Here is a 57,671-nt window from a genome sequence, read left to right on the forward strand (position 1 = left end):
TTTAATTTCCGCACATCCTTTCTCATTTCGCAAAGATTACTTTTGTAATCGGGTTAGTAGAACAATTTAAAACGGGATGTTGCTATGAACATGTTAAGAGTTCTTGGTTTAGCTTTTCTTCTTTGCGCAAATTCGTTCGCCGTCACGAGCCAGTTCCGTGGTGTGAACTGGGCGGACAAGCGTGACAACTTCGTCTCGGATGTGCTGGTGCTTTCGGGCATGAGCCTTTCGGACAATCACGAATCGGCTTATGCTATCGCAGACCGCATTGTCGGGCAGTTCCAGGAAGTGCTTGGCACAAACAGCGTGCGCATGCCGGTGAACGAACCGACAATCCTCAAAGCGTTCGATATGTATTCCGGTGCATTAGACGCCGCACTTGAACATGGGCGTGTCGCAATGGGCTATTGGGGCCCCGCTCAACCTGCAGGCCCGAAGAATATGGACGATTGGTGGAAAATGTGGGCGAAACTTGTCGAAAAGTACGGCGACCATCCGAATGCCTATTTTGAAATTTTCAACGAACCGCACATGTACAGCAAAGACGAACTCCGTAACCTGTACGCGAAATGGCTCGAAAAGTTCCCGAACGTTCCCCGTGACCACATCTTGCTCGATGGTTCCGGCCTCGCTTGGAATGTCCCGGACATTGCCGATGACCCCCGTTTCGAGGGCTGCCTTTTTGCCGTTCACGAATACACCTTCTGGAACATGAGCATTACCACCGAACAAGGCTGGAAAAACAGCTTTAAGGGCAAGGTGGGCAAGTACATTGATCGCACGGTTTGCACGGAATGGGGTGGCGCTATGGGTCCTGGCGAAAAGAACGGTGTCCATTACGATTACATGGATTATAATCAACCACCTAACAATTATTTTACGGCTTACATCCGTGGCATGTCCGATCAGCTCCGCGAATGGGAAATGGGGAGTTTCTATTGGCCGGGGCTTCGCGATGGGGACTGGTACAGCATGACCAAGCGTTCGGGAGAAGGTGCGAACATCAAGCTTGAAATTGTGAACCAGTCCGGTGTCGATCGCATGCAGATGGCTTGGGCCGATACTGTTGAAACGAATCCGCCTGTTCAGGAACCGTTTGGCGGTTTTGATGCGGACGGAAAAACGGTTGCAGGGAAGGCCGCTACAGTTCCTGGCAAAATTGAAGCAGAAAATTACGACCTCGGCGGTAGCCGCGTCTCGTTCTATGATAAGTCCTCCGACAACGAGGGCGGCTTCTACCGCAAAGATGCCGTGGATATCGTCGCTTTGGATTCTGCGGATCTTTCGAAAGGCTACGCTATCGGATTCACCAATGAAGGCGAATGGCTCGAATACACCGTCAATGTCGCAAAAACGGCGGCTTACTCCGTCGAGATCCAGATGGCAACCGCTTCCGAAAAGGCTGGAGTGCAGATTTTTATCGATAACAAGGCTGTTTCGGACACGATTTTTGCAACGCAGGGTGAAAATTGGTCGAATTATAGCGGCATTCAATCCAAATTAGGTGAAATTGCAGAGGGTGAACATGTTGTCAAAATGCAAATTGTTGGCAATTACGTCAATATCGACTGGCTCCGTTTCTGCGAAGGTGAAAAATGCGAAGAAACATCTAGCATTCGCTCTCTCATGCATTCGCATGCACTTGAAAAATCCACTTCTCCACGCCTCCGCGTCCAAAACAACAAACTCTTCATTGAAAAGAACGGCAAACGCTTTGATTTGACAGGCCACCGCATCAAATAAGTTTGGTTGTCATGCCGGACTCCGTTCCGGCATCAGTATTATAAGACGAAAGCCGACCCCGGAACAAGTCCGGGGTGACAGATTGGGCATCTCCATTTGCGAATATTCTTTCATGGACTTTTTATCAATGATAAGTATTTGCGTTATTGGAGCACTTTTCAAAAAAGAGGATATGTTTAGAATGGTTATGGGTATTAACCGTGTATGAGGATTAGGTATATGAGAAAACTTTCTCTCTCTTTGGCTGCAGTAGCCATCGCTAGTTTTGTTTCCGTAGCTAACGCCGCTCTCGCTGATGGTGGCGCCAAGTTCGTCGGTAACATCACCACGGGTGGCCAGATTCGCAGCGACTTTGCTCAATACTGGAACCAGATTACTCCCGAAAACGGCTGTAAGTGGGGCTCCATCCATTCCCTTTCTAACGGCAACAGCGGTACAAGCAAGTTCGCCTGGGACAACTTCGACAAGTGCGAAAGCGCCTACAAGTGGGCCAAGGAAAAACCGGGCGAACGCCACTTCAAGTTCCACGCTCTCGTTTGGGGCTCGCAGTACCCGAACTTCCTCTGCAAAAAGAAGAATCCGGGCATTACCGTAGAACTCACCAAGCAGTACATTACGGAATGGTTTGATGCCGTTGCGGCTAAGTTCCCGGACCTCGAATACATCGATGTGGTGAACGAGGCGATTTGGGCGGGTAACAACTACCACTCTGGTTACGGCAAGCCTGCTGCAGGTGCCGAAGGGCACAGCACCGACGATACCGAATGCGGCGGCTCCTACATTATCGAAGCCCTCGGCGGTGACCGTGTGGTGAATGGCAAGCACCAGTATGACTTTATCACGACTGCCTTCAAGATGGCCCGCGAACGCTGGCCGAAGGCCGTGCTTATCTATAACGACTACAATACGCTTTCCTGGCAGATCAACGAAGGTATTGAACTCATTCAAACGATTGTCAAGAATGGCGCTCCGGTCGATGCGTACGGCCAGCAGGCTCACGACTGCAAGGGCATGAGCAAGTCCGATTTCGAAAGCAAGATGACCCGCATCCATAACGAGACGGGCCTTCCGCTTCTCGTTTCGGAATACGATATCGGCGAAGCGGACGATACCAAACAGAAAAACGATTACGCAAACCAGATTCCGTTCATGTGGGAAACTCCCTGGGTCGCGGGTATCACCATCTGGGGCTATATCAACGGCTCTACTTGGGTCGCAAACACGGGCCTTATCGAAAAGGACGGCCGCAAGCGCGCTTCCATGAACTGGCTCGAAGAATATTTTGCGAACAACTTAAGCAAGGGTAAAAACGACGTGACCTTCACGCCCATCGAGCCCGAACCGCAAGTTCCGTTCAAGGGCAAGCCGCTCGACATTCCAGGCAAGATTGAAGTTGAAGATTTCGACGTTCCGGGCAAGGGTGTCAACGACGATGGCACGAGCAATGCGTCTTACGGCGATGATTCTGAAAACCATGGCGATTCCGACTACCGTAAGGATGACGCTCCGGCTGTGGACCTCTACAAGAAGGCTACTGGTGTCGTCTCTGGCTACAATGCCGAAGGTGACTGGCTTGAATGGACGGTGAACGTGAAGAAGGCTGGGGATTATACCGTGTTCGCTTCTGTCGCAACGGAAAATTCGACTTCTAGCTTCTCGCTTTCTGTTGACGGCAAGACTGTTGTAGAAAAGGTTGAACTTTCTGGAACAAGCTTTGACGATTTCACTAAGGTAAAAGCCAACGTGACGCTCCCGGAAGGCAAGCACATCCTCCGTATGGACGTGACGGGCGCCTGGTTCGATATCGACTTCTTCAATTTTGCCGAAGGCAAGGACGCAAAAGATCCTGATGATATCGACAAGCCGGGTCCGAACGATGCCATCCACTCGAACGTTCGCATGGCGACTCCTGAACTTGCCGATTACGATGTCTTTGACATGAACGGTGTCCGCCTCGGTCGCATGAGTGCTTATTCCATGAGCGAAGCCGTTTCGATGCTCAAGAGCACGAAGGCCATCAAGATTCAGGGCATTTACATGCTCCGCGGTGTCAAGAACGGTGCCGTCAAGACGGTTCGCGTTACGCGCTAAAAAGTTCCTAATCCATAGCTCCCCCCAAGGGAGCCTTAAATACCCAAGGGCCTTCGAGGTAACACTCGGAGGTCTTTTTTGTTAGGTAGTAGGTTGTAGGGATTAGGTATTAGGTGATAAATCGCGGCTTCGCCGCCGAAACTGTCATCCTGGAGCCAAAGGCGATAGGATCCATACAGCTCTAATCACTTACACGGTACTTTTCGCATTGTCATCCCGGCCTCAGTGCCGGGATCTCCTTACACAGTTCTCATCACAGATACGGAACTTATTGCAATCGCCCATACCCCAAAGCCCACGGTAGTGGGCGACCCCATACCTCATTCCCCCTTGCATATCCCTAATCACTAACCACTAACCACTAACCACTAATCACTTCCTACCGCCTACTTCCAACTTCCTACTTCTCTTTTTCGTAAATATTCCGTTATGGACAATTTGTCAACGATAAATGTATGCGGTTTCTGTAAATTAGAAAAAACCAAGAATATGTTTATAGTGGTTGTATGGGTATTTTACTTATGAGGATGTGGAAATGAAATCAAAATTCTTAAAAGGATTATTGTCTGCAGCGCTTTTGGGTGGTGCAGTTAACGCTGTTGCTGGTCCCGGCTTGGCTGATGGTGCGGCTAAGTTTGTCGGTAACATTACGACTCGCGGTCAAGTCCGTAGTGACTTTACGGAACTGTGGAACCAGATCACTGCTGAAAACGAATGTAAGTGGGGTTCTATCAACACTGGCCGTGGTCAGTTCAACTGGAGCGGTTGCGATGCCGCTTATAACTGGGCAAAAAAAAACGGTGGCCACTTCAAGTTCCACGCTTTGGTGTGGGGTTCCCAGTATCCGAACTGGATCAAGGGCAAGAGTGCTTCCGAAACTAAGCAAATCATTGAAGAATGGTTTGACGCCGTTGCCAAGCATTACCCCGATCTTGAAATGATCGACGTGGTGAACGAAGCTATCCGCACGGGCAATAACAGCTACCATTCCGACTATCCGAGCACCAATATTATCGCGGCTCTCGGTGGCGATAACGGCAACTACGAATTCGTGGCAGAAGCCTTCAGAATGGCCCGTAAACGTTGGCCGAATGCAATCTTGATTTATAACGACTACAATACCGTCCAGTGGCAGAAAAACGAAGGTATTGACCTTATCCAGAAGCTGAAGAAAGCCGGTGCTCCGGTGGATGCCTACGGCTTGCAGGCTCACGACATGCAGGTTTCCGGTGGTCAGCAAGGTGGCCAGGGCGGTGGCGGTTCCTGCTTGAACATCAATACGCTCAAGAGCGCCATCGAAGAAATCTGGAACAAGACGCAGATTCCGCTGTTCATTTCTGAATACGATATCGCTTCGAATGACGACAATGACCAGAAGAATTGCTACTCGCAGCAGATTTCCTACTTCATGGAAAACGAGCACATTGCGGGTATCACCATTTGGGGTTATATCTACGGTGCAACTTGGACATCCGGCGGTAACTCCGGCATTATCAGGGATGGCAAGGACCGTCCGGCCATGACTTGGCTCAAGGAATACCTCTCCAAGAACAAGGGTGCCAATACCACAGGACTTGCTACGGGTGACGTAGCTCCGGTGGAGCCTGTTCCGCAGGAACCGTTCAAGGGTTCTCCGATTGCCATTCCGGGCAAGGTCGAAGTGGAAGACTTCGATAAGCCGGGCCAGGGCAAGAACGACGATGGTACAAGCAACGCTTCTTACAGCGACGACACTGAGAACCACGGCGACTCCGATTACCGCAAGGACACGGGTGCAGACTTGTACAAGAAGGCCTCTGGAGTTGTGCTCGGCTATAACCAAGAAGGTGATTGGTACGAATGGACCGTTGATGTGAAGAAAGCTGGTGACTATACCGTATTCGCTTCTGTCGCCACGGAAAATTCGACTTCTAGCTTCTCGCTTTCTGTCGATGGCAAGGTCGCTGTCGAAAAGGTCGCGCTTTCTGGTTCAAGCTTTGACGATTTCAGCAATGTCAAGGCGAACATCTCGCTCCCGGCTGGCAAGCATGTCCTCCGCATGGATGTGACCGGCTCCTGGTTCGATATTGACTACTTCAACTTTGTCGAAGGCAAGGATGCAAAGGATCCTGCTGAAGGTGGCAGCGAAGGCGGTAAAGAAGGTGGAAACGGTGGCGAAGGCGGTGACAAGCCGGGCGAAGCTATCCGTACGACCATCCACATGGAAACCCCGGTGCTCAGTGCCTATGATGTCTTTGACGTGAACGGTGTCCGTCTCGGTCGCATGAGAGCCTACTCCATGGGCGAAGCTGTGGAAATTCTTAAGAGCACAAGCGACATCAAGGTTCAGGGCATCTACTTGCTCCGCTCCGTGAAGAATGGTGCCGTGAAGTCCGTCCGCGTCGCTCGCTAAAAATTCCTAATCCATAACTCCCCCAAGGGAGCCTTAAATACCCAAAGGCCTTCGAGGTAACACTCGAAGGTTCTTTGTTTGTAATTAGGTTTTAGGTGATAGGTTGTAGGTGGTAGGAATGTCCTGAGTATATCGGGACTAATGATTCAGTGAAATCATGTAATGCGTGGACCCTATCGGTCATCCTACGGATTCCCTCCAGGGTGACAGGATGCGATAGAATTTATGCCGTTGCTGTCATCCTGGAGGCGTCAGCCGATAGGATCCAGTCAGCTCTAATCACTTACACGGTACTTTTCGCATTGTCATCCCGGTCACAGTGCCGGGATCTCCTTACACAGTTCTCATCACAGATACGGAACCCCTTGCGTTTCACTTCCTACCGCCTACTGTCTACTTCCTACTTTCATTGTAAATTTCTATTTATCGACAAATTGTCAATGATATTTATCTCTTTTTGAAGTTATTTGAAAAAAAAGAGAATAAATTCAAATTAGGTGTGTAGGTTCTAACCTATAGGGATGTGATTATGAAATCAAAATATTTGAAGGGCGTAGTGTCTGCTGCGCTTTTAAGTGGGGCCGTTTTTTCGTATGCAGGCCCCGGTATTGCCGACGGTGCTGCCAAGTTTATCGGCAACATCACACAGTCTGGCACTGCTCCTGGTCCTAATGACCAGTTTACCAAACTGTGGAACCAGGCGACAGCTGAAAACGGCTGTAAGTGGGGCTCCGTCGAGGGTACTCGTGGCCGTTACAATTGGGGCGCCTGCGATGCCGCCTATAACTGGGCAAAACAGAACGGTGGTCACTTCAAGTTCCACGCCTTGGTATGGGGTTCCCAGTATCCAGGCTGGCTCAATGGCCTTAGCACAGAAGAAACGAAGAAGGCGATTACAGCCTGGTTCGATGCTGTCAAGGAACATTACCCCGATCTCGAAATGATCGACGTGGTGAACGAAGCTATCCGTACGGGTAACAACAGCTATCATTCTCCTTACGGCAAAAACAACAACATCATTCCGGCACTCGGTGGCGATAACGGTGGCAATTACCAGTTCGTAACGACTGCCTTCAAGATGGCACGTGAACGTTGGCCGAAGGCAATCCTCATCTATAACGACTACAACACCGTCCAGTGGAATAAGGATCAGGGCATTCAGCTTATCCAGACCATCAAGAAAAACGGCGCTCCGGTTGACGCTTACGGCTTGCAGGCTCATGACATGATGAGTCAGGGCGGTGGCCAAGGCGGTACCGGTGGCGGCGGCGTCTGCTTGAACATCAATACGCTCAAGAGCATTACCAAGGAAATTTGGGACAAGACCCAGACTCCGATGTTCATTAGCGAATACGACATTGCAACGACCGATGACAATATCCAGAAACAGTGCTATCAGGAACAGATCACGCACTTCATGGAAAACGAGCACGTTGCAGGTATTACGTTGTGGGGCTATATCTATGGCCATACTTGGCTCGACTGTAACGGAAAAGCTCCCGGATGCTCCGGCATTATCAAGGATGGCAAGGATCGCGCCGCTATGGCGTGGCTCAGAGATTACCTCTCCAAGAACAAGGGCGTGAACACGACTGGTCTTGCAACAGGTGATGTGACTCCGGTGGAACCTGTTCCGCAGGAACCGTTCAAGGGTTCTCCGATTGCCATTCCGGGCAAGGTCGAAGTTGAAAACTTCGATAAACCGGGCCAGGGCAAAAACGAAGACGGCTCCAGCAATGCCTCGTACGGCGACGACAGCGAAAATCACGGTGACTCCGATTACCGCAAGGACACGGGCGCTGACCTTTACAAGAAAGCTACCGGTGTTGTACTCGGATATAACCAGGAAGGTGATTGGTATGAATGGACTGTAAACGTGGCAAAGGCTGGCGACTATACCGTATTTGCCTCTGTCGCGACAGAAAATTCGACTTCTAGCTTCTCGCTTTCTGTCGATGGCAAGGTTGCTGTTGAAAAGGTCGCCCTTTCCGGTTCAAGTTTCGACGATTTCAGCAATGTAAAGGCTAACATCAATCTCCCGGCAGGCAAGCATATCCTCCGCATGGATGTGACCAGTTCCTGGTTCGATATCGACTACTTCAACTTTGTCGAAGGCAAGGATGCTGCTGATCCGGAGAATAAGGGTAACGATAATCCCGGTCAAGGTGGTGACAATCCGGGCCAAGGTGGCGATAAACCGGGCCAAGCCATCCAGACGAAAATCCACATGGAAATTCCGGTGCTTGGCGCCTACGATGTCTTTGACGTGAACGGAGTTCGTCTCGGTCGCATGAGAGCTTATACCATGGATGATGCTGTGCAAATCCTCAAGACTACGAGCGAAATCAAGACTCAAGGCATTTACTTGCTCCGCTCCGTGAAAAATGGCGCAGTGAAGTCCGTCCGAATCGCTCGCTAAAAAGTTCCTAATCCACACTCCCCATATCCAAAAAGGGAGAATACCCAAAGGCCTTCGAGGTACCCCCTCGAAGGTTCTTTTGCAATTAGGGATTAGGTAGTAGGGGTTAGGTTTTAGGGGGGACGAGCGTCATCCTGACGACCGAAGGGAGGAAGGATCCAGTCACAGTTCTCATCACATTGTCATCCCGGCCTAAGGTCCCTGAGCTCGGTTGGTGAGCCTGCCGAACCATGCCGAAGGGCCGGGATCTCCTTACACAGTACTCATCACAGATACGGAACCCCTTACATTGGATTATCGCTTCGCTCTAATCCCAAATGCTAAGCTCGGTCATGAGTAAGCAAGCTTACTCGCGACGCTCGCTTTACGCATTTGTCCTCTTCCTACTTCCTACCGCCTACTTCCTACTAACCTCTCCCCCAAAAATTCAAAAATTTCCACCCTCAGCCTTATCAAATTGTTCAAAAATGATGTAATTTTATTTATGACTATCGAAGTGGAGCATAAATGAGTGATAGTAAGAGACAATCCGCATACGCAGACCTTTTTGCAGACGTATTTTACGAGCAGTTCATCTCGGCTTATTACCTAAATCTCGTTGACCATACGTATGCTGTTTATTATCGCGAAGACGATACCAAGAAAGAGTATAGGGAAGACGGCTGTAACGGTTTCGATGTCTTGAAAAAGTTTATTTCCGAAGATGTCCATGTCGATGACCGTGAACAGTTGAAGGGGCTTTTGTCGCCGGAATATATCCGCAACCGTCTGAAAAAAGAAAGCACCTTCTCCTATGTGATTCGAGGCCTTTCTACGGGTATGGAGCGCTATTGTAGGCTTCAGGTTTCTCGTGGTCGCGACGAGGACCATGCCGCGGTTTGTTTCTTGAATGTCGATGACGAAATGCGGAAACGCATGAAAATTGAAGAGGGCAACCGCGTCATCCGGGCTTTTGCAGCCGAATATGAATCGCTTTACAGTATAAATCTCGATACCGAAGAGATGATTCCCTATGTAAAGTCCAATATGGAAAACGTCTTTGAGGAAAGCGTTCGAGATAAGGAATCGTATTCCGAGGCACTTGAAAAATATGTAGAGAAATCAGTCATTGCCGAAGACCGTAAGCGGGTTCTGGATCTTGCTTCTATCCGGAACATTCGTGCAAGGCTTTTGAAACAAAGTAGTTTTGAAGTTGATTTTAAGAACGATAAGGACCGCTATTACGAAATGAAATTCGTTCGGTTGTCCGGCGATAATCTCTCCAGTATCGTCCTTGGCATTGCGGACCGCGATGAAATCACGCGCTCGAATTTGATGAACCGCGAATTTTCCGAAATCGCAAATGCTCTGAGCGTTGAATATGAAATCATCTATTACGTGAACTTGATAGATGAATCGTATGATGTATTCAACAAAGAAGACAGCTACATCAAGCTGAAATTGGTAATGTCGGGAAAGAATTTTTTTCACGAATGCCTCAGAGATATCAAAAAAATAATTTATCCACAGGATGTTGAAAAACTTGTCTCCGTTATGAACAAGAAATTTTTGCTCACGCAACTTGCGGGGGATAAGTCCTATTCTATAGAGTACAGGCTTGTTGTCGATGGGCAACCCCAGTATTACCGTCTCAAGGCTCTTTGGTCTAAATTAGCGGCTGACCACATTATTATCGCTGTCGCAAACGTCAACGATGAAGTTGTTGCGAGAGAAGAACATAAGCGCGATATGGAACGCAATTTCGATATCATTAACGTTCTTGCGACGGAATATTCGTCTGTTTATTACATCGATCTCGAAACGGATAGTCTCACGCCTTATACGATGAACGCTTATACGGAATCAAAGTTCGGAAAGATTTTTTCGAACGGAATCCACTATTCCGACGCTTTCAAGATGTATGTCGATAGTTTTGTCTATGAAGCGGACAAGGCGATGGTGCTCGATGCCGGTTCCATAAAAAATATCGAAGCCCAACTCAATGCGCAGAAGTCTTTTATTACGCAGTACCGGAGTTTTGATGGGGATGTTACCCGCTATTGCGAAATGAAGTTCGTAAAAGTTGGTTCCGAAGAAGATAAGCCGAAAGCCGTTGTGCTAGGTTTTGCCGACAAGGATATTGAAATCCTCAATCGTTATGTCGATAGCAAGATTTATGAAGATTACTTTGGCGTTTATTTTGTGAACCTCGAAGACAATACCATTCGTAGCGTCCGCGATTCTTCTGTCTATGCCAGGGGCCGTGATTACGGTGGAATTGCCCCTTATAGCGCTTCTGTTCTCGAATTCAGCAAGGCTGTTTTGCCCGATTTCCGCGGAATTTGGGAAAACTTTTCGAATGTCGATTTTATGCGTACGTACTTGGCGAACGATGATAAACGCGAATACAGCTACAGGGCGCTCAAAGGCGAATGGCGTCGTGTGGTGATGTATGTCATTGAACGCAAAAACGGAGTTCCTGTCAGTTTCATTCTTGCGTTCATGTTCATCGATAACGAGACTGCGCAAAAGATGGAACTGGATGCGAAAATTGCAGAGCAGAAAAAGGCACTTGAAGAGCAACAAGTCCTTTTGGAAAAAGCCCTCGTGCAGACAGAAGCCGCGAACAAGGCTAAGACGGTATTTCTCTCGAATATGTCGCACGATATTCGCACTCCGATGAACGCCATTATCGGTTTTACAAGGCTCGCTTTGTGCAATCTGGGGGATGCATCCATCGTCAAGAATTATCTTGAAAAGACGGTTGTCTCCAGTACGCATCTGCTTTCGCTTATAAACGATATCTTGGATATGAGCCGTATCGAATCTGGAAAAATCGTTCTCGAAGACGTGAATTGCAGCTTGTCCGAAATCATGCACGACTTGAATACGATTATTCTAGGGGAGGCTAACGTCAAACATCAAAAACTTTGCATGGACAGCTTTAATGTGGATAACGAAAATGTTGTCTGTGACAAACTGCGTTTGCATCAAGTGCTGATAAACTTGCTTTCCAATGCGGTCAAGTTTACGCCTGTGGGTGGCAATATCCATGTGCTAGTCCGCCAGACAGCGACTCACGACAATGTTGGCTCTTACGAGTTCCATGTGAAGGACGATGGCATCGGCATGAGTCCTGAATTCTTGAAAGTTCTGTACGAACCGTTTGAACGCGAACGAACCTCAACTTTATCCAAGACGCAGGGAACAGGGCTTGGAATGTCCATTACGAAGAAAATTGTCGATATGATGGGCGGTACGATAGATGTGGTCAGCGCTCCAGGAAAAGGAACGGAATTCATTGTCCATTTAGATTTGAAAATTCAAGAAACCTCAGTAGATTTGACAAACTTGCAAAAACTGAGGAATGCCCGTGCTCTTGTCGTCGAAAGCGATTATAACGCTTGTTCTAGCGCTACGCAGCTTTTGTGGCATCTTGGAATGCGTGCGGAATGGACGATGTATGGCAACGAGGCTGTTCTTTTGATGCACGAATCGGCCAAGCGCGGCGAGCCGTACGCAGTCATTATCGTCGATTGCGCCATGCTGGACATGGGCGCTATTGATGTAGTCCGCGAAATCAGACGGATTCCTGTAGATGAAAAGCCTGTTGTCATCATGACCTCTTACGACTGGTCGGAAATTGAAAAAGAGGCGCGGAAAGCCGGAGTGACAGACTTTATCAGCAAACCGCTTTTCCTTTCCGAAGTTCGCGATTCTTTGGCCCGTGCAATCGGAGCTTTGCAGGATGATGACAAAAAAGGGGCGGAAGAACCATTTGACTTTACGGGCAAGAAAGTTCTCCTCGTCGAAGATAACGAACTGAATCAAGAAATCGCACAAAGTCTTCTGAGCGATATGGGTTTAGTGGTTGATTGCCTTGATGATGGCTCTTTGGCCGTGGAAAAACTCAAGACAGCTCCGTCGAATGCTTATGACTTGATTCTCATGGATGTACAGATGCCTATCATGAGCGGTCTTGAAGCGTCCCGCTGCATAAGGGCGATGGATAGCGAGTATCTAAAAAATGTTCCGATTGTCGCCATGACCGCAAATGCGTTTGAAGAAGACCGCAAGGCCGCTATCGATGCCGGTATGAACGAACATATCGCCAAACCCATCGATGTGGTCAAGCTCAAAGAAGTACTAAAAAAGTTCTTAAAGTAGAAACGGCTCTGCCAGTGCTAGGATGCTGTGCCTAACCACTAACCACTAACCACTTTCTATTCTAAAACAAATCAATACATCCATAGACGGATATGAGTCGCGGATGCTCCGGATCGATTCTATTCCAAGCTTGTTGGACTTTGATAGAACAAGGTCTTTTACGGGCTTTTACCATGATATCGCACTTGAATTCAAATGAATCGCCGCTTTGTTGTGAATCGTAAAGCAACTTGGAGAAGTTGTTCCAATTATGGCGCCCGATAATATCCCAAAAAGCACTGCTCTTTTCCGGCTCGACCTTTGTCTGCGGGAATCCTAAAATTTCTGAACCTTTGGCCGAAATCTTTAGCACAGAAGGGTCGTAAGTATATTCAAAGACAATCCCTTTCTGGAAGGACTCGAAGAACAAGCTTTTTTTGTGTTCGTTTCGGTATTGCTGAAGAATCGTGTTGTCCGAAGAGTTGTCGTCATTTTCGAAAATGGACCTTGCAATTTTTGAAAATTTTTCTTGGCTTAACTGCTTTGAGTGGTTCTTGCTCATTTCTTCGGGCAGAGTGTCGGCGACATCGCCGAGGCATTCCAGAAGTAGCGGATTGAACACGCCACATTCATTGTTGCGGATCATCGCAAGTGCTTTTTCATGCGGAAAAGCTTTTTTGTAGCAGCGGTCGCTCGTCAATGCGTCATAGACATCTGCGATGGAAACCACTTGAGCCGATATGGGAATTTCGTTTTGCTTGAGTCCGTCGGGGTAGCCGCGTCCGTCCCAGCGTTCGTGGTGCCATCTGCATATTTCGTACGTGTATTTCATCAACGATTCGTTCTTGAAGAAATGCATGCCGTCGAGCATGTTGGCGCCGTTCATGGAATGCTGCTTCATGATTTCGAATTCTTCCGGGGTTAACCTTCCGGGCTTGTTCAAAATCTCGCTGGGAATCGTAATCTTTCCGATGTCGTGCATCGCCGAAGCAGTTGCAATGGAATTGATGTCGTCTTCAGTAATGTTGTATTCGCTAGAACGTTTAAGTAAAGCTCGCAACAGAATGTCGGTAAGCGTCTTGATGTGCAGAACGTGCTGGCCACTTTCGCCATTGCGGAATTCGACGATGTGGCTCAATATGGAAATCAGCATGTCGCTGTTGCGTGTTCTTTCGTAAATCTTGTTCGTGACAAGCTCGGACAGCTGCATCTGCTTCACGTAAAGCCGGATCGTATTGCGGACGCGGGTTTGCACGACCATCTGGTCGAACGGGCGGTAAATAAAGTCCGTGACTCCAAGTGCGAATGCCTTAGAAACCTGCGTGCTGGATGTTTCTGCCGAAATCATGACGACGGGGGTTCCCTTGATCCACCCTTTTTCGTTCATGACTTTGAGCACCTCTATTCCGTCGCGGCCGGGCATTACCATGTCGAGCAGTACAAGCGTAATTTCAGTAGCATCTTTTTCGAGAATTTGGAGGGCTTCATCGCCATCTTTTGCTTCGATAATATCATATTCGTCGCACAGCAGATCCGAAAGTACGGCTCTGTTCATGGCATCGTCATCGACGATTAAAATTTTAGCACGTTCGTTGTTCATTATCCGATAATTTTCTCGTTTCTTAACACCGTTATGGCGGTATAACCATAATTTAAGAAAAAAGCTACGAAAAAGGACGGTTAAGTTCTTGAAATATCAATTTTTTTTGCGGGTTGAGGGCTCGCCGCCCCCATTGCGTTCGTAACATAAACACTTGATACAATTATGTAATTTTGATTTCTTTAACCGCTAACCACGAACCTCTTAATTTTACTGGATCCTATCGGCTGACGCCTCCAGGATGACGGCATTGCAAACTTCTTACTTCCTACCGCCTACAGCTCACTAACCACTAATCACTAACCACTGCCTACTTCCTACCGCCTACTTCCTACCGCCTACTTCCTACTTCCTACTAACCACCCTTATATTGCCTTTTTTCAAGACTTTACGCCTTCTTTTAATCACGAACCACTTAAAATATGAGTATCTTATATTATGGGACGACGGCTTATCGTTGTTGAAGGGATTCTTGTAGGAGAAAGAGCTTATCATGGACAGTCTAGAAACACCAAACTTGACACATGCGATTCTATCGAGTGCCGGCATTGGCTTGTGGACTATCGAACTTGATAGCGGCAAATCTCCTAGAATGTATGCCGATAGTGCATTCCTCCAAATTCTTGGATTCCCCGAAGAAACGCTCCCCGAAGATCTCTACAACTTATGGTGTAACAACATTGACCTTTCGTATTACGAAGCTTTTGCCGAATCCATCGAACTGATGACGAATGGTGAAACGAGCGAACTGGAATACGCTTGGAACCACCAAACTCGCGGGATTATCTTTTTAAAAATTCACGGGGGTCGAAACAACGATTACAAGGCTGGAGTGCGCCTTGAAGGGTGCTGCCTTGATGTGACGGAGCAGCTCGAATTTAAAATGCACTTGCGCGAACTGGAACAGTATTCCAACATCGCGAATACGCTGGGCGACGGCTTCGATAATATTTACTACGTCAATACCGATGACAATTCCTTCGTGGAGTTCAACGCACAAGGCATCGTGAAAACGCTCGATATCAAAGCGGGCGGGGATTTTTTTGAAGGGTTGGAACAAGCTCTGGAAAAGGCCGTTTATCGTGACGACTGGAATGCCGTAAGCGATTTTGTCAGAAAAGAAAGTTTGTTGAGCGCTTTGGAAAAAGACCGTGCCATTTCGATGGCTTTCCGATTTCTAATTGATGGCCAGCCTGTCTTTTATCGTTTGAAAGCCGCGAGGACTCCCGATTCAGACAACCGTATCGTGGTCACGCTCGAAAACGTTGATGAAGAAGAATCGGCAAAGGCCGAACAGGCACGCGAGGAAAAGTTTAACGACAACATTATCAAGATTCTTTCGCGTAATTATTCTGGGTTGTATCTATTCAATACCAAAAGCAATACGGGTAACGCGGTTTCTTTTTACCAGCATGAACAGGGGCGTGAAAACGATGGCTCCACGGATATTGTAAACCGTCTATTGAGGTTCGTTCAAAAGCGAGTCCATCCGGACGACCGTCATGAACTGGAAGAATTGGCGAATCTTGAAACGATTCGCAAAAAACTTGCAACGGTCAAGAGTTATTCTGTCGTGTTCCGTTGCGATTATTACGGTGTCTATAAATACACGGAACTGACTTTGGCAAAAGCGGAAAACATTGACGAGGAACCGGTCAATATCGCTGTCGGTTATGCAGAAATTGACGCCCAGTACCGGGCCGAACTGGAACGGCAAGCGGTGGCAAACCGCGATATGGCAGTGATTTCAGGCTTGTCCGATGACTTCGGTTGTGTCGTCTATGTCGATTATGGAACGCTTGCCGAAGCGCATTACCGTTTTGATCCGTTATTCGAAAAGTACGTTCCGGGCTGGTCTAAAATCGACAATTTCGGAACGCGTCTCGATGTCCTTGTCAATACCATTGTGCATCCTGCGGATAGAGAGTCTTTCTGTGCGGCGACGGAACCTTCTAAAGTTCTCGAAATGGTCGAAAACGAGCACATGTATTTTGTGAACTTTAGATTGCAACTCGATGACGAAGATGTTTACTACCAAATTAAATTCGTGAAGGACGAAAATTTCAAGAATCATGTGATTGCCGGTTTCCATAGCGTCGATGCCGAAACGAAACGCGAAATGGCGAACCTTGAAAAAGCGGAGCTGGCGAACAAGGCGAAGAGTGCATTCCTCTTCAACATGTCGCATGATATCCGTACGCCGCTGAATGCGATGCTTGGCTTTACTGACATGGCCATCAAGAACATCGACGATAAGCCCAAGGCTTTAGATTGTCTGAAAAAATCCAAACTTTCAAGTGAACATCTTTTGTCGTTGGTCAACGATGTGTTGGACATGTCGCGTATTGAAAGCGGTAAGGTGGAGCTGGATTTGAATCCCGTCAATATTGACGAAAACGGCGACGACTATGTGCCGATGCTAAAGTCGCTTGCTGAAAAGAAAAACGTAGGATTTAAGTTTGTTCGTCATGATATCCAGAACCGTTACGTGTATGTCGATTTCTTGCGATTGAACCAAGTGCTTATTAACATTGTGTCGAACGCCGTGAAATACACACCTTCGGGTGGATTTGTGTCTGTGGATATTACGCAGATTCCGTCAGACCGTGAAGGTTACGGGTTGTATGAATTTGTCGTCAACGATACGGGTATTGGCATGAGCAAGGAATACCAGACGCATCTCTTTGACGAATTTTCACGCGAAAGAACATCGACGGTCAGTAAGCAACAGGGAACTGGTCTTGGACTTGCCATTTCTAAACGCATCATCGACATGATGGAAGGTTCTATCGAAGTTGAGAGCGAAGTGGGGAAGGGATCCAAGTTCACAATTCGTATTCCGATGCGGTTGCAAGAAAATCCGGAAGCCGTGGAACAAGTGCGTTTTGCTCATTCCGAAGAAGAAACGATTTCGTTTGAAGGTTTCAAGGTTCTCGTTGTCGAAGATAACGAATTGAATCTTGAAATCTCGCGTGATATTCTGGAAAGTGCTGGTATCGTTGTTGAATCCGCAGAAGACGGCTCTGTTGCCGTGAATCGCCTAAAAGAAAAAGGACCGGATTATTACGATTGCATTTTGATGGATATCCAGATGCCTGTGATGGACGGTTTCGAGGCGACTCGCAATATCCGCCAAATGTTCCCGGACAAAAGAATTCCGATTATCGCTTTGTCTGCAAATGCATTCGATGAAGACCGCAGCAAGTCTATCGAAGCCGGGATGGACGGCCACCTCGCGAAGCCCATTGTCATAGCCCAGCTCGAAGACGCGTTGAAGAAGTTTCTTAAACATTGAGAGCATCGGTTTAGTGGTTGGTGGTTAGTGGTTAGTGATTAGGATTTATAATCGCGGCGAAGCCGCCCTGTTTACTAACCACTGTCTACTGCCTACTATTCCAACTGTTTAACCAATTCTTCTATAACGATGTAGTTTGCTTCGACTTTTTCAAAAAGTGCTTGGGTATTTGGGGTCCATGCAATCGGTCCATACCCATCATTTTCCGCATTTTTTGTATGTCCAAGCGGTGCAAGGTCGTCCGCAAGTTCATCGAGTGAATTATCAAGTTTTTTAAGGCAGAGTCCGTAGGCGTAATTATCGAGCTCTTTTGCCGCAAAGAATGCAGCCTTTGCGTCTTTGCTTGCAATTGCATTCTTCAATTTTTCAAAGTATGAACCGCTAAAGTATGTTTTTAAATATTCAACAATACGATCTACAGAGCGGATGTTTTCGCAAGCTTGAGCATAATATCCGTCAATTGAAAAAATTTTAGTTAGCGTCCTGTCTTGCTTACACCATCTTTCATGTTTTTCTTGTTTCTTCCTTTCTTCATATTCTATTTCAGCTTCTAATTCAGTAAAGTTTGTCTTTGCTGTTTTCTTGTCTAATTGTTTAACCAATTCTTCTATAACGATGTAGTTTGCTTCGACTTTTTCAAAAAGTGCTTGAGTGTTTGATGTCCATGCAATCGGCCCATATCCATCATTTTCCGCACTAACATTATATTCAAGCGGCGCAAGGTCTTTTATAAGATTTTCGAGTGAACGTTCAAATGTAATAAGGCCTAGATACCGGGTGTAATTATCGAGCTCTTTTGCCGCAAAGAATGCAGCCTTTGCGTCTTTGCTTGCAATTGCTTTCTTCAATTTTTTTAAGTATGAACCGCTAAAGCATTTTTTTAAACATTCAACAACATTACTTATAGAAGAGCTGAAGTTATAGTAAGCTAGAGAAAGATATGCTTCACCAATATGATAAATTTTAGTTAGCGTCAATTCATCTGGAGTCATAAAGTTTGTTCTTGTTGTTGTAAAACATTCGGTGCGTCCATAGCCCAGCTTGAAGACGCGTTGAAGAAGTTTCTTAAGCGTTGAGAGGATCATTTTAGTGATTTGTGGTTGGTGGTTAGTGATTAGGATTTATAATCGCGGCGAAGCCGCCCTGTTTTACTAACTGCTGCATACTAACCACTAAATTCATTCCTGTTTACTAACCACTGCTTACTAACCACTAATCACTACTCCAGCTGCTTGATTCCTTCTACGGCAACGGTGTAGTCTGCTTCGACTTTTTCAAAAAGCGCTGGGGAATTTGCTGTAAACACAAGCGGCCTAAGGTCTTCGGTGAGTTCGCTGCTTGATGCGGAGAGCTTGTTCAAACCGAGGTTTGCTGCAACGCCCTTGAGCGTGTGTGCGGCACGGAATGCAGTCTTTGCATCCTGGCTTGCAAATGCGTTTTTCAGTTCTTCAAAACTTGGATCGCTGAGGAACAGCTTTAAATACTTTGCAATGCGGGATTCCATGCGGAGTCTTTCGAGAACTTCGTTAAGAGATTCGCCAAGGGAACTGTACAATTCAGAGAGTGTCATAAATTTATCCTTGCTAGTGTAAAACTTCGATGTGCCCATAAGCGGACGTGAGAACTGGAGGTTCGTTTTGTGTCTTGTTCCAGATTTGCAAAACTATTACTTTGCATGGAACCTTGTTACCGTCTATGGTCAAGTCCATGTTGACATGGATGGTTTCGTCCTTGGACGACGATTGCTTGTATAAAGCTTCTTTGATTTTTTGCCAGTTGTCGTTTTCGATATTTAGCGAGCCTTTTTTCTCGTCTTCGATAATGGTCTTCGGGAGATTGAGCTTTTTAGCCGCATTCGTAGAAAGCTTCATTATTGAAGGGGAGTAAGTGTATTCAAAGATGATGTCGTTCAGCATCGATTCAAAGAAATTGCTCTTTTTGCGCTCGTTGATAAACTGCCTGAAGGCCTGGTTATAGATAGGGTGCTTCTGGTCCTTTATCATGGTGTCCGCAATGTAGAAGAAATCCTTGTCCGCTTGCTTGTTCCAGTCGAACGTCTGCAATGATGTTACTAGTTTGTCTGCAATTGCATCAAGGCTATCCAGCAGTAGAGGATTGAACACGCCGCACTCGTTGTTGTGAATCATTTTGAGCGCCTGTTCATGGGTGAACGCCTTTTTGTAGCAGCGTTCGCTGGTGAGTGCGTCATAAACATCTGCAATGGAGACGATTTGTGCCGCTATTGGGATTTCGTCGCCCTTGAGTCCGTCCGGATAACCTCGACCGTCGTAGCGTTCGTGGTGCCAACGGCAAATTTCGTAGGCGTACTTCATCAGCGGTTCGTCCTTGCCGAACGGTACGGAATTGAGCATCACGGCTCCGTTGAGGGAGTGCCCCTTCATGATGTTGAATTCTTCGGGGGTGAGCTTGCCCGGCTTGTTCAAGATGGAATCGGGAATAGTGATTTTTCCGATGTCATGCATGGACGATGCTGTGCTGATGATGCCGATGTCGTCTTTATTAATCTTGTATTTTTTGCTCCGGTGCAGAATCTCGTGCAGGAGCATTTCGGTAATGGTATTGATGTGCAACACATGCATACCGCTTTCGCCGTTGCGGAACTCCACAATGTGGCTTAGCATCGTCACCATCATGCTGTTGTTGCGTGTCTTTTCGTAAATCTGGCTCAGGACCAAATCCGAAAGATGTTTTTGCTTTGCGTAAAGGCGGATGGTGTTGCTTACGCGGTTCAAGAGCACCATTTCGTCGAAGGGCCTTCCGATAAAGTCGGTCACACCAAGCGAATAGGCGCCTTCAATGAGCGAATGGGAATTTTCTACTGAAATCATGATGACCGGGATTTCGTTGATCCAGCCGTTCTTGTTCATGATTGAAAGAACTTCCATTCCGTCTTTCTTGGGCATGACCATGTCCAGAAGTACGAGAGAAATTTCGGAGGTCTTTTCTCTGAGCAGGAGAAGTGCTTCGTTGCCGTTTTTTGCTTCAATTATATCGTATTTGTCGCAGAGAACGTCGGACAACAGCGTTCTATTCAAGGCTACATCGTCAACAATCAGTATAAGAGGACGTTTTTCATCCATAACCAATTCCTTTATATCCCAATCCTTTCCCAAACGCAACATACCATTACTCAATATAATCTATATAATTTCACGGTTTATCGTAAGAAAAATGTAAATTCAATTTGATTTGATGCTTGCTATCACAACAAAAAAATAGGTGTTAAAATGGGGATAAACCAGTTTGGAGTATTCCAAGGTGTGATTTTACGCATTTTATAGAGACTTTTACAAAAGTGGCCTTGTTTTTTTACACCATTTCAAACTATCTTTTATTATGGATGGGTGAAATCTTTTTTTTAAAAGGAATTCATATGAAGAATATGGTTAAACTTATGTTTGGCCTTGCTGCCGCCGCGGCAGTAACGGCATCTGCAGGAAGCTTCCCGTTCCCGCAGAACATGAAGTATCCGCACGGCAATATCATCGAATATGCCAACACGGATGTGATTAAGCAACACTACCAGCAGTGGAAATCTGCTTGGTACGATGCTTCACAGGGCTGGGTTCTCGCTCCTGAAGGAACTTGCTCTACCGTTTCCGAAGCTATTGCTTACGGTATGTTGATTTCTGTCTATATGGACGACCAGACCGTGTTCAACAAGCTCTATGAAACCTGGAAGAAAAACGGCGGTAACGGCGCCGGTATGAACTGGCGTGTGGGTTGCAGCGGCGGTTCTGGTTCTGCATCTGACGCTGACTTCGATGCTGCTCTCGCTCTCGTGATGGCTTCTAAGCAGTGGGGTGGCTCCTACCTCAACGATGCCAAGACGCTCATCTCTTGGATTGCAACTAACGATATTAATGGCAACAAGATTAAGCCGGGTAACCAGTGGAACGACGCTTTCAACCCGAGCTATTCTACTACGGCAAACTTCCAGCTTTTCCAGGATGTTGCCGGCGGTTCTTGGTCTAGCGTGATTTCTCAGACCTATACCGAATTGAGCGCTTGCCAGGACGCTACGACCGGTCTTGTTCCGGACTGGTGTGACTGGAGCGGTCATAAGCCGACAAAGACCAGCGCAGCCGTTTCTAACGACATCGGTTTCTACGATGACGCTGCCCGTACTCCGTGGCGTATGGCTTGGGCTTATTACTGGTATGGCGATACGAAGGCTCAGGCATTCAATAAGAAGGTTGTCGATTGGCTTATTCCGACGACCCGTACCGCTAGTGGCGTGAACTCTGGTTATGCTTATACTGGTGGAAAGTACATCGCGGATGAAAGCGATATCCGCAACTTCGTTTCCTCTACGTTCTCCGGCGGTCTCGGCCTCGCTGTTTCTTCTTTCGATACTGAAGAAGCAAAGACCTATTTGACCACGGTCTATAAGGTCCTCACTGAACAAAAGAGCTGCAAGAAGCCTGATAAGTGTGGCGAAGGCGACAATCCGGGTGAAAAGTACTATCCGGCTACTTTGAACATGCTTTACCTCCTCCTCGTGACGGGTAACATGCCGAACCTTTACAACACAACTGGTTTTGAAAAGTTCACGCCGGATACGTCCAAGGCTCCGTCCATCAAGCTTGGTGATGGTGAACAGCAGGCATTCGGTGACACGACTGTTGCTATTTCTGGTCTCTGGAACTGGGGTGCATACCATGACAAGCTCGGCATTGGCACGAAGATGCTTCCGGATTCTGGTTCTTCTCCGATCTTCAAGATGGAAGATGGTTCTTACCTTGTCCATGCTTCTATGGAAATTGGTCCGGAACCGGAATGGACAGAAGAAAAGGCTAAGGCTGGTCTTCTCAAGTATCCGTCTGCCGGTATCGCTGTCACGTTCAAGAAGGACGAATGCAAGAAGGACAATAGCTGCGGCGTTGACTTCAAGACTCTCGGTGTCAAGTATATCCGCGTGACGGCCAAGACTTCTGGTCCGATCCGCATGGCTATCCTCAACACCATTACGGACGAAAACGAAAAGAATAAGGTCTCAAATGCCGGTGCTGGTTCTGAACCGGGCGTCTATGTTGACAACTCCTCTGATTTCAAGGAAGTTCTCTATGATATGACTCCGGATGGCTACGGCTTCAAGGGTACCGGTACTAAGGACGGTGCAATCGACATTCTCGATTGGGTTGACCGTAACAATGCTCCGGAAGGTTTCCAGATTCTCCAGAAGATCAAGGGTCTCAAGTGGGAAGTCAAGGATGTCAAGGGCGGTATCGGTGAACTCTCCATCAAGGCTGTTGAATTCCTCGATGAATCTAAGAAGGTGATTGACTACGAAAAGATCACTGGCATGAAGATTGTAGAAAAAGATCCGTTTGAATCTATCTACAAGGTTTCTATGATGCCGAGCTTCAGCGTCCGTGCAAACGGCATGCAGATCCAGATCAACGGCATTAAGGCCGGTAGCTCGTTCGGCGTTTACAATATGCTGGGCAAGGTTATTTCTTCTGGCATCGCTCTCAGCGATAACATGAACGTCAACGTTCCGACGACGGGTTCTTACATCGTTCGCGTCGGTTCTGAAATGAACCGCGTCAACGTGAAGTAATCGTTCGGTCAACGAAAACGAATTGCAAAAAAGCCGAGGCTTGAAGCCCCGGCTTTTTTTGTTTGTCAAATAGCGCTGGAGCGTTGGGCTATGAGGTTGCCTTGCTTTGATCTGTTCTAATTGCAATAACCCCATACCCCAAGGGCCGTAGGCTCGAGCCCATACCCAGCGTCACCTCCTACTGCCTACTAACCACTGTTTACTAACCATAACTCTCTCGTCTCTCGTCTGTTTTAGTAAATTATACACATGAAGTTGAATGCCAAGTTTTTCGCATTGTTTTTAAGCGTGTTCTCTTTAGCGTCTTTGGCGCACGCAGTGGATACGCTCGAAGTTTTTGTGCTGCGCGTGCAGTTCAAGGAAGAAACGCCGAACGATAATTCGCTTACGACGGGAACGGGAATTTTCGATTCCGATACGGCGACGTACAAACTGGACCCATCGGACAGTCGCGGGAGTAAGCATTATTGGAAAAAGCATCTGGATTTTGCGAATTCCTATTATCAGGCGGTGAGTGGCGGCGAACTTGTCGTCAAGTCGAGAGTGTTCCCAGAAAATGGGAAGGCCTATAATCTCGATAAGCCGATGATTGACTACAATCGTACCCAGAAGATGAAAGGCGAAAAGACGGCAGAGTATGATGAGGCTCGCAGTCGCGATTATTTGCAGTTTGTGTATGATGTCGTGATGGCGGTGCACAAGTCAGAAGATTCTCCGTTTAAAGTTCCGCTTCCCCAAAATTCTAATACCAAGCGCGCCTTTATGATTGCCCATGCTGGTGCAAGCCGTCTCCTCGACGGAGGGAGCATGGGACAAAAAGGTGCGAATACGCCTGGCGATTTCTTGGATATTTACATTTCGAGGGCCGATTGGATTTATTTACCCGATACGCTTTCGGGAGTCGTGATTGATAAAGTGGATTCTTTGAACAACGGCATTGTGTTGAAAGGTGCCGCAATCGATACGCTCAAGTCGATGATGGTGGTGAGCGAAACGGCTTCGCAGGACGGACTCAATTGGGGCATTAACGGCATTGTGGTGAACCAAATCGGGCGCGAACTGGGTATGCCCAATACCCATGACGCTGTAAAGGGTATTTCGCGTTTGGGGTATTTCGACATGATGGACTTTGCGGGCTACAATGCGGGCAACGGATTTTTCCCGGTGCTGCCTGCGGCGTGGGAACGCATTTACATGGGCTGGTCCAAGGTCAAGGAAGTGCGGCCTACGGCGGGCCATCCGGTGACGGTCGATATTGCTGCTGCGGGTAGCGGCCTTGGCACAGAAATTGTGAAAGTCGCTTTGAGCGCAAGCGAATACCTCTTGATTGAAAACCGCCAACGTTCTTGGAAAAAGGACGGCATGGTAGAAGTATATCTCGGCGAGGCCAAACCGAATAATGATACGACAATGAAGAGAAAAATTATTGTCGATAGTCTTTATACGATATTCGAGGATTCCATTTGCACCAAGGGCAAGTGCGAGCGCAATAAGAAAAAGGCGGAGGGACTTGTGCTTGGCGTAAACAGTTTCGATGCAGGCCTCCCGGCGAGCGGTATTGCCGTGTGGAAGGTGAACGATTGGTACTTGCGTGAATCTATGCAATACGGGGCTGCAAACCTTTGGGGCGGCGAACAGTATCGCGACCACCAGTTCGGGCTTTCGCTTGTGGAATCCGATGGTGTTCTGAGTATCGGCAAGACGTTCAAAAATGCGCTTGGCGAAGACTCCTATGATTACGGTAGCGGCGCGGACTTGTTGCCGAGTTTGCGTTTTGCCAAGGATAAAAAGTTTGATACGGTGAAGACGATTAAGCCGACGGGTTATGCGAATACGGCGACGACGCAGGGCGGCTATACGGGCATCAAGATAACGGTGGATGTCCCGAAAAACGCTCGCATCGAAAAAACGGCGAATGCGTTTATGGGCGATAGTGTCATGAACTTTGCAGCTCCTGTGATTAGCGTGACGATTAGCATTGATGACGGCAGCATCGAAAATTCGAAGTTCCCGAAAAATGTCGGGCTTGCAAATGCGGTACGCGGTGCGGTGTTCGTCAATTACGAAGACGACGAGACGGGCAAGGCGATTGTGTTTGCCGCAGAAGACGGAACACTCCAAGCGATGAACGCTCTTGGCGATACGTTGTTCATGGCCGATACGGTGGTGACGCAAAAGTCGCTTAACAGCAATGAAGCAAAACGCGAAATTCCGTTGTACCGCGTAGCTTCTGGAGATGGTCCGCTGGTTGGCATTGCAAGCGACGATAATTACGTGTATAGCTTGCATGAACACGCTTTGGTTCGCACGAAGTTCCTTACGGGAATGATCCCGCAGAGAGATGTGTTGAAGATTTCTGACAAGGCGATGGTGGGGCCGATTGTCTATAACGGCATCGTCTGGTTTGCGACGGATTCCAAGCTCGTGTATGCTCGCGAAAACAAGAATGGAAAATTTGAACGCGGTGGGAGCATTGGCTTCCGTAGATTCGTGCCGCAAGATATGGCCGTGTGCAAGCACAAGAACGAATCGGACGACCGCCTTGTGGTTGTTGGCGAAGATGGGCTTTGGTTCTGGGAAAATATTCGTCAACTGACCGTTGATTCGGCTGGGGATCTCGATGCTTCTGTAGATATTGTTCAATCACCGATGCGCGAAGGTGAAAGTTTCAAGGTCGCTTGCACGGACTTGGATAGGGACGGAAAAGTTGAACCGATTTTCGTCGGTAGCCGTGGGCGTGTCCGCGTGAATCATTTGGATGGAATGGCCGAACTTTGGTCCCGTTCATACAAGCGTGGAACCCATGGTACAAGCGGCCTCAAGGACGAAACATCTGGCTTTGCTCTTGGCGACATCAATGGCGACGGTTACCCGGAAATTGTATTCCTCGGTGATAACCTTGTTTATGCGCTTGACCGTTTTGGCGTGCCGATAGATGGGTTCCCGGTGACTATCAACCGCGGTGCGCCGATCGTCGGATTCCATAGCGATCCGCTTCTTGTCGATATCACGGGCGACAAAATTCCAGAAATTCTCGTGCCGTCCAATGATGGATTAGTTTATGCTTACACCGGCAAGGGCAAGCGCGTTTCGGACCGTTTCCCGATTGCGGCTGGCAGCTACGAATTGGTAGATTCTCTCGAACAAGTCGTTCCGATGAGCATTTACGTGACGGATGCGGTCAAGGGCTCCAAGGGGCCTGAACTTTACGCATTCCACAGAAATTCTGTGACGGCATTCCGCTTGGACAAGGCTGCGAACGGAGCCGAAAAAGCTGCCGCTGCATGGGCGCTCCCGGCAGGTGGCAACGAACGCACTGGGTTCTTCGATGCTTCCAAGCTCGGCGATGTCGAAGCTGTAAAAGCGAAAGACGAAATTTCGGAATTCTTCATTTACCCGAACCCGGTTCGCGGTGGCGAGGCGAAGGTCCGCATGGAACTTGGCGCAAAGCCGGAATCTATCAAGCTCGAACTTTATGACATTACGGGTTTGTGCGTGTTCAAAAAGAACATCCCGGATGGTGTTGCCGGCATGAATCAATCCGATCTTGACTTGCGTGATTTGGGCAGTGATGTTTATACGGCCCGCTTGAAAGTCAAGTTCGAAAGCGGCAAGACAAAACAGAAGCTTTACCGCGTGGGCGTAGTCCGTTAATCGTTCAACAAGGAGGCGAGTTATGCGTCAAAACAAAATAAAGTTCACTTATTTACCGTTGGCGTTTTTCTCGCTTTTATTTTCGCTTTGTGTGCTTGCTTCGCTTGTTGCATGTACGGCCAATGGCGAACCTGTTGAAGGCGAATATATATCCCCTATTGATGATGGCAAAACAAAGCCTGTGCCAAATTCTGATTCAAGTACGAAACCGAGTTCTAGTACAAATTCTGATGTCGATTCTTCATCGAGTACAGATTCTGTAATTGATTCTACGTTCTTTAGCATGTTTGAATGGGTGCGAGTTCCCAATGCCTCTATTCCGCGTGGAATAAACTATTTTAAAGTGAATTCATTCAAAATGACGACAACCGAGGTGACTCAAAAGATTTACAAGTTGATCATGAGAGATTTGCCGAAACAGTTTAAGGAAGGCGAAGACCGTGCGGTTTCTAATGTGAGCTGGTTTCAAGCGGCTCTCTTTTGCAATGCCATTTCGAGGTATTCCGGTCTTGATACCGCGTATGTTTATAAATCCATTTCAGGCGATTTTAATTTGGTCGATTTGACCATTGATTATTCTGCAAATGCGATTAGGCTTCCGACTGAAAATGAATGGGAAATTGCGGCTCGTGGCGGAACAAACACGACTTATTATTGGGATGCGGACATTGCTACGAAATATGCTTATTATGGACAAACTACAGGACCTGATACGGTGGCAAAAAGATTGCCCAATGATTTTGGGCTTTATGACATGGCCGGAAATGTTGCTGAGTGGGTAAATGACTGGTACGATGAATATCCCAAAACGGTAAGCGATAGTATTTACGTGGGGCCTGGAAAGGGAACGTACCGCGTTGTTCGCGGTGGCGGATGGTCGGATAAGGTAACCGTACTGGCTCCGAAGGAACGCGAAAAACTTGCTCCTGCCGACGCCAAGACGACTCTAGGCTTTAGACTGGTTTATTCTACCGGTTTTTAAGGTCCCCTCCCTTTTGCCTTGTTTGAAATTTTTTAGATTTTGCGCATGAAGTACGCCTGTGCGCTAGCCGCTTTGCTTTGCGGTCTTTTTTGGGGGTGTTCCGAAGAAAAATCGGAACGGCTTCCTGATTTGCCTCCCGTGGAAATTCCTGCGGATGTCTTTGGTTATTATTCGGGCCGTTTGCCGTGTGATGATTGCAAGTTGCGTGCAATCGACATGGATTTGCACAAGGATAGCAGTGCTTTGGTAGTTCAAAAGGTTTTGAAGGATTCCATGCATGTCGATACGCTTCGCGGATCGTTTGTGTATGCCGATAGTGTCGTAAAGATGCTTGTTTCGCAAGATTCTCTTGGTATGCTCTATTGGGTGTTCAAGCGTGATAAAGTTGGAAATTTGGTATTTATGAAATCGGGCGATGTCTATCGTGATGCAGACGGTATGAAGTACGTGATGGTCCGTTTTTATAAAAAATTAAAAAAGTGAGCGAGGATATATGTTTACAGCTTTGATTGCCGACGACGAACCTCTAGCACGTGTACGCATGCGTTCTCTGCTCGAAGCGTATTCTGGCGAAGTTGAAATTCTGGGCGAAGCGTCTTCCGGTGCGCAGATGATTGCTAAAATCCACGAGCTTGATCCGGATGTTGTTTTCCTTGACATCCAGATGCCCGACATGGATGCGTTCGAAGTTTTGAAGACACTGAACGAAGATGATATTCCGCTTATTGTTTTTACGACCGCTTACGATAACTTTGCACTCCGTGCCTACGAAGAGAATACGGTTGATTACCTCCTGAAGCCGATTGACCCGGAGCGCCTTGCTTCGACGATGGTGAAACTCCGCAAACGCATGCCGTACGAAAGTGGACAGGGGGTTCCGGCGGATTTTTCGTGGGACAAGTTTAGGGAATTGATGAGTTCAAGTTCGCTTTATATGCAGCGTTTACAAGTGAAATTGCCCGACCGCATTTTGCTTGTGAACATGGACGAAGTTATCCGTTTCCAGAGCGAAGAAAAATATACGACGGCTTACACGACTACAGCGCAGTACGTCATTGACCAGACGCTCGTAGAATTGGAAAAACGTTTGGATCCGCGTCAGTTTGTGCGCGTTCACCGTGCACATTTGGTAGCGATTGATTACATCGCTGAAATTAGAAAGACGGAAGCGGGTCGTTTGTGTGTCGTTCTTCGCGACAAGAACAGGACGCAGGTTACCGTGAGCCGTAATTTTGTAAAAACTGTGAAGAGTTTGTAATTTGGAGTTTTGATGGAACAGACACCTCAAAAGAAATCAGCAAAGACTTTTTTGAAATCGTTCACTCGTGAAGTTATTGTACCGGTTGTCCTTGCGCTTATTGTAATCCAGTACGTCATTCAGGCGTTCCAGATCCCGAGCGGTTCTATGGAAGATTCTCTCAAGACGGGAGACTTTTTGCTGGGCCTCAAGTTTACGTATGGTTCGCCGATACCTTTCTCGAACCAGAAGTTTCCGGGGTATGCAGAACCGAAGCATGGCGATGTGGTCATTTTCCGCTATCCGGGTGAGCCTGAATATCCCGATAACAATCCCAAGCGTTATACGCATTTGTTCAATGCGTTGATGCTTGGCAACTATTACTGGGATCATTCTCCCGAAAAAGGTCAGCCGCGTTTAGTGCATTACGCTGATGGCCCAAAGGATTACATCAAGCGTTGCGTTGCCGTGAGTGGCGATCCTGTTGCGGTGCATGGCGGCAAACTTTATTTGAACGGCAAGCGTCAGGATTCGCTCCCTGCGTTTGGAAAGTGGACGGCGAGCGTTCGCTCGCTCTCGCCGAGAGACGAGGTCGCAGAATTTGTTGTGCCTTCCGTGGGCGATACGCTGTACGTCGATTCTTTGCCGATGATAAAGCTTTGGTGGCTGCGTTCGTTGGTGGCACAGGAAAATCCGGATTCCTCCGTGAGCCTTGATCTTTCGCTATTGCGTGATGGTCGCGAAAACAACAATTATGTATTTAATGATTTCAGGTTCCCGGTTGAAAATGACCGTGGTATTGTGTTGAATGCGATGCTTTCCAGCAACCAGACTGTAGTTCAGAAACGCCTTACGCTTGGCGATACGTTGTCGGGGGCAATGCCGTTCAGCTATTTCAAAAATCTTGCAAAGGTTGGCTTTTTGCCGTTGATAGACCCGAAAGATGTGGATAATAACCGCGGCTTTTCTCGTCTTGTAAGTTACGTCTCTTTTGAAGGCTCGATTCTTCAGGATCTTGAAGGCAATGTGAATCGTTTGAATATGGTTTCGACTTCAGTTCCAGAATCTGGTGATTCGACGGTTTCGCCGGAGGCTGCTGCAAAGCCTCATTTCGAAATACAGAGAAACCTTTATCTGGGTTCCGAAAAAATCGACCGTTACGTTGTGAAGTATCCGCAATACTTTATGATGGGCGATAACCGTGACAATTCCGCCGATAGCCGTTATTGGGGTGTTGTCTCGCTTCGTAATATTCGTGCAAAGGCTTTTGTCATCTACTTCTCTTTTGATAATGATGACCAAAAATTTGCTTTCGGTAATCCGTTTACCTGGTGGAGAATTCCGTTCCGCATCCGTTACACCCGTATTGGCAAAATTATCGACTTGATTAAATAAATGAAGTTCTCGAAGGTCGCATACTTCTTGGTGTCATGCCTGATGATTGTCGCTTGCGCAACGCAAGTGGCTCCGACGGGCGGTCCCGAAGACAAACTGCCGCCGCGTGTGGCGGGAGTCTTGCCTGCACCAAATACTGCAAACCATCCGAATGAACTTTATGTGAAACTGGAATTTGACGAGTGGATTAACGCCTCGATTCCGCGTGGCGCGATTTCCATTTCGCCTCCGATTGAAAAAAAATTGAAGCACGAAGTTCACGGCAAAACGCTTGAAGTCTATTCGCGTGCGGAACTTGATACTGGGACGACTTACACGGTCACTTTTGCGGGTGGCATCAAGGACTTGCGCGGGAATGCGCTTGCAAAGCCGTTCCAAGTCGTATTCTCGACGGGTGCTATCATTGACTCGCTTACGCTTACTGGACGTGTGATGGTTCCTGATTCTCTTGTCCGCAAAAAGTCGTATCCGAGCGTGGGTCTTTATTTGATGGGGTCGGAACGCGAGTCGAAACGCTACTTGCAGAAGTACCGTGATACGGTAACGCAAGTGCTGGATTCACTCCCGATGCTCACGAAAGAAGAACCGCTTTACCTCACAGCCGCAGATAGCATTGGAAACTTTACGCTTACGGGGCTTAAAGCAGGGCGTTACCGCGTTATCGCTTTTGTCGATGGAAATGGCAACCACAAAATCGAGCCTTCCTCGGAACTTGCGGGTGTCTGGGTTTCGGATTTGCAACTCACGGAATCTACTCAGGATACTTTATGGATTGCCCTTGTCAATCAAGATACTTCGCTCTTGGAGATGGATAACGTAACGCAACCGTTTGCGAACGTACTCGAAGCGAACTTTACTCGCCGCGTATATTTTGATTCTGCTTTTGCGGATACTTCTAACTGTTATCTAGCATCGCGGGATGGCGATACGCTTTATCCCCGGTTTGCTTATCTCGGGACTTCAAATGTTCCTCGGTTTTATTTTGACCCGAAACCGAAAGATGAAATTCTTTACACGTTTGTTTGTAAAAATGCGAAGGATTCGCTTTCTCATGCTTTGGACACTGCAAGGAATTACGCTGAAATTGAATGGAAGGAAATGTCCGCTGATACGTTGGCTCCGTCTATCCAAATGGTGCAAGTGATGGGCAAATCAAAAAATGCCTTCCCGGACGATTCCTTGGTCGTGATTTATAATAAGCCTGTTTTGGATTCGCTGAAGGACATGTTCTTCTTAGTCGAAGGTAAGGATACTGTTCCTGTTTCTGTCAAAAAACTGGATCCGATCCGCTATGTGGTGTTGCGTGAAAAACCGTGGCCTACGGATACCAAGTTCAGTTTGTTACGTGGCTACCGCGATACGACGCTTGCCAAAGCAGATAGCAATGGAGTCCGCGATACTGTGATTCAGACGAAGTACGAACGCAAACTCCAGTTCGAAACGATTTCCAAGTTGAAACTAGCATCGCTTGTGGGTAAAATCCCCGGTGCAAAGGCGGATGCTCTTGTTCGTCTCAAATCTGTGGAGACTGGAAAGTTTGAATTTGCAAAATGTTCCGCTCATGGGGTGTTTTCTTTTAATGACCTTGTTGAGGGCGGGTACATTATTGACTATTATTATGCAGACAAGGGGTCGGATTTGCCTAATGGTGGATCTATATATCCCTTTAAATACGGTTCTGCATGGAGAGCTCCGCTTGACACGTTGAAACTGAAGAGTGGTGCGAACGATTTGGAACAACTGATGCCGAATTTGCCGGCATTGCCTTAAAGGATGGAAAAAGATGGAAAAGATTCCCGCATTTGTGGCGCTTGACTTGGAAACGACAGGTCTCGATTTTGAGAAGGATGAAATTATTGAGGTTGCACTTGTTCGCTTTGAAAATGGCGAACCGAAAGATAATCTCGATTTCTTAGTGAAGCCCTCCTCTGCGGAACTCCGCCCGTTCATTGAAACGCTCACGGGGATAAGCAAGACGGATTTGGATGCTGCTCCCGATTTTGCGACGGTTGCCGGTCAGATTTGCTCGTTTATCGGGGATCTCCCGGTGGTGGCGCACAACGCCCTCTTTGATTCCAAGTTCTTGAAGCAGACTTTCTCGAAAGTTGGGATTTCTTATGATTCCCATGTGTTTTGGGATTCCCTCACGCTCTCTCGCATTGCGTTCCAGAATGTCCCGAACCATCGTCTCGATACGTTGGTGCAGGAACTTGAAATTGAACGTAGCCGTGCCCACCGTGCATTGCCAGATGCCGATGCTTGTGGACGCTTGTTCGTAAAGGCTCTCGAAAAAATTTTTACGATGGATCCGTGGATTTACGATGCTCTTTCTAAAGTTGCCAAGGGTTCCGGTTACGAGACGCTTTTTACTTCGAACGTCGAGACGCTTGCTCCACCGAAGTACAAGTTGCCTACAGCTCCTGCTCTAGAAGCTTTGCCCAAGTCCAAGGCTCCGCGTGTGAGCGAATTCTTTAAAGAAGGCGGTTTTATTTCGTTCGTCTTGGATAATTACAAACCGCATCATAACCAGCAAGATTTTGCGTCTGTCATGGAACGCAACATGTACAAGGGTGGCCTTTGCGTGCTTGAAGCTCCGACCGGTTCAGGGAAGACTTTGGCTTACTTGATTACAGCCGCGAACAAGGCTATTACGGGCGAACGCGTGATTATCAGTACTGCGACACGTGCTTTGCAGGAACAACTTTGGACGGAATCCATTCCGCAGATCGCTAAGATTTACAATGGCGAACTTCGCCCGGCGATTTTGAAGGGCCGCGATAACTACCTTTGCCTCCGCAAGTTCGAAGAACTGCTGATGCATCCGCAAACGCTCCTCTCCACTGAAGAACGCGATTCCTTTATGGCGCTTATTCCGTGGGTTCTCACGACCGAAACGGGCGACATCAACGAATGCAATTCCTTTAGCCAGAGCCGTAATCGTGTGCTTTGGTCCAAGCTTTCGTGCAGTGCCTCTTGCTGCAATGGCGAAAATCATTCGCATCACGAAAACTGCCCGGCGCTCATTGCAAAGCGCAAGGCAATGAATGCGAACATGGTGCTTGTAAACCATTCGCTCTTCCTTTCGGACTTGCAGCTCGATTTTGCTTTGCTTCCATCTTACGAACATATCGTGTTTGACGAAGCGCATCGCCTGCCTGAAATCAGCAATCAAGTGTTTGGCCGCTCCATCTCGTTCTTCGGATTCAGGAATATTGCGAAGACGCTTGAACCCTCCAAGGCGGGTGGCGATGGCCTTATTGCAGAAATAGCAAGCCGTATCCCGGCAGAACAGCCGGAACTCCACGAACTTTGCGATAAACTCGTCGAGGCTTTGACCGAATCCGAAAAGGCTTTGCATCGCTTCTTCATGAAAATTGGCAAGAAACTTGCGAAGCAGAAAAATGGACGCAGTGGTTTCTCTTATACGAAAAGCATTCTTGCGGAATTCGAGGCGGATCCGGCTACATTCTTGGAACAGTATTCGAATGCTCGTGCTTTATCGGAAAAATTGGTTGCCGCTACTGCAAATAACGATTCTCTTAAGGGTGTCGTGAACGATCTCGAAGGCCGCATGACCGAAATAAATCATTTCATTTCGGACTTTGAATTTGTTGTAAAGGCCGGTCGTGCGGATTGGGTGTTCTACATGGAAGAACCTTTCAATCCGCATACAATCAAGCTGCATGCGCTCCCGCTCCATTCCGGTAGTATCTGGAAAGAAAAATTCTATCCGTGGATCAAGTCTGCAACGTTTACATCGGCGACGCTTTCTGTACAGTCCGATTTGACGTACTACTTGCAAAAAATGGGTATGGACGGACTCAGACCGATTAAGCAACCGTTCGTGCGCATTTATACGGAACCGTCTGATGTGAATGATCGCCGCTCTGTGATGATTGCAAAGTTCCTTCCGAAACCCTCGGCTTCGGAATTTGGCGACGCTTTGAATGATACGCTTTTGCAGGTACTCCCCGCTATCGAAGAAAATACGATGGTGCTCTTTACGAGTGTTGCGACAATGATGAAGGCTCAGGCCGCACTTGCTCCGGCATTTGCCGAACGCAACAAGCTTTTGCTTTGCCAGCATGTCGATGGTTCGCTTGACGGTCTCGTTGCGATGTTCCGCAAGGAACGCGGTGCTTGCTTGCTCGGTTGCCAGAGCCTCTGGGAAGGCGTTGATTTCCCAGGCGATGCGCTCAAGCTGCTCGTCATCACAAAACTCCCGTTCCCGAATCCGACGGATCCGCTTGTCGCTGGCATCACGAACGAAATGAAAAATACGAACAAGAATTTCTTCAAGGATTACTTTGTTCCTGAAGCTTATACGGAATTGCGTCAAGGCATGGGGCGTCTCCTCCGCTCTGATTCTGATTCCGGCAAGGTTCTCATTCTGGATAACCGCGTGATTCTTGAACGCTACGGCAAGACGTTCTCCCGTATTTGGAATTTCAAGCACCGCATTGCAGGCTCCGTGAACGATATCCTGAGATTCGTGAAATAAATCGGCTTTGGGAAACCGTCATCCTCGACCCTAGAGTGCGAAGCACAACAGGGGAGGAAATCCAGAGCATGTAATGCGGCTTCGGGGCTCGCTTCAAGTTCACTGAGCCCGCCGAAGTGAACAACGTGTCATCCTGAGCGAAGTCGATATATGAAACTTGGGGCTTTAGCCCCTTAGTTGAATTATACTCAAAGAGCATAACTCTACTAGGCCACTAAAGTGGCGAGTATCGTTTAGGTTCGTAGGAGCAGGATCCAGAGCATTGTCATGCCGGCCTTTGTGCCGGCATCTCCTTTTTATATCGGAACAAACGATTTTTTTGTATATTCTGTAATAGCGGTTTATAAAGTTCGAGAAGGTCCCCGTTGTCAAATCAAGAAGAAAAAAGCACTGAAGCAAAAGTGGATTCATTTGGATATTCGCTTGTGAAGGATATTACAAGAATTGGCGTAATTCTATTTGCGTTATTCCAATGCTTGGTTTTGGCAATGTGCTATTCACCTAGACGTTCAATAACGACATCTCGCTATCCTCTGGTATCCTTGAAGGATAAAGATGACTATCCGCCTTGCATTATTGAAGACAAGAAAATTTATCATTATGTACATGAAGAAGGTTTTGGAACTTTAGAATCTTATCATGATTTTAAGGAAATCAAGGACAAGGGTGTCTTTCTGTATGAAGACCTTAATTCGTCTGTTCAACTTCCTTTGATATCTTATTACAAACCCTATCCTGGTTGGATATATTGGAACGGTGACGGTTCTCTCTATTTTTTTATATACGAAAAGAAAAATGAATATGTTGTTTATTATTATGGTGCTACCCCTAATATTGTAGCCCAAGATTTTGTCGTAGAGAACAATCCTTTTTCTAAAAAACTCGTTGTTAAAGAATTAGATCATTCTCATATAAACGACTTGTATTTGAAAGATGCTCTTTGCAAAGGGTGGCATGATTAAGATGATTTCAAGAATATTGTCTTCCATCTGTATTTTGGCACTCTGTTTTGGTGTGTTCGTAAAATTTTATGGAATTATATGGGGAATATCCTTAGGGTATTTTAAAGCGGATTGGGTGATTCTATGTATTTCTGGACCGATACTCTTGTATGCCGCGATTGCTCTGTTTTTTGAATTGTTGAATTTTAAAAGTCGCTTTTTCCCTAAAGGCTTATGGATCGTTCTTATCTGGTTAGATGTTTTTATTTATTGTGCATTTTTTTGGTACAGTAATGTCTCTAGTTTTGGAAATGACAAAACCGCTACAGTTACAAGCGTAGAATCAAAAACGGAGTGCCATTGGGATGATAACATGGATGTGATTCTTGAAATTTACACATGCCAAATGGATCCGAACTGCAAGCATCTTTTTAAGGAATTGAAGAGTTTCTATGATGAGATAAGTCCAGAGAGCAAAAAATGCCTTCTGGATTCCTTGGCTAAAATGCCAACAGCTAACCACTAAAACTTCACTGGATCCCCTCCCTGACGGTCGAGGATGACGCTCTCCCCCTAACCACTGCTTAAATTTCTCTCGTCTTTGTACAAGTACCAAATGCTTGGCTCAGTTATAGGTCAGCGAGCTACCCTGCAACATTCGCCTTACGCATTTGTCGTCTGTAGCTGCGTAGCAGCGTTCTTTCGTCTATCTCACACCTGTTCACGTGTGTAGCCCCTTCACTAACAGCCCGTTTTTTATTATATTTGGCATCCTGTTTTAAGGTGCATAATGTTTGATTTAAACGTTTTTTTTGATGGTATGTCCAAGCCCTTGCTTCGCAACGCCCATGCTAATGCGTTCGGCAAAAAGGGACTTTTGAATAATGCTCTCATCCAGTCCGAAACGCTGTCGTTCTATTCTGACAAAAATCGCGTGGCGGGCTTGTTTGCCAAGATGGAATTGTGGCAGCGTCGCTGCTTGAACTTGATATACAACAGCGGATCCAGAGGGCTTGCCTTTAACGAACTTCGACTGTCGGTTCCTGTGAGCAAGAACCGCGAACTCCAGACGTTCCTACTTTCGATGTGCCGCGAATACGTCATTTACCGTTCCTTCGTGGGTGGAACTCCTATTTACATAGGGTTTAGCGATTTTATCGGGTGCTTTGAGGTCAAACCGGAAGGCGAAATTGATACATCGTCTCCGCTGGTATCGTACCAGAACCTCTTAGATTGGCATATCTGTGTTGTGCTTGCCAATGCTAAGAAAAAGCAACTTCGTGTCAATAGCAATGGAACGCTGCATCGTCGTGGCCGTCAAGTTTGTGCGGAATCATTTATTTCGGCTCGTCATGCGTCCGAAAAAGCGTGCGAACATGAAATCGCTCTTATCTTCAGTTTCCTCGTACAGAACGGCTGGCTTGAACGTGAAAATACGTTCTTGCTCCCCTCCGCATCGGCGATTGATTTTATTCATAAAAACGGTTTCCGCTTGCATCAGGACGTGATTTCATGGTGGATTAAGGAACGTTTCCATGGAGATCGCGATCTTTGTGCCCGCTTGTTGAACTATTTGGGTGATGGTCTTTCGGCTACCGATGCGGCCCTCCTCTTCTGGGTGATGGACCCGTCTTACCGCATTCAGGAAAAGTGCAAAATTTTGCCTTGGGAATTTTTGCCGCGTCCACTTTGCGAACTTTGGCTTTTGGGCCTTGTCGATTTCCGCATGGCTCAAGGGAAGGTTACTTCTGTGGTGCTGAGCCAGTCGGGCAAGGATTGGCTTGCGACTTCTATTGCTTCTATTCCTGATGCAAATCTCACTTCTCTTCCGAATTTTGACTTGGTTGTTTCGACAGGTATGGCACCGCGAGTGCTTTACTCTCTCGCATGCCTTGCGAAAGTCAAGAATGACGAAACATTTCTTTGCTTTACGCTAGACAAAGAGACGTATGTGGCTGGCCTCAAGTGTGGCTTCCCGGAATCCGAAGTCGAGAATCTCCGCAATTGGATTAAGCCTCCTGAGAACGTCTCTTCGACACTTGCCGAATGGAATGCGTCGTTCTATGGAGCTAAAGTTCGTACGGCCCGACTCCTGAAGGTCGAAAGTGTAGAAGTGCTGAGTGAACTTTCTCGCTTTCCGCAGTTCATGGAATGCACCGAGGAATACATTCCGGGGTACGGCTTTATCTTGAATCCAGAAAGGGAAGCTCGTGCGTTTGAAATTCTAGAAAATTACGGATTTTTCCCGTATGTGGGTGAATCGACGGAAAACCGTGCGCCGGCTTCTCTCGACGAATGGCGTGCCGAGTTCGCGATTGCATGGCCGGATGCCAAGAAAATCGATTATGATTTGAAGGATGATGCGGATGAAGCGTCGGCTCAGGCGACAATGGATTCTACCAAGTATGGAAGCGTTTATCAGAAATTGAGTACGTTTGACTTGGTGAAGGTACTCCGTTACGCAAAGACCGTCGGTACTCCGCTTGCTGCAAAAATCATGGACACTACCAAGCGAAACGCAAAGCTCGAAGAGAAAATGTTCTACGTCCATGCGCTCCACCTTGCGAAATCCCCCTCGATGGTCGAAATCCAGGAAAGCGGCAAGGAAGAACGTTTCTCGCTGGATTTGTCCTTTATTCGCGAAATCAAGGTCTTGGGTAAGAAAGCTGCCGCTCCACAAGCGTAAAAACTTGCAATGGACCTCTACAACGCCCTCGTCTCTGCGAGGGTGTTTTGTATTCTTGTGTTTGTATTGGATATAGGTGATGTCGGTACTCTACACTTGGTTGGCATGTGTATCTTTGGTACCCTAATTTACTATATTATGGACGAATTTTATTACAAGTACATACTCGGAGTTCTGAGTGAACAAGAAAAAAATTATTCTATTTCCGCTTTTGGCTTTTCTACTGTCGTCCTGCTTGTTTGACACGGATGATGATGGCTTGTCTAACTGGCTCTCTGATCAAGGCATGCCTAGCAATTACAAGGTTCAAACGGTGACGGTCAGTAACTTGAAACCGGTGTCTGCCGAAGTTTATAGTAATACCACTCCAACAACCGCTTATGCTACTGGCATTTTCGGTGCTCGGTCGGGTATGTCGCACGATTTGGTTTTTGACTTTGGTATAGACAGTGCTTTTTTGGCGCGGGCTAAATTAGCAGATTCGTCGAGATCTATTTTATTCCTTTACCTTGTGGATTCTTATTATAAATCTGAATATTTGCCGTCGAAGGTTTTGCCCATTGAAGAAGATGTGAAACTCCATGTGAGCTGGACTATCTCTGATAAGTTGAGTAATCGTGAACTTGATGATTTGGAGGATATCGAGGATTCTGTTTGGATCAATGAGTTTGACTCTTGGAAATCGAAAAAGTCTGCGGATACGACGCTCACTATTTCGGTTCACAAAAAAGATTCTCTCATGATGTTGGCTCTTGATTTGCCTAAGGCTCTTGGCGAAGATATTCGCAAGCGTTCTGGGAACCGCCGTTTGCAGTTGCGGTTGTCCGCCCCCGAAGCATCGAATGTTTTCCGCGTCTATGGATCTTGGCATACGACGAATTTCCCTCGTTTCCGTTTGGTGGCGATGAATAACGATACGACGTATCAGTATGCATCGTACATTCCGATTCATGCTGCTACGGTTAGCAAGAATCAAGAAAAATGCTCTGACTGCTTGATTTTGCACGGTGGCGGTTTTGATTCTCTTGAAGTTGAGTTTCCTTCCAAGCCTATTTTGAAAGCGTTGGCGGATTTTTATGGAGATGAATTCCCTTATACGAAGGGTGATAGTAACGATGTGCGTCAGGCGGTCGTGGTGGCTCAGATGTCGTTCTATAGGGACGATTCCAAGGGTGAAAGTGAGCTTGGTTTGCCGATCGTGGTTCGTGCCGGTTCTTTCTTGGATAGTGTGGGTAAGGCTATTTCTTTTTGGGAAAGCTACAAGTTGGACAAGCCGCGTATTCTTGAAAGCGGACACCCGAACATGGTGTTCTATGATGGCGATTCGCTTTTGTTGCAGGTGACTACCGGTATGCGTGATTTTATCAACAGAGCAAGTGATGGACGCCCGTTCAAGATGATGATGCGTCTTGAACGCTCGGTTCTTTTGGACAAGGATACTATTTTCGTTGACAATCCGTATAATGGGGACACTTCTTACGTGTTCTTCCCTTATAGTGATTTCTCCCGTTACGATTTCACTTCCATCAAGAATAAACCGGCAACACTTAAGCTGTGGCTTGCTACCAAGCGTGGCGAGAAAACGGATGAAAAGAAAACTGTGAAAATAGACACAGCCGTGTCTGTAAAGACGGATAAGAAGAAAGTCGCAACCTCTACTGCACGCGGGGGTAAATAATGAAAAAGTTTATTAGTGCTTTGCTTTGTGCTGTAGGATTTTCCTCTGCGTCGATGATTGCTCCTGATGCTATTGGCGAAGAACAGATTGCGGGGGGCTCAGCCGCTATGGCGGGGCGCGGTTTTGCCGGTAACGCAAAGACTGGCGATATCGAAGGTGTATCCGTGGTGAACCCGGCACGTCAGGCGTTCGATACAAAGGTTGTCTTGAATTTGAACTTTTTGTTGGGCATTTCGACCGTAAGTCGTTCGAATGTTGATTTTACCAAGACGAGTATTTCGATGCCTTCCATGAACCTTTCGTTCCCGATGGGCGATTTCGGTACGATTGGCGTTTCGTTGTGGCAACACTATGCCAGTTCGATTCGTGAAGATGTCGATAATGAAAAAGAAAATTGGTATGCTGAGATTGAATACCAGAGTAGTATTTATGAACTTGTTCCGACTTATGCAATCAGGCTCCCGTTCTTCCGTGCTGTATCTTTAGGTGCATCGGCGCATTTTGTGATGGGAAGCTTTAACCGCAATCTCATGCTTGGACCTGACAATAGCGGAATTGACAGTGTTGACGCTTGGGCGACAAACAACACTTACGTTTCAGATCACGTAAATGGGGACTGGGAAATCAAGAACCATTCGGCTTATTATACGTTTGCGGCTCAGTACCGCGGTCGCATGGCTTCTTATTTCTTCTCGTTCACGACGCCCTATACGTTGTCCAATACGTTGAATTACAATTTCAGATTCAGCGAGACGGATACGCTTGCCCCGACGCGCTATACGCGTGAAATCAAGGTGCCTGCGATGCTTGCGACTGGTGTCAATTACCGTTTGAACAAGCGTCATAACGTGATGGCGGATATCGCATGGCGTGCTTGGGACCGTGATATCGAGAATGTCGCCGGAAGCTGGAACATGGCCCAGGTGACAAAGACTCAGAGCGACTTTAATATTTCTATCGGCTACCAGCGAGACGGAAGTGATGTCTTCTATGAATCCTATTGGGATCGCATGGTTTATAGGGCTGGTCTCTGGTACAAGAACTGGTATGTCGAAGATGTTTCTGAAATTGGCGGATCCATTGGTGTCGGGTTCCCGTTGGGGCGTCGTGGCACGATGCTGGATTTGGCGATTCAGGGGGGTGTACGCTTGACGGATGATGACCGTAATTGGGATGAATCTTTTATTGGAATCCGTCTAGGCTTAGTTGGTGTAGGAAGTTGGGGTAAAACCCGTGGTCAGTAAGATTTAATCAGAAGGAGATCGAAAATGGCTACTAAGAAAAAAGTGGAAAACATAGAGACGCCGGTGGCTGAAAAGAAGCCTGTGGCGAAGAAGGTCGCAAAGAAGACCGCAGAGAAGGTGGTCTCCGAAGAAAAACCGGCTGCAAAGAAGGTCGTGGCGAAAGTGGCTAAGAAGCCGACCGCAACGGTGGAAAAGGTGGCGGCAAAGGCTGCTCCTGCAAAGAAAACTGTGAAGGCTAAGGCCGAGAAGGCTGAAGCTCCGGCCAAGGCAAAGGCTGCAAAGACGACTTCTAAAGTTTCTGAAAAGACTACAAAGTCTGTTGCTGCTGCAAAGAAAGTGGTCAAGGCTGCAACGAAGGCTAAAAAAGTCGATGTCGAAGTTGTAGAAACTCCGGCTGCAAAGAAGGCCACAAAATCAACTCCAGAAGCTTTGCCGCAGTCTTTCGATCCCGAATACCTTGTTCTCATGCAGAAGGATCCGAACTGGATGCAAGCGTTCTGGGAAGTTTCTGAAGAACGCGTCAAGGCTGCAAAGAAGGGCAAGGGCAAGCTCGTACTTCGCTTGTTCGATATCGCAAACGACTTGACGGTCAAGCGCAACAAGAAACTCAAGTTCCACGATATCGTGGTTCCTGAAGATGCCCGCAGCTGGTACGTTGAAAATAAGGTAACGCAGAACTGCGCTGCTGCACTTGGCGTTGTTTCAGGAAACAAGTTTGAAGCTCTCGTTGAAGCTGGCCCGATGCAGACGTTCACGCTCGAAGGTTCCGAAGTGAATCCGGAAAATGTATTCGTCCGTGCATCCCTTGGCGGTGCTACGCTCGGCGGCTTTGGCAGCTCGGGACTTTCTTCGATGTCTGCAAAGAACTGGCTCGAAAATGCTGTGAACGGACTTTCGAGCTCTTCGGGTTCCATGTTCTCGGGCGCACTTTCGAGTGCCGCTCTTAAGAGCAACAAGCTTGAACTCCCGAAGGATTCCGTGAACTACGGCAAGGACTTCTTCTTGTGGGTGAAGACCCGCTTGATCGTCTATGGCGGCACGCGTCCGGACGCTCATTTGCAGGTTCGCGGTGAACCGTTCCCGCTGAACCCGGATGGCACTTTCAGCTTTGAAGAAGACCTCCCGGATGTGACAAAGATTATCCCAGTCTTTGCTACTGACAAGGATGGCGACTTCCCGACAACAATCGTTCCGATCGTCGTAAAACGTACGGAATAATGGCGAAGCCCGGCAAAGTTCATCTTTTACTTCACGCACATTTGCCGTTTGTGCGTGAACCCTCATACGACCGGTTCTTGGAAGAGAACTGGTTTTTTGAGGCTATGGCAGAAACGTACTTGCCGATAATCCAGATGCTGAACCGTCTGGAAGAAAAGGGCGTGCCGGGCACGCTCAATTTTAGCGTTTCGTCGGCTCTCTTGGCGATGCTTACGGATAAGCTTTTGCTTGATCGTTTTACGAATCATTTGCATAAACAGTTGGAGCTGGTTGAACGCGAAAAAATCCGCCTTCAGAACAATTCCGAGTTCTTGGAGGTGGTGAACTTTTATTACCGCAGACAAATTGCGTTAATCAATACATGGGAACGCGATTGCGGTTGCGAAATTATCCCTGCGTTAAAGCGTCTGGAGCAGATTGGCAAAATCAACTTGCTCACTTGCGTCGGGACGCACCCGTTTTTGCCAGCGTACCAGAGCGATGTCGATGCGATTCGCTTGCAACTGAAAATTACAGTCCGTGCGTTCGAAGATGCTTTTGGCAAAAAACCGCAGGGCTTGTGGCTGCCGGAATGCGGCTATTTCGAAGGCTTGGATGCGATTCTTGCGGAATACGGATTCAAATACTTTTTCTTGGAAACGCATGGCGTGCTGCTTGCGAAACCGGCTCCGAAGTATGGCGTGTTTGCTCCGATTAAAACGCCTGCGGGGCTGTATTGCTTTGGTCGCGAACAGAGCAGTTCCATGGAAGTGTGGAGCCGCAAAACGGGCTATCCGGGTCATCCTGAATACCGCGAGTTTTTCAAGGATATTGCGCATGAACGCGAAAGCGAATATTTAGGCGATTATTTCCTTGCCGCAGGCGCGCATATCGAGACGGGCCTCAAGTATTACCGCATTACAGGGAGCGAAAACAAGAAAGTTTATCGTCCGTGGAATGCGCTCCGCTTAGTTGAAGACCATGCCCGTTTGTTTATTGCAAACCGCGAAGAGACGGTTTCGAATTTGCTTCCGAACATGGACGGCAACAAGGTTGCTATCCTTTGCCCGTACGATGCGGAACTTTTTGGCCATTGGTGGTTCGAAGGTCCGCTGTTCATCGAAAAGATGTTTGAACGAGCCGCAAGCTCGAATGTTGTTGAAATGGCTTCGCTCGAAGATTCTGTGCCGTCGTCGCAAAAGTTTGCTGGAAAAATCGCAGATGAAGATGTCCATGCCCCGATTTTCTCGTCGTGGGGCGAGGGCGGCTTTGGCGAAGTCTGGATGAATGACGCTGTTGCTTTCCAGTATCCGATGTTCTTCAAAATGCGTCGCATGATGGACGACTTGAAGTCGCGCATTTCTAAAGCTGTTGGGACTGCGCGCGGGACTGCGCGAGGTTTGAGTGGTGCAAAGTTTGCTGGAACAGCGGCGAATTTCAAAACTGCGACCGCAAAAAGGTTCCTCGCGCAGATGGCGCGCGAACTTGTGCTGTTCCAAGCTTCGGATTGGGCGTTCATGATTCATAACCATTCTGCGGAAGATTACGCTCGTGCCCGTTTGTGCGAACATTACGAAAACGTTTGCAAGCTTTATGCAGATGCGGTTAAGGCCAAATCGGATACGCGATTGCTCAAAATGCTAGAACAAAAGAATAATCTATTCCCGTGGATCGGGGAATGCCTTAAATAATGGATCCCCTCCCTGGCGGTCGAGGATGACTCCTTCCTACCGCCTACTTCCTACTGTCTACTAGTATATCACTATAAAGCTTGTTGTTTTGCCTTTATTGCCGACGCGGAAGTGATAAACTCCTGGAGCCATCATTGATTTGACTTTATCTTCTTGCAAGCAGAATGTTGTACCCTCGTATTTTTCTTGCGCGACTAAATCGCCACGTCTATTGCGAATTTCGATGAATTTTTTGTCGTGGGGGAGCGGGGCAAAACAGAGGGGGCCGTGTCTCCATGGAACAGGGTATGCGTGCGGTGCTGCGGTATTATTGACGATGGGGATGCTTTCTGATTGTCCGAGTCTGCTGAAAATCCATGTGGTGGAATCGCTGGAGGCCAAGACGACAGCGAGACTGTTTAGTGTCTTGTTGTTTTCAATTTTATGGATTGTCGCTTTGCCGTCTTGGTATGCAATGACGGTTGCTTTACCGATAAAGTCTGTTAAATCGGGCTCGGTGAATCCTTTGGGATTATGGTAAAAATCGAATGCAAGACTTTCGATATTGGGGGTGATGGTATTATCTGCTTTAAATTTTGCTGATGACCATTGCGATTGATCGTCATTAATCCATTCTTTTTTATGGAGTGCGGAACTGCGTTGTCCCGAAAACGAGAGTCGGACGGAGTAGTCGTGGAATACGCTGTCTGCATCTAGCTTGAGTGCTTTCAGTGCTGCTTCGATTTGGTATTCGAAATTTTTATTTGGATTCTTGGAATAGTTTTCCCAAATAGATTTATCTAGACCTTCTGAAATTTTATGGTATAGATAAAGGAATAAAGTCGATGCTCCGTAATTTTGGAAAGTATTAGAGAGCGGCTGTCCTGTTCTATCAAAAAAATTAGGTAAATAGCGGAAGTAATCGTCAATTTCTGGGTTTGTGATTTCTTCAAATCCGGCTGCAGAAGCTTCAAACCAGAATGATTCATTGACGACGTAGCTGATGTAGCTGAGTTGTATTGCGTGGTAGAATTCGTGGAAAATGGTTACGCGGAGACCTTTGTTCCATTCTTCGGAATATGAAAAATTGTGCGTTTTATTGCGTAACGGGTTTGTGGGTTTTGTGTATAAGCAAGTGTCTCCATGGACGAAAATCGTGTCTCGGTTGTTCTTGTTTGGACAAGTGCTGTAGAAGTCGTTCTCCATGAAAATATGTGAAGTCGTGTTGTCGTCGAATGGATATGTGATTCCAAAGTTTTCGGCACATCCATTTCCATTGATGAGGTTGTCTCTAATTTGGTTGATGTCAATAATTTCGACGGGATAGAGACCTTCTTTAATTTTTTGTTGGAAATGATGGCTTATGCGAGGCCCTTTAGGAGTTCGCATTTTTAGCTTGTTGATGTAGAAGTTCCAGGCTTCTTCAAAGATGGCTGCGGTACTGTCGGCGAATGCTTTTGTGGTTGCGTGCGGACCCGTCAAAACGTACATGACTTGAAAATGTGATGTTTCGATGGTATAGACGGAGTCGTAGTAGTCTTGGGCGGAACATTTCGTGTTATAATTGGCAATTTGGACTCTTGTGTAGCCTGGCTGTTTCCGCTCTTTGATGAGGTTTTCAAATAGCGTCATTGTTCCGCAGCTACCTTCGTAGGCGTGCACGAAACTTGTAATTGTAAATAAAGTCAAAAAGGCGAGGCCGTTCCAATGGATGTGCGAAAAAAAACGTGCGAAGAATAACATGTTACAGGACTCCTGCGTCTTGGAGAATTTGCCTTGCTTTTACCGTAATTTCTGTGGGAACGGTCAATTGCTTTTGATGGTGCGGCTTGATTCGTGCGTCGATGATAAGCGGTGCTTTGCATTTCCAGTGCTTGTCGCAAATGGATTCGTCAAGGCCGTAAATGTCTTGTGCGGGGTCGGAACGCGTGAACGTGAGCCACAAGAAATCGCTGAGAATGTTGTTTGTGGTGTTGCCTGCTGCGTTGTTGACGGCACCTTCGTCGATGATGGAAATCCACGGATAGTTTTCGCGGAATTCCCAGTGGGCGAAGGCTGCTTTGAGTTCGTGGAACGTTTCGCTATTCGCGGAGCTTGTTGTAAATGCCGGGCCTTCAATCATTAGCACGCCGGGCATTACGATGGCGGCAACTTTAAAACCCTGCGGTAGCGTGAGCGATTCTAAGTCGGCGGAATTGTTGCGGAGTTCGCGGATTTTCTTGCCGGCGGCGGCAATGACGACTTTCGAACCATGGTTGAGGCTTGTGCCGGTGTAGTCGAGCGTATCAATCGTTGTTGCAGTTTGGAAATGCAAATCGCGGTCGAAGTGGAGGCGTTCCAGAACGTGCGTAAAAAATGCAGGAACGTCATCGACTAGATTTTTTCTCGGCACTTCGGCAGGCTCAGTGACCTTGTGCTGAACATCTTCCTTTGCGGCGATCAGCAGATATTTGGTGAGGCTCGCTTGGTTGAATCCGAGCATTGCATTCGCCGTCTTTAAAAGTTCCATCGGTTCGCGTTCTTCAGCGGTGGCGTACGGGCGGAACGCTTCGGAGGCGAGCGCTAGGCAAAGCGGATGCACGCCTGCTTCATCGACGGCGTGAATTCCATAAACTCCCGGAAGCGAAGAGGGGACCATCGGCTGCGTGATTTCGTGGATGTACTTTCCGAATAACGTATCTTCTTGCGGTGGACGCCCGACGACTGTGAACGGAAAAATGGCGTTCTTTTTGCAGAGCACTTTATGCACTTTCATGCACGGGAAATCGTGCTTGCCGGAGTAGTATCCGATGTGGTCGCCAAACGGGCCTTCGGGCTTTAAGCCTTGTTCGAGTTCACCTAGAATGCAAAAGTCCGCATCGCTCGAAACGAGATAGCCATTATGTTCAAAGTAACGGAACCGGCGATTGCCGAGCATGCCTGCGAACAACAGTTCCGAAAGATTCTCGGGCATGGGCATTACAGCCGCGAACGTGTGCGACGGGGGACCGCCAATGAAAATGCTCACCTTGAGCGGCCTACCTTCTTCAATCGCCTTTTGATGGTGACGTGCGATGTCGCGTTTAATTTGGTAGTGCAGCCCGCATTCTTCGTTCGGCGCGTAATCGTTCCCGGAAATCTGGATGCGGTACATGCCCACGTTTGTCTGCATGACGCTTGCGTTTTCGCTTGGGCGTGTGGCGACTTGCGGAAGCGTGATGAAAGCTCCGCCGTCGAGCGGCCAAGAGACGAGTTGCGGCAAGTCTTGCAAACTGCATTCTTCAAAATCGTTGATGCTTCCCGATCGCATGGGGAGCGATGTCAACCCTGCGCGAGCGGCCTTGAAAAGCGTTTTCGGCGATTTTAGTGCGTTTTTTAAAAATTGAATCGGGTTGGATTTGAAAAGGACAGCCGCTCTTGTTTGCTCGAATCCGTCGCGGAACAAAAAATTGAACCGTTCGTCGTTTCCGAAAATGTTACATGTGGCACGGAACTTGCTCCCTTTGACATGTTCGAAAAGGAGTGCAGGGCCATTTTGTCTGAAATTCTCCCTCGCGATTTCGGCCATCTCCAAGTGCGGATTGACTTCGGCGTGAATACGTTTGAGCATTCCCGCTTTTTCCAAATCCAGCAGGGCCTGTTCGAGGGACTTGTACATGATGTTATCCGGCTGTTGCGGATTGGTCTAACGCTTCGAAAGCCTGCGTCTTTTTCTTTGCTTCAACAATTGCAATTTGTTCACGAGCCATTTCTCTTGCGGCAAATGCATAAACCATGCTAGCGCTTGCCATGACAATCGAGAACGTATCTTCTGCAAAATCCTTGCAGCCTTGGAAAGAGATGTCGTCAAAACAGGTCGTAATGCCTTTGACAGAATCGAACTTGTGCGTAGCGGTAAAACCACGGAACGGCCCTTCGCCTAAGCGAACGACAATTTCTATGACGTTATCTGTTTTACCCGGATTGACCGCTCCGATGATGCCGGTCCAACTTACTTTCCTAAAACCAGCTACGATTGTGTAGCGGATAAATTCGCCCGGTTCAATGCTCTTTGGCAACGTGTAGTAAATAACGGCATTCGTCCCCACGGACAAGGTCATAGGTGCATAGCGCAAGATGTCAAGCGTATCCGAAAGAGTACCGTATTGCCAAGAAGTTTGACTGAATTGAACCATGGCCTATAATGTAGTAAATTTTTTTCGATTTTTTACCATTTATCGCACATTTTTAATCTTTAATCCGAGAAAGATTATTTACTGGGTTGTCAAAGAATTTTTTTTGCTAAATTGGAAACCTGATTTTAAACGTTGTTAGTGCTATGGATTCTGTTCAGGCGGATAAAAATTATTTACAAAAGAGTACCTTATATACTCTTGTAGGGACAGCCCTCAAAGTTGTTGCTCCTGTCCTTACGATTGTGCTTGCCCGTGTTTTTGGCAAGGAAATTTTTGGTATATACGTATCGACGCAACTTTTGGTGATGACGCTTGCACGCGTCTCGATTATTGGACTTGACAAGGGACTGCTCCGCCATTTGCCGCAAAACAAGGTGTGTGGCCGCTCGCCCCACGAAGGCGTTATCGAGTCGCTTAGGCTTGCAACTCTCATTTCTTTCTTGATTTCTTGCATTATCTGGGTGGGGGCGTATTTTGGCTTGCAGAGCGTTTCTACCGGGCTTGCGATGCTTTCGTCGGTCGAAATTTCGCTGTACGCGCTGTCGATTGTGCCATACACGATTCTGCTCTTGTTTGCAGGGGCTTCTGACGGAAATCGCCATCCGCAGTACAAGATTTTTATCAATGAATTCGTGGTGATGACGCTTGCTCCGATCATTGCACTTTGTCTTCATTTCTTGGGATTTGTGGATCAGTACGCTTTGCCGGTCGGGTTCTTTGCTTCGAACATGCTGGGTGTCTTTGTCTATATATTCCTAATCAACAAGCAGTTCCCGGAGATAAAGTGGTTTACGAAAAACAAGTTGCCTTCGGAACTCTTGAATTTCTCGATTCCGATTGGTTTTTCGGAGATTGTGGCATCGTTCTTGTTGCGTATTGATATGTGGATGGTGCTTGCGATTCTCGGGCCCGAAGCGGTTGGCATTTACGCGGTGATGGTGACGGTTTCCAATGGACTCAAGACGATTCGGAATAGCTACGATCCGATTCTGCAGCCTGTTGTGGCCGGAATGACGTTGGACCGTTTAAAGACGGATTTGAAACCGGTGTTCTCTTATTGCGTTTCGATGGTGACGATTATCCAGCTTGCGATAGGTTTCTTTATTGTGCTGTTCCCGGAACAGACGATGATGATTGCCGGAAAGTCGTTTATTACAAAGGAAAATCCGGTGGCCGTGTTCGGAATTTTGATTATCGGCAATTTGATTAATGGATTCTTGGGCATGTCCGCATCGGTCGTGATGGGGCTTGGTAAGAGCAAGTTCATGCTGATGATGAACGTGGTTTCGCTTGTGTTTGCCGTGACGATGAACAGCATTTGCATTCCGCTTTTCGGAATCGCAGGGGCTGCACTTTCTTGCATGTCTTACCAGATTTTGCAATGCACTTGGATGAATCTTTATCTGCGCAAGATGGGCTTTTGGCCGTATAAAATGAGCCTTTTGGTGCAAGTCGCTTGGATTGTGGCGATTATTGTTATTTACATTGCATTGAATACGGTCGTTTCGCCCACGCTTTTTGAGAAGGGTGTCGCCTACGGAATTGTGATTTTGTTGCTTCTTTTGACATTCTGGAAACAGGGACTTGCCAAAAAGAATTTTTGATGGAAAAATTTTTTTGCTAGATTGGTGATATGATTCCTAAAAAATTGCATTATATATGGCTTTCGAATGACCCTCTGCCGCAACTGCCGCAGTTGTGCATTGATAGCTGGAAACGTCATTGCCCCGATTACGAAATTATCCATTGGGATATGGCCAAATGCCAGAAAATCATCGACTCGGTCCCGTTTGTACGCGAGGCCGTGAGCATGTCGAAGTGGGCGTTCGCGAGCGATTACATTCGCCTTTATGCCGTGTATAGCGAGGGCGGAATTTATCTGGACAGCGATGTGTATATGTACCAGAGCTTTGATCCGTTCCTTGACAATCGCTATTTTACGAATATCGAATTTACATCGCACTTCAAGAAAAATAAGTCTTGGCAGTTCTTGAACGAAGACGGCACCAAGAAAGACCCGAACCAGATTGCTCTCCCAGGGCTTGCGTTGCAGGCGGCAATCTTTGGCGGCGAGGCCGGGCACCCGTTCCTTAAAAAGTGCATGGAATATTACGAAAATCAAAAATTCATTTTGCCGAATGGCGAACTGAACATCCAGAATATTTCGCCGTTTGTCTATGCGCATACGGCACAGCAATTTGGATTTGTCTATAAAAATGAATTGCAGAAAATCTCCGAAGGGATGACGATTTACGCTGGCGACGTGTTCTTGCCGAGCTTGAACGAATCTAAGACAAAACCGTTTGCGATTCACGTGACGAACGGCAGCTGGCGCCCCTTCTGGCAACGCGTGAAGAATTTTTTGAGGAATGCTCCGCGAGGAACAATGGAAAGCAGACTCGCTGCATACGAAAAGAAGGAACCGATAAGGATTTAAGATGTTACCCTCAGTCAAATATCTTTTTGTTTTGACCAGTTCTCCGAAGGATTTCTTTTGCGAACAAACGCTTGTCGCAATAGCTTCTCTGCGTGTCCACAATCCGAACGCTTTCGTGACGCTTTTGACCGATGACAAAACGGCGGAAACGTTGACGGGGCCGCGAGCTGCTTTGAAAGACGCTGTCGATGAACTCAAGGTTTTGACGCTTGACGAAAAGTTCACGCCGATGCTGCGTTCGCGCTACCTCAAGACGGTGATGCGTAACGAGATTGACGGCGACTTTTTGTACATGGATTCCGACATCGCGATTGTCGATGACCTCTCGATTCCTGACGAATGGCGCGGTGGCATTTACGCGGTGCTCGATTTCCATACGAATCTTTCGAAGGCGATTAACCGCAAGAAGGTTTTGAACAACGCGAAGATGATGGGCTTTTCGCCGATTCTGAACGACGAGATTTTTAACGGGGGCGTGATGTTTGCCGCCGATACGCTGGAAGCCCGCGAGTTCTTCAAAACTTGGCACGAACTGTGGCTTTACTGCGTTTCGAAGAATTTCCCGTACGATATGGCGAGCCTTGCCGAGACGAACTACAAGTTCGGCTACGTGACGAAAAAGATGGATGGCGGTTGGAACTGCCAACTGGCTTACGGCAACCGCTTTTTGCCGACGGCGAAGGTGCTGCATTTCTTCGGTTCGCGCATTATCGACACGCGTGGCCGCAAGGTGCCGGAATCGATGAACATCTTTTTGCCGAAGATTTTACGCAAGGACTTTTATACGAACTTGAAGAGCCTCCCCGTGACGGTGAACGCGGATAAGTCCATTCACATCAACGAGTATTACGATGACGTGATTGCCCATGCGAAAGATGCGTTCATGTACCAGACGAACAAGGTCGGGGCTGCTGGAGCTTACATTATCCGCAGTTATGCGTTTGCGAAGTCGCTCGCTTGGCTGTACAAAAATGTGCCTGTTCTCGTGAAACCTTTGGAAATCTTGGGCAAGCTTTTCTAGGGGGCGTTTATGAATTTGCTTTTTAATCTCGTGGCTGTGCAGCCGATTCACAGTGCAAAGTTTCACGGTGGCGGTTCTTATGGCGAAGTGATTTTTTGGGCGCTTGTGAAACGCGGTTCAAAGTTCAGTTGTGTTTATGATAGCCGTAAATATTTGTCGCCGGATATTCTTGCGGCTTGCGAAAAGGGCAATATTCCGCTTTTTGACATTGCCGAAAAAACGCCGCAGCAGATTATCGACGAAAATGCGATTGACGCGTTTTACACGCCGCTTTATTCGCTCGAAGGCAAATGGCAAATTCAGGTGAAGCGTTTTGTGTTCACGTGGCATGGCGTGCGCGCACTCGAAATGCAGTACAGCTGGCAAGGCGTTGGCTTTGCGAAAAAGTTTGCACAAAAGCTCGAAGCGCTGGTGCGTTATCGCGACAGTTGGAAAAAACTTTATTATGCGCCGAAGTACCGTGATTTGGCGGCTCGCATTGCCGATGGGCGTGCCGAATGTATTACCGTGAGCGAACATAGCCGAGCTTCTATCAAATCGTTTTTCCCGGAACTTCTGGACAAGGAAATCCCGGTTTTCTATAGCCCGATGCTGGATTACGAACCCGAAGGATTCTTGCCGCCGGGCGTGAAATCAAAGAAGTACTTTTTGCTCACGAGCGGTGCCCGCTGGGAAAAGAACAATTTGCGTGCGGTCAAGGCGTTCGATGAACTCGTGACGATGATGCATTCGACGAATCATGAGTTCGACATGAAGCTCGTGATTACGGGAGCGACAAACGTCAAGGCTTACCGCAAGCATATCCGCAACAAGGATGCATTTGTGTTCCTCGGCTACGTGGAATCGAAAGAACTTGAATTCTTGCACAAGAACGCGTATGCATTTATTTTCCCGAGCTTGAACGAAGGCTTTGGCTATCCGCCGGTGCAGTCGATGCGTTATGGCGTGCCTGTGGCCGCGAGCGGCACGACGTCTGTGCCCGAAGTTTGCGAAAATGCGGTGCTTTACTTTGATCCGTATTCCGTGAGCGAAATCAAGAACCGCATGATTCAATTGCTGGATTCGAACATTTATGCGATGTACGCATCCCGCGGCCTTGCCCGATACGGTGAAGTGCATAAACGCCAAGAAGAAGACCTCGAAAAAGCCGTCGCGTTTGTCCTCGGCGAATGATTATTAGGAGTGATAGCTCCGATTCTGTCATGCCCGCCTTGAGCGGGCATCTCCATATACATTTTGTACATGCTCTTGCATGAGCATTTTTTTTATAATTTGTAATTATGATAAAGAGAATTTGTTTCTTGGTTGTTGTGTTTGCATGTGCAGCTTGTGCATTTTTTTACGGTGTTCCTAAGCGGGCCTATCTTGAAGGCGGAACGGACCATTTTTATTTCAATGGCGAACAATGCCGCATTTTGACATATCCGCTTAACGAATATATTGCCAAACATTATTCGCAGTGGCCTTTTAGACCGTGGGTTCGGGAATGGTATTACTCACCGATGTATATGTATTATGGTCCTGAAAAAGGTGGGGGTTATACAGCTTTTTGGAGTATTCATGATTCTTCGCTTTATTTGGATAGTGTACTTGTAAAATCGTATTCGCGTTCGATTCAAGCTCCTGAGGGGTTTCCTGAAAAATCAGAGGAAGATCCTAGAATTGTTTCGGTAAGCATCCCTCCGCAAGAAATTATTTTGAATACATCTGCTGAAAAACGGACATTCAAACAGAAGAGTGAACCATTATTTGCGGATTTTTTCAGTGACACAATAGGCTTTACATGTGGAAAGGAAAATTATGAATTCATTGTCAAAAATGGCCGTACTCTATCATTACCTAAACACAATTTGTCTAATATAGACCGTTATCCTCGGAATAATTTGCATTATGGATTTTACGATCCTCGATGGTATAAAGAAGAAGAATATGAAAAAAATCTTGAGATGTTCCGAGAGACTGCTTCTCCGTTCAGCGCTTATTATAAAGTTTTAGATAGCCTTCGTCAAGAACTTGATGATGTGGGTAATGAGCCGATTCTTGAAATGTTCCGTAAAGACTCAAAATTCAAACGTTTTGAGGATTTCTTTAATATAAAAGCTATAGTCGGTCGCTCTCAATCGGAATATAATTTTGAATATTTTGCTTATGTGTCGCTGAAAGGGGATACGCCTTTTGATGAACTTGTTTTGCGACTCCTCGAGTATGAAAATTTTTTGGAGGATCCGATTGAATCGGTCAAACTTTTCTTAAAGACTTTGATTGCAGTTCGTAAAAATCCGACTTTTGAAAAATGGTTGCGATATAAAAAATCTTTGATGAATTACACAGAGGTGATGTTGAGTTATCGAGATTCGTTAGGGCTATACCGTCCTGTTCCAAGAGACACTGCATGGAAAAATGTGGGGATGAGGGGAGAGTATGTTGGATCGCTGCAATATGTAGATCATTATTATGAATTTGATTTGAGCGATAGTGGTGATGTCCTTGTGACTACGGCTTGGGAGCCTGAAGGTGATAACTTGCCTAATATCGAAGATGATAGACCTTATTTTAAAGGCTTTAAACGTCAGGCGGAAATGGTTCAAATGGACAATCATTTCTATGATTACATTATCATTCGCAATGATGGAACTGTAGAAATTGGCCCAAAATCGGGATGGTGGTAAGTTTTGATGAGGGTGGTTTTGATGACGAAACGATTATTGCTTATTGTTGTAGCGCTAGCGTGCATGGTGTTTGCTAATGAAATACCTGAGCGAGCAGAAGCTGAAGGTGGAACGGACCATATTTATTTTAACGGGAAAGAGTGTGGTGTTTTAAATTTTCCACTTAATGAGTTTATTGCTAAACATTATGCGGAGTGGCCGTTTAGACCGTCGAGTGCTCGCCCTATGTACGGAAATCCTCCTTTGTACACGTATTATATTCCAAAAGATGGAGGTGGCTATTTAGCTTATTGGAGCATTCGAGATTCGTCGCTTTATTTGGATAGCGTGACCATAAATTCCAAGTCGCATACAGTGCCTCTTGTTCGCAATTTTTACTATTCAAAGAAAAAAGACAATAGAATTGTTTCGGTAAATATTCCTCCGCAAGAAATTGTATTGAATACATCAGCCGAAAAACGAACTGTAAAAATTCAAAAGAGTGAACCATTATTTGCGAATTTTGTCAGTGATACGATTGAATTTAATTGTGGATGGTCTCACATTTATAAAAGTGTTGTGAGAGAAGGTAAAGTTATTTCGTTGCCTAAAGAATTGTCATATGGAGAAAAACCTCATTCTAAAAAGAGTGATGAAAATCCTATTCCAAAGCCCTATCGCGAGTTCTCTTCTCCATTTGAAAACTATTATAAGATTTTAGATAGCCTTCGTATTGCGATAGATGTTATGAATAGTGAAGATAAACTTGAACAATTACGGGTAGATCCGAGGTTTAAGTGGTTTGAAAAATTATTTAATATAAATGCAGTAGATTTGGATCATGGTCATCCTTTATATGCTCGTGATGACGATCGTTCTTTCTATGTCTCGCCTAAAGGAAATACTCCTTTTAAAGAAATTCTTTTGGGATTAAAACATGATGAAAATCCTATTGAATCGGTCAAATTATTTTTAAGAACGGTTATGGTCATGCAGAAAAATCCTGCGTTCGAGAAATGGTTGCGGTATAAAATACCTCTAATGAATTATTATCATGTTTACCTTGAAAAAAGCGATTCGGTATTTGTTCTTTGGGAACCAATTGATAAAGACATTATTTGGAAAGAAGTTGGCATGAAGGGCGAGTATGTTGGAACGTTAAGTTTTTTTAATTGGGGTACTCATCAGTATGAATTTATTTTAAGCGATAATGGGGACGCCCTTGTGACTTGGGCAGAAATCTCGAAGGATGTGTTGTTTTTTGATATTCCTATTGATGATAATAATTTGCTTTATAAAAGCTTTGGAAAATATTTTGTTGCTGGCATGAAACGGTGCCGTGATTCTCGTATTGATTTCAAGATAACGGAATCTAACAAGAATGCATTGTTTTGCGACTACCTTATCATTCGCCACGATGGTGCAATAGAATACGGCCCGAAATCGGGGTATTTGTAATTTTTGACGAGGATGGTTTTGATGATGAAAAGATTATTGCTTATTGTTGTGGCTCTTGCAAGTGCTGCTTGCGCTATATTTGTGACTGTTCCGAAACGAGCTTATCTTGAAGGCGGAACGGACCATTTCTATTTCAATGGCGAACAATGCCGAGTTTTAGCACATCCGCTTAACGAATATATCGCCAAGCATTACGTGGAATGGCCTTTTAGACCGTGGATTCAAGAATGGTATTTCGCTCCGATGTATATGTATTATAGTCCTGAAAAAGGCGGTGGCTATTCTGCGTATTGGAGTATTCACGATTCTTCGCTTTATTTGGATAGTGTGCTCATAAAGTCGTATTCGCGTTCAATAGAACTTCCAAGAAAATTTTTCGAAGGAAAGGGAACGGACACTAGAATTGTTTCGGCAAGTATTCCTCCGCAAGAAATTGTTTTGAATACATCTGCCGAAAAACGGATTTTCAAACAGAAGAGCGAACCATTATTTGCAGATTTTGTCAGTGACACAATAGGTTTTGCGTGTGGTCCTAAAAAATTGTATGAAATTGTTGTCGATAAAGGGCGTGTTTCGTTGATTCGAGATTCTTTGTTTTGGAAACGTTATTATGGCAATGATCTTCTTTATGGAGCCTTTGATCTTCAAGATTATGATGGAAAAACTCGATATGAAAAATTGCCCAAGATTTATCGAGAAAATGCAACTCCGTTTGCCGCTTATTACAAAGTTTTAGATAGCCTTCGTCAAGAGCTAGACGATAAAGGAAGTGAAAAAATTTTAAAAACATTCCGTGAAGACTCAAGATTTAAACGCTTTGAGGATTTCTTTGATATCAAAGCTGTAGCCGGTCGAACTCATTCTGAAGATGATGTTGAATATTCCGTTTATGTATCGCTGAAAGGAGAAACGCCTTTTAATGAACTTGTTTTGCGGCTCATCAAGTATGAAAATTTCTATGAGGACCCGATTGAATCTGTCAAGCTTTTCTTAAAGACTTTGATTGCGATTCGTAAAAATCCGACTTTTGAAAAATGGTTGCGATATAAAAATTCTTTGATGAATTACACAGAGCTTACTTTGGTTAATCATGATTCTTTGGGCTTCTTCCATCCTATTCCAAGAGATTCTGCTTGGAAAGATGTGGGGATGAGGGGTGAATATGTGAGTTCGCTGCAATATGGAGACCGCTATTATGAATTTGCTTTGAGCGATAGTGGTGATGTCCTTGTGACTAATGCTTGGGTGTCGGAAGGTGAAAATTTTTTCAATATAGAAGATGATAGGCCTTTTGTTAGAGGCTACAAACGTCAGGCGGAAATGTCTCAACGGAAAAATCATTTCTTCAATTACATTATCATCCGCAACGATGGGACTGTAGAAATCGGGCCGAGATCGGAATGGTGGTAATATTTGACGTGGGTGGTTTTGATGATAAATAAAATTAGTTTTGTTGTTTGCTTATTACTTGTTTGGAATGCTTATGCTTGTAAAGCCCAGCAGCGTGGTAGTTATTGCT

At 46.6% G+C, this 57,671-nt stretch carries 36 protein-coding genes (1 of these 36 only partly in view); 29 read left to right on the plus strand and 7 right to left on the minus strand.

Annotated elements, in window-relative coordinates:
• Nucleotides 1–84: 84 nt before the first annotated feature.
• The 5 genes from IKG78_RS20050 (at nt 85) to IKG78_RS20070 (ending at nt 12,791) form a co-directional block, all read left to right on the plus strand.
• Nucleotides 85–1,743 (plus strand): cellulase family glycosylhydrolase, encoded by a 1,659-nt coding sequence (locus IKG78_RS20050; protein ID WP_290947395.1) that lies wholly within the window; start codon nt 85–87, stop codon nt 1,741–1,743.
• Nucleotides 1,744–1,962: 219 nt separating this feature from the next.
• Nucleotides 1,963–3,834: an endo-1,4-beta-xylanase gene (locus tag IKG78_RS20055; RefSeq protein WP_290947398.1), complete on the plus strand. Its 1,872-nt coding sequence runs from the start codon at nt 1,963–1,965 to the stop codon at nt 3,832–3,834.
• Between the two features lie 535 nt (nt 3,835–4,369).
• Nucleotides 4,370–6,226 (plus strand): endo-1,4-beta-xylanase, encoded by a 1,857-nt coding sequence (locus IKG78_RS20060; protein WP_290947401.1) that lies wholly within the window; start codon nt 4,370–4,372, stop codon nt 6,224–6,226.
• 529 nt (nt 6,227–6,755) lie between these two features.
• Nucleotides 6,756–8,645, plus strand: a complete 1,890-nt coding sequence (locus tag IKG78_RS20065; protein ID WP_290947403.1) for an endo-1,4-beta-xylanase — start codon at nt 6,756–6,758, stop codon at nt 8,643–8,645.
• Between the two features lie 507 nt (nt 8,646–9,152).
• The gene (locus tag IKG78_RS20070; RefSeq protein WP_290947406.1) at nt 9,153–12,791 is read left to right on the plus strand and encodes a response regulator; all 3,639 of its coding nucleotides are present in this window, start codon (nt 9,153–9,155) and stop codon (nt 12,789–12,791) included.
• A gap of 61 nt (nt 12,792–12,852) precedes the next feature.
• Here IKG78_RS20070 and IKG78_RS20075 read toward each other — a convergent pair whose 3' ends face one another.
• Nucleotides 12,853–14,370 carry an HD domain-containing phosphohydrolase gene (locus IKG78_RS20075; RefSeq protein WP_290947409.1) on the minus strand — a complete coding sequence of 506 codons (1,518 nt, stop codon included), beginning with the start codon at nt 14,368–14,370 and terminating at the stop codon, nt 12,853–12,855.
• A 493-nt stretch (nt 14,371–14,863) separates the two neighbouring features.
• Between IKG78_RS20075 and IKG78_RS20080 the strand changes: the two genes are divergently transcribed.
• Nucleotides 14,864–17,665 carry an ATP-binding protein gene (locus tag IKG78_RS20080; protein WP_290947412.1) on the plus strand — a complete coding sequence of 934 codons (2,802 nt, stop codon included), beginning with the start codon at nt 14,864–14,866 and terminating at the stop codon, nt 17,663–17,665.
• A gap of 95 nt (nt 17,666–17,760) precedes the next feature.
• On the opposite strand, the gene IKG78_RS20085 is transcribed toward IKG78_RS20080, so the two are convergent.
• The 3 genes from IKG78_RS20085 to IKG78_RS20095 all read right to left on the minus strand — a co-directional run bounded on the left by IKG78_RS20085 (nt 17,761) and on the right by IKG78_RS20095 (nt 20,766).
• Complete coding sequence (locus tag IKG78_RS20085) at nt 17,761–18,657, minus strand: hypothetical protein (protein WP_290947415.1); 897 nt, start codon at nt 18,655–18,657, stop codon at nt 17,761–17,763.
• A gap of 227 nt (nt 18,658–18,884) precedes the next feature.
• Nucleotides 18,885–19,235, minus strand: coding sequence for an Hpt domain-containing protein (locus IKG78_RS20090; RefSeq protein WP_290947418.1), 351 nt, complete (start codon nt 19,233–19,235; stop codon nt 18,885–18,887).
• A gap of 13 nt (nt 19,236–19,248) precedes the next feature.
• A complete protein-coding gene (locus IKG78_RS20095; RefSeq protein WP_290947421.1) occupies nt 19,249–20,766 on the minus strand; it encodes an HD domain-containing phosphohydrolase in 1,518 nt (505 codons plus the stop codon).
• A 293-nt stretch (nt 20,767–21,059) separates the two neighbouring features.
• Here IKG78_RS20095 and IKG78_RS20100 point away from each other — a divergent pair, with 293 nt between their 5' ends.
• The 15 genes from IKG78_RS20100 to IKG78_RS20170 all read left to right on the plus strand — a co-directional run bounded on the left by IKG78_RS20100 (nt 21,060) and on the right by IKG78_RS20170 (nt 44,455).
• Nucleotides 21,060–23,249, plus strand: coding sequence for a glycosyl hydrolase family 8 (locus IKG78_RS20100; RefSeq protein WP_290947425.1), 2,190 nt, complete (start codon nt 21,060–21,062; stop codon nt 23,247–23,249).
• Nucleotides 23,250–23,498: 249 nt separating this feature from the next.
• Entirely contained in the window at nt 23,499–26,903 is a 3,405-nt protein-coding gene (locus IKG78_RS20105) for a hypothetical protein (protein ID WP_290947428.1), read from the plus strand.
• Nucleotides 26,904–26,925: 22 nt separating this feature from the next.
• The gene (locus tag IKG78_RS20110) at nt 26,926–27,885 is read left to right on the plus strand and encodes a formylglycine-generating enzyme family protein (RefSeq protein WP_290947431.1); all 960 of its coding nucleotides are present in this window, start codon (nt 26,926–26,928) and stop codon (nt 27,883–27,885) included.
• Nucleotides 27,886–27,930: 45 nt separating this feature from the next.
• Nucleotides 27,931–28,368 carry a copper resistance protein NlpE N-terminal domain-containing protein gene (locus tag IKG78_RS20115; RefSeq protein WP_290947434.1) on the plus strand — a complete coding sequence of 146 codons (438 nt, stop codon included), beginning with the start codon at nt 27,931–27,933 and terminating at the stop codon, nt 28,366–28,368.
• A 10-nt stretch (nt 28,369–28,378) separates the two neighbouring features.
• Nucleotides 28,379–29,143 carry a LytTR family transcriptional regulator DNA-binding domain-containing protein gene (locus IKG78_RS20120; protein WP_290947437.1) on the plus strand — a complete coding sequence of 255 codons (765 nt, stop codon included), beginning with the start codon at nt 28,379–28,381 and terminating at the stop codon, nt 29,141–29,143.
• Nucleotides 29,144–29,155: 12 nt separating this feature from the next.
• Nucleotides 29,156–30,517: a signal peptidase I gene (gene lepB, locus IKG78_RS20125; protein ID WP_290947440.1), complete on the plus strand. Its 1,362-nt coding sequence runs from the start codon at nt 29,156–29,158 to the stop codon at nt 30,515–30,517.
• Nucleotides 30,518–32,287: an Ig-like domain-containing domain gene (locus IKG78_RS20130; protein ID WP_290947443.1), complete on the plus strand. Its 1,770-nt coding sequence runs from the start codon at nt 30,518–30,520 to the stop codon at nt 32,285–32,287.
• Between the two features lie 13 nt (nt 32,288–32,300).
• Nucleotides 32,301–35,018 (plus strand): helicase C-terminal domain-containing protein, encoded by a 2,718-nt coding sequence (locus tag IKG78_RS20135; protein ID WP_290947446.1) that lies wholly within the window; start codon nt 32,301–32,303, stop codon nt 35,016–35,018.
• 365 nt (nt 35,019–35,383) lie between these two features.
• Nucleotides 35,384–35,980 (plus strand): hypothetical protein, encoded by a 597-nt coding sequence (locus IKG78_RS20140; RefSeq protein ID WP_290947449.1) that lies wholly within the window; start codon nt 35,384–35,386, stop codon nt 35,978–35,980.
• Complete coding sequence (locus IKG78_RS20145) at nt 35,973–36,485, plus strand: hypothetical protein (protein WP_290947452.1); 513 nt, start codon at nt 35,973–35,975, stop codon at nt 36,483–36,485. Before IKG78_RS20140 ends, IKG78_RS20145 begins: the two co-directional genes overlap by 8 nt.
• 264 nt (nt 36,486–36,749) lie before the next feature.
• Nucleotides 36,750–38,645 carry a hypothetical protein gene (locus tag IKG78_RS20150; RefSeq protein ID WP_290947455.1) on the plus strand — a complete coding sequence of 632 codons (1,896 nt, stop codon included), beginning with the start codon at nt 36,750–36,752 and terminating at the stop codon, nt 38,643–38,645.
• Between the two features lie 178 nt (nt 38,646–38,823).
• Nucleotides 38,824–40,323, plus strand: a complete 1,500-nt coding sequence (locus IKG78_RS20155) for a hypothetical protein (protein ID WP_290947458.1) — start codon at nt 38,824–38,826, stop codon at nt 40,321–40,323.
• Nucleotides 40,323–41,567: a hypothetical protein gene (locus IKG78_RS20160; protein ID WP_290947461.1), complete on the plus strand. Its 1,245-nt coding sequence runs from the start codon at nt 40,323–40,325 to the stop codon at nt 41,565–41,567. Before IKG78_RS20155 ends, IKG78_RS20160 begins: the two co-directional genes overlap by 1 nt.
• Nucleotides 41,568–41,591: 24 nt before the next feature.
• Entirely contained in the window at nt 41,592–42,785 is a 1,194-nt protein-coding gene (locus IKG78_RS20165; protein ID WP_290947464.1) for a DUF4912 domain-containing protein, read from the plus strand.
• Entirely contained in the window at nt 42,785–44,455 is a 1,671-nt protein-coding gene (locus tag IKG78_RS20170; RefSeq protein WP_290947467.1) for a 1,4-alpha-glucan branching protein domain-containing protein, read from the plus strand. Before IKG78_RS20165 ends, IKG78_RS20170 begins: the two co-directional genes overlap by 1 nt.
• 60 nt (nt 44,456–44,515) lie before the next feature.
• Here IKG78_RS20170 and IKG78_RS20175 read toward each other — a convergent pair whose 3' ends face one another.
• The 3 genes from IKG78_RS20175 to IKG78_RS20185 are packed head-to-tail and all read right to left on the minus strand — an operon-like array spanning nt 44,516 to nt 48,588.
• Nucleotides 44,516–46,177, minus strand: coding sequence for a hypothetical protein (locus IKG78_RS20175; protein WP_290947470.1), 1,662 nt, complete (start codon nt 46,175–46,177; stop codon nt 44,516–44,518).
• Nucleotide 46,178: 1 nt separating this feature from the next.
• A complete protein-coding gene (locus IKG78_RS20180; protein WP_290947474.1) occupies nt 46,179–48,071 on the minus strand; it encodes a UbiD family decarboxylase in 1,893 nt (630 codons plus the stop codon).
• A 4-nt stretch (nt 48,072–48,075) separates the two neighbouring features.
• Nucleotides 48,076–48,588: a hypothetical protein gene (locus tag IKG78_RS20185; RefSeq protein ID WP_290947477.1), complete on the minus strand. Its 513-nt coding sequence runs from the start codon at nt 48,586–48,588 to the stop codon at nt 48,076–48,078.
• Nucleotides 48,589–48,731: 143 nt separating this feature from the next.
• Here IKG78_RS20185 and IKG78_RS20190 point away from each other — a divergent pair, with 143 nt between their 5' ends.
• The 8 genes from IKG78_RS20190 to IKG78_RS20225 all read left to right on the plus strand — a co-directional run.
• Nucleotides 48,732–50,192, plus strand: coding sequence for an oligosaccharide flippase family protein (locus IKG78_RS20190; protein WP_290947480.1), 1,461 nt, complete (start codon nt 48,732–48,734; stop codon nt 50,190–50,192).
• Nucleotides 50,193–50,221: 29 nt separating this feature from the next.
• Nucleotides 50,222–51,025: a glycosyltransferase gene (locus IKG78_RS20195; RefSeq protein ID WP_290947483.1), complete on the plus strand. Its 804-nt coding sequence runs from the start codon at nt 50,222–50,224 to the stop codon at nt 51,023–51,025.
• 1 nt (nt 51,026) lies between these two features.
• Entirely contained in the window at nt 51,027–52,046 is a 1,020-nt protein-coding gene (locus IKG78_RS20200; RefSeq protein ID WP_290947486.1) for a hypothetical protein, read from the plus strand.
• A 9-nt stretch (nt 52,047–52,055) separates the two neighbouring features.
• Nucleotides 52,056–53,219, plus strand: a complete 1,164-nt coding sequence (locus tag IKG78_RS20205) for a glycosyltransferase (protein WP_290947489.1) — start codon at nt 52,056–52,058, stop codon at nt 53,217–53,219.
• 107 nt (nt 53,220–53,326) lie between these two features.
• Nucleotides 53,327–54,715: a hypothetical protein gene (locus IKG78_RS20210; protein ID WP_290947492.1), complete on the plus strand. Its 1,389-nt coding sequence runs from the start codon at nt 53,327–53,329 to the stop codon at nt 54,713–54,715.
• A 21-nt stretch (nt 54,716–54,736) separates the two neighbouring features.
• Nucleotides 54,737–56,152, plus strand: coding sequence for a hypothetical protein (locus IKG78_RS20215; RefSeq protein WP_290947494.1), 1,416 nt, complete (start codon nt 54,737–54,739; stop codon nt 56,150–56,152).
• 21 nt (nt 56,153–56,173) lie between these two features.
• Nucleotides 56,174–57,562, plus strand: a complete 1,389-nt coding sequence (locus IKG78_RS20220; protein WP_290947497.1) for a hypothetical protein — start codon at nt 56,174–56,176, stop codon at nt 57,560–57,562.
• 21 nt (nt 57,563–57,583) lie between these two features.
• Nucleotides 57,584–57,671: the start of a hypothetical protein gene (locus IKG78_RS20225; protein ID WP_290947500.1), read on the plus strand. Its footprint extends 875 nt past the window's final position; 88 of the gene's 963 nt are visible here — the first part of the coding sequence; its start codon is at nt 57,584–57,586; its stop codon lies beyond the right edge, outside the window.

The sequence above is a fragment of the Fibrobacter sp. genome, assembly GCF_017545445.1.
GTDB lineage: Bacteria > Fibrobacterota > Fibrobacteria > Fibrobacterales > Fibrobacteraceae > Fibrobacter.

What these genes read in the sequence shown, in the direction of transcription:
- IKG78_RS20050 (WP_290947395.1), top strand. Translation starts at nt 85, where the DNA reads ATGAACATGTTAAGAGTTCTTGGTTTAGCTTTTCTTCTTTGCGCAAAT.
- IKG78_RS20055 (WP_290947398.1), top strand. Translation starts at nt 1,963, where the DNA reads ATGAGAAAACTTTCTCTCTCTTTGGCTGCAGTAGCCATCGCTAGTTTT.
- IKG78_RS20060 (WP_290947401.1), top strand. Translation starts at nt 4,370, where the DNA reads ATGAAATCAAAATTCTTAAAAGGATTATTGTCTGCAGCGCTTTTGGGT.
- IKG78_RS20065 (WP_290947403.1), top strand. Translation starts at nt 6,756, where the DNA reads ATGAAATCAAAATATTTGAAGGGCGTAGTGTCTGCTGCGCTTTTAAGT.
- IKG78_RS20070 (WP_290947406.1), top strand. Translation starts at nt 9,153, where the DNA reads ATGAGTGATAGTAAGAGACAATCCGCATACGCAGACCTTTTTGCAGAC.
- IKG78_RS20075 (WP_290947409.1), bottom strand. Translation starts at nt 14,370, where the DNA reads ATGAACAACGAACGTGCTAAAATTTTAATCGTCGATGACGATGCCATG.
- IKG78_RS20080 (WP_290947412.1), top strand. Translation starts at nt 14,864, where the DNA reads ATGGACAGTCTAGAAACACCAAACTTGACACATGCGATTCTATCGAGT.
- IKG78_RS20085 (WP_290947415.1), bottom strand. Translation starts at nt 18,657, where the DNA reads ATGACTCCAGATGAATTGACGCTAACTAAAATTTATCATATTGGTGAA.
- IKG78_RS20090 (WP_290947418.1), bottom strand. Translation starts at nt 19,235, where the DNA reads ATGACACTCTCTGAATTGTACAGTTCCCTTGGCGAATCTCTTAACGAA.
- IKG78_RS20095 (WP_290947421.1), bottom strand. Translation starts at nt 20,766, where the DNA reads ATGGATGAAAAACGTCCTCTTATACTGATTGTTGACGATGTAGCCTTG.
- IKG78_RS20100 (WP_290947425.1), top strand. Translation starts at nt 21,060, where the DNA reads ATGAAGAATATGGTTAAACTTATGTTTGGCCTTGCTGCCGCCGCGGCA.
- IKG78_RS20105 (WP_290947428.1), top strand. Translation starts at nt 23,499, where the DNA reads ATGAAGTTGAATGCCAAGTTTTTCGCATTGTTTTTAAGCGTGTTCTCT.
- IKG78_RS20110 (WP_290947431.1), top strand. Translation starts at nt 26,926, where the DNA reads ATGCGTCAAAACAAAATAAAGTTCACTTATTTACCGTTGGCGTTTTTC.
- IKG78_RS20115 (WP_290947434.1), top strand. Translation starts at nt 27,931, where the DNA reads ATGAAGTACGCCTGTGCGCTAGCCGCTTTGCTTTGCGGTCTTTTTTGG.
- IKG78_RS20120 (WP_290947437.1), top strand. Translation starts at nt 28,379, where the DNA reads ATGTTTACAGCTTTGATTGCCGACGACGAACCTCTAGCACGTGTACGC.
- lepB (WP_290947440.1), top strand. Translation starts at nt 29,156, where the DNA reads ATGGAACAGACACCTCAAAAGAAATCAGCAAAGACTTTTTTGAAATCG.
- IKG78_RS20130 (WP_290947443.1), top strand. Translation starts at nt 30,518, where the DNA reads ATGAAGTTCTCGAAGGTCGCATACTTCTTGGTGTCATGCCTGATGATT.
- IKG78_RS20135 (WP_290947446.1), top strand. Translation starts at nt 32,301, where the DNA reads ATGGAAAAGATTCCCGCATTTGTGGCGCTTGACTTGGAAACGACAGGT.
- IKG78_RS20145 (WP_290947452.1), top strand. Translation starts at nt 35,973, where the DNA reads ATGATTAAGATGATTTCAAGAATATTGTCTTCCATCTGTATTTTGGCA.
- IKG78_RS20150 (WP_290947455.1), top strand. Translation starts at nt 36,750, where the DNA reads ATGTTTGATTTAAACGTTTTTTTTGATGGTATGTCCAAGCCCTTGCTT.
- IKG78_RS20160 (WP_290947461.1), top strand. Translation starts at nt 40,323, where the DNA reads ATGAAAAAGTTTATTAGTGCTTTGCTTTGTGCTGTAGGATTTTCCTCT.
- IKG78_RS20165 (WP_290947464.1), top strand. Translation starts at nt 41,592, where the DNA reads ATGGCTACTAAGAAAAAAGTGGAAAACATAGAGACGCCGGTGGCTGAA.
- IKG78_RS20170 (WP_290947467.1), top strand. Translation starts at nt 42,785, where the DNA reads ATGGCGAAGCCCGGCAAAGTTCATCTTTTACTTCACGCACATTTGCCG.
- IKG78_RS20175 (WP_290947470.1), bottom strand. Translation starts at nt 46,177, where the DNA reads ATGTTATTCTTCGCACGTTTTTTTTCGCACATCCATTGGAACGGCCTC.
- IKG78_RS20180 (WP_290947474.1), bottom strand. Translation starts at nt 48,071, where the DNA reads ATGTACAAGTCCCTCGAACAGGCCCTGCTGGATTTGGAAAAAGCGGGA.
- IKG78_RS20185 (WP_290947477.1), bottom strand. Translation starts at nt 48,588, where the DNA reads ATGGTTCAATTCAGTCAAACTTCTTGGCAATACGGTACTCTTTCGGAT.
- IKG78_RS20190 (WP_290947480.1), top strand. Translation starts at nt 48,732, where the DNA reads ATGGATTCTGTTCAGGCGGATAAAAATTATTTACAAAAGAGTACCTTA.
- IKG78_RS20195 (WP_290947483.1), top strand. Translation starts at nt 50,222, where the DNA reads ATGATTCCTAAAAAATTGCATTATATATGGCTTTCGAATGACCCTCTG.
- IKG78_RS20200 (WP_290947486.1), top strand. Translation starts at nt 51,027, where the DNA reads ATGTTACCCTCAGTCAAATATCTTTTTGTTTTGACCAGTTCTCCGAAG.
- IKG78_RS20205 (WP_290947489.1), top strand. Translation starts at nt 52,056, where the DNA reads ATGAATTTGCTTTTTAATCTCGTGGCTGTGCAGCCGATTCACAGTGCA.
- IKG78_RS20210 (WP_290947492.1), top strand. Translation starts at nt 53,327, where the DNA reads ATGATAAAGAGAATTTGTTTCTTGGTTGTTGTGTTTGCATGTGCAGCT.
- IKG78_RS20215 (WP_290947494.1), top strand. Translation starts at nt 54,737, where the DNA reads ATGACGAAACGATTATTGCTTATTGTTGTAGCGCTAGCGTGCATGGTG.
- IKG78_RS20220 (WP_290947497.1), top strand. Translation starts at nt 56,174, where the DNA reads ATGATGAAAAGATTATTGCTTATTGTTGTGGCTCTTGCAAGTGCTGCT.